Genomic DNA, 55,685 nt, shown 5'->3' on the forward strand with positions numbered 1-55,685 from the left:
TGACGATGACGTGCGCACCGGCCGGCATCAGGTCGACCAGCAGCTCCATCTCGTCGACGAGAACCGGAGCTAGCGACTCCATCCCCTCGACCGCATGTCCCTCGGCGAGCTTCTCGAACAGCTCGGCCAGCTCGGGGTGTTCCTTCGCCAGTACGGCGGCCCGCGCACGGACCTCGTCGGTCAGCAGCAGCTCCCGGCAGGGCGGCGCCCACAGACCGTGCTCGGCGATGTCCAGCGAGCGCTGATCGGCAACCGCGAAGTACCGGATCTCTTCTACGTCGTCGCCGAAGAAGTCGACCCGCAGCGGGTGCTCCTCGGTCGGCGGGAAGACGTCGATGATGCCGCCGCGGACCGCGAACTCACCGCGCCGCTCGACCAGGTCCACCCGGTGGTACGCCGCTGCCGCGAGCCGCTCGACGACGTCCTCGAGCTCGACCGAGTCACCGACGTGCAGCTGCACCGGCTTGAGGTCGGCCAGGCCGGCGACCTGCGGCTGGAGCACGGACCGCACCGGGGCGACCAGGATCCTGATCGGACCGGTCGTCTCGTCGGACGGATCCGGATGCGCGAGGCGTCGCAGTACCGCAAGCCGGCGGCCGACCGTGTCGGACCGGGGCGACAGGCGCTCGTGCGGGAGGGTCTCCCAGGCGGGGTAGTAGGCGACGGTGCCGGGCTCTTCGACCAGGCACTGCAGCGCCTCGGTGAGCTCCTCGGCCTCGCGGAAGGTGGCGGTGACCGCGAGGACCGGGCGGCCGGCGCCGTTCTGGGCCGCGGCGATCGCGGCGAGCAGGACCGGGCGCACCGGCGTCGGCGCGCTCAGGTCGAGGGTCGTGACGCCGTCGCTCCGGGCGTCACGAACGGCCTCGGACACCACCGGATCGGTGATCAGGGTGTCGACCAGACCGCTCAGTTTCACGAGTTGTACTTCCCTTGGGTGGCGTCTAGGCCGTCGGTGAGCAGGCACTCCACGGCATCCGCGGTTCGGTCCACGGCGAACGGGAGGTCCTTGCGTTCGGTGGGGGAGAACTCGTTGAGGACGAAGTCGGCGGGGGCCTGCCGGCCCGGCGGACGACCCACACCGAACCGGATTCGATAGTACTCACCGGTGCCAAGCGATTTCCGCAGCGACTTGAGCCCGTTGTGGCCGTTGTCCCCGCCGCCGAACTTGCACCGCAGTACGCCGAAGTCGATGTCCAGCTCGTCGTGCACGACGACCAGGTTGGCCGGGTCGAGCTTGAAGAACTTCAGCAGCCCGGAGACCGGTCCCCCGGACTCGTTCATGTACGCGCGGGGCTTGGCCAGCACCGTCCGCAGGCCGCTGACCCGGGTCTCGATCACCTCGGCCTTGACCTGCTTGCTCTGCTTCCACTTGCCGCCGGTCCGGGCGGCCAGCTCGTCGGCGACGAGGTGACCGATGTTGTGCCGGGTGCGGGCATACGAAGGGCCGGGATTCCCCAGCCCGACGACCAACCACACGTCGTCCGCCACGGATCCCGGCCCTCCCGAAGATAGGTGCTGCGGCAGCAGATTACTCGGCTGCGGCGGCCACCGGCTCCGCGGCCTCCGGCTCGGCGCGCTCGATGCCGGCTTCGGCCTCGGCCTCGGCCAGCTCCGCCTCGGCCTGCTCGGCGGTCTGCTGGGCGGTGATGTTCACGATCAGGGTGTCCGGCTCGATCGCCAGCGTGGTCCCGGTCGGCAGGGTCAGGTCGGAGGCGTGGATCTGCGCGCCGACCTCGAGGCCCTCGATGGAGACCGTGACGCCGTCCGGAATGTGGGTCGCCTCGGCCTCGACCAGGATGCTCTGCGCTTCCAGGACGACCAGGGCGTCGCTGACGGCCTCGCCCTCGAGGTGGACCGCGATGTCGACCTGAACCTTCTCGCCACGGCGGACGATGACCAGGTCGACGTGCTCGATGAAGCCCTTGATCGGGTCGCGCTGGACCTGCTTCGGCAGCGCCAGGTGGGACTCGCCACCCTCGACCTCGATCATCAGCAGGGCGTTGGCGGTCTTCAGGGCCAGCATGGTGTCGTGACCGGGCAGCGTGATGTGCACCGGGTCACTGCCGTGGCCGTAGAGGACGGCGGGAACCTTGTTGTCCCGGCGGATTCGGCGGGCAGCCCCCTTGCCGAACTCCGTACGCGATTCGGCTTGGATCTTGACCTCGGCCACGAGATGAACTCCTCAAAAGCGTTGCGGTGATCAGTTGTCTGGTTAGAACTCGGCTGCGGCCTCAGCGGGCGCCTGCTGACCCCGAGAAGGCGTCAGGCAACGAACCACCGCGTCGATCACGGAGCCGCGCCCAACAGTTCACGGGGGGCGTCCCTCGCCGAGGCAACCAAAACAGTCTACCCACCACCCCGGCCAGACGAGAAATCCGTACCTCAGGGGTGCTTGGACCGGCCCTCACCTTCGGTACGTTGCTCTCGTGTTCGCTCCGTTCGCCGTGGTCAGTCTGCTCATTCCGCTGGTGATGCTCGCGGGCGTGGCCTGGCTGGTGGTCTGGACCACACGGCGCCGCCGGGCGGCCGCACTCGAGCGTGCGGCGCAGGTCGCGGCGGTCGGGTGGGCCTTGGTCCCGCCGAACCCGTGGCTCCTGCAGGTCGCGGGAAACCTCTTCCCGGCGAGCGGCGATCCCGGCATGACGTACGCCGGCGAGTTCCGCGGACGCGGACTGTGCGTCTTCGACTACACGTACGTCACGAACAACGGCAAGTCTCAGCAGCGGCACACCGTGCACGTGGTCGCCTTGAGCCTGCCGGTCTCGTTGCCACCGTTCACGCTGATGCACGAGTCGGGCCTGCGGCGGGTCTTCATGGGACGCGACCTCGAGCTGGAGAACCAGCAGTTCAACGACCGGTTCCGGATCGAGTGCCACGACGACCGGTACGCGTCGGCCGTCATGCATCCCCGGATGATGGAGTGCGTGCAGCACAACCCGGGACTGGAGTGGCAGATCGCAGGCAATGCGCTGGTCAGCTGGGGTCGCGGCAGCTTCGCCGTACCCGATGTCCTGGCGCGGTCGGAGGCGATGAGCCAGCTGATCGACCTCATCCCGCCGTTCGTGCTGCGTGACTACGGGCAGCCGACGTTCAGGTGAGCTTGGTCCAGACCTGACGGAGGGCGCGGGCAGCGTCGCCTTCGAGACCGGCGTCGTCCAGGGTCTCGGCGAGCTCGTCGAACTCCGGGCCCCAGCGCCAGGCGACGCTGCGGAGCTGCTCCGGCAGGGCCGGGTCCTTCAGCGAACCGGCGTCCGCGCGAATCTGCTGCGCTGTGAGTGCATCGGTGACGCCGTGCTTCTCCGCCAGCTGGAACGCGAGCACGGCCAGCGCCGCCTTGCCCTTGTTGTAGAGCGCGTACGACGACTTGGCCGCGCTGGCCGCGCCCGGTTCGGAGCCGACCACCATCGGCGTGACCGCCGTACCGGCCCACAACGCCGCGACCTGCTCAGCCGCCGTACCGGACAGCATCAGATGCGTCGGACTCGGCCCACCAGTCGGAGGCGGACCGACCACACCGGCGTCGACGAACGTCGCATCCGGTACTGCGGACTGAGCCTCACGCAACGACATCGGCGACAACGGGTTGGCCTCGATGTAGATCCCTCCGAAGCCCTCGCGCCCGACCTGCCTGGCGATCTCGACAGCACCTTGCGGAGCACAAGAACACAGCACCGCCTCGGCCCCGCCGACCGCTTCGGCAAACGACGTACCAATCAACCCAGCCTCGTCAGCACGCGCCTTCGACGCCTCGCTCCGGCCCTCCGGAACCCACTGCACTTCGTGGCCCGCAGCAACCAATTGCGCAGCCAACTTCGAGCCCATCGCTCCCGGGTGGAAGACGGCGACCCGCATGTCAGGCGCGGCCGTCGAACAGGCTCGTGACCGAGCCGTCCTCGAAGACCTCGCGGATGGCTCGGCTGATCAGTGGAGCGATCGACAGCTCGGTGAGCTTGTCGAAGCGGCGGTCCTCCGCGATCGGCAGCGTGTTGGTGACGATCACCTCGCTGGCCTGGCAGTTCTTCAGCCGGTCCACCGCCGGACCGGACAGGATCGCGTGCGTCGCGGCGATCACCACCCCGGCGGCACCCTCGGCGTACAGCGCGTCGGCCGCCTTCGTGATCGTGCCGGCGGTGTCGATCATGTCGTCGACCAGGATGCAGACCCGGCCCTTGACCTCACCGACGACCCGGTTCGCGATCGTCTCGTTCGGCCGGTCGATGTCGCGGGACTTGTGGATGAACGCCAGCGGCGCACCGCCCAGCCGGGCCGACCACTGCTCGGCCACCTTGATCCGGCCGGCGTCCGGCGAGACCACGGCCAGCTGCTGGTCGCCGTACTTCTGGGCGACGTAGTCACTCAGGATCGGCAGCGCCATCAGGTGGTCCACCGGGCCGTCGAAGAAGCCCTGGATCTGCGAGGTGTGCAGGTCGACGCAGATCAGCCGGTTCGCGCCCGCGGTCTTGAACAGGTCGGCCATCAGCCGGGCCGAGATCGGTTCCCGGCCCCGGTGCTTCTTGTCCTGCCGCGCGTACCCGTAGAACGGGAGGACGACGGTGATCCGCTTCGCCGACGCCCGCTTCAGCGCGTCGACCATGATCAGCTGCTCCATGATCCACTCGTTGATCGGCGAGGTGTGGCTCTGGATCACGAACGCGTCGCTGCCCCGGACCGACTCGTCGAACCGGACGTAGATCTCGCCGTTGGCGAAGTCGTACGCCTGCGTCGGGACCAGGCCGATGCCGAGCTCCGAGGCGACCTCCGCGGCCAGCTCGGGGTGGGCCCGGCCGGAGAACACCATCAGTTTCTTCTCGGTGGTTTGCTTCATCCCGCTCATGGCCCGCGCCTCCCGTTGTGTTTCTCTGCTCAGGACTGCTGGTCGTCCGACGCCGCTTCGGCCGCCAGCGCCGCCTCGGCCGCCTGAGCGGTCTTGGTGCCGGGCCGCTTGCGGGCGACCCAGCCCTTGATGTTGCGCTGCCGGCCGCGTGCGACCGCGATCTCGCCCGGGCCGACGTCCTCGGTGAGCGCCGTACCGGCGGCCAGGTAGGCGCCGTCCGCGATCGTCCGCGGGGCGACGATCACCGAGTTGCTGCCGATGAACGAGTGCTTGCCGACGTGGGTCGGGTGCTTCGCGACGCCGTCGTAGTTCGCGAAGATCGTGCCGGCGCCGATGTTCGCGCCGTCGCCGATCGTCGCGTCCCCGGCGTACGTGAGGTGCGGCACCTTGGCGCCATCGCCGATGGTGGAGTTCTTGGTCTCGACGAAGGTGCCGATCTTGCCCTTCACACCCAGCTTGGTGCCGGGGCGGAGGTACGCGAACGGGCCGACATTGGCGCCGTCGCCGATCACCGCGAGCGAGCCGTGGGTCCGGATGATGGTGGCGTTCTCGCCGATCTCCACGTCGGTCAGCGTGGTGTCCGGGCCGATCGTCGTACCGCTGCCGACCGTGGTGGCGCCGTGCAGCTGGATGTTCGGCAGCAGGGTGACGTCGCGGGCCAGGTCCACCGTGGAGTCGACCCAGGTGGTGTTCGGGTCGACGATCGTGACGCCCTCGAGCATGTGCTTGGCGAGGGTACGGCGGTTCAGCTCCGCGCCGAGCGTTGCCAGCTGGACGCGGTTGTTGACGCCCTCGGTCTGCATCGCGTCGTCGGTCACGTGCGCGCCGACCCGCTTGCCGTCGTTGCGGGCGATCGAGATCACGTCCGTCAGGTACAGCTCGCCCTGCGCGTTGTCGGTGGTGATGCGGGTGAGGCCGTCACGCAACGTGACCGAATCGAAGACGTAGATGCCGGCGTTGATCACCTGGATCTCACGCTGCTCCGCGGTGGCGTCCTTGTGCTCGACGATCGCGGCGACCACGCCGTCCTCGCTCTGGACGATCCGCCCGTACCCGGTCGGGTCGGGGACCCGCGCGGTCAGGACGGTGACCGCGTTGCCCTGCTTGTCGTGGTCGGCGATCAGGTCGTGCAGCGTCTCCGCCTCGAGCAGCGGGACGTCACCCGAAGTGACGATCACCGAGCCCTCGAAGTCGTCCGGTACAGCGCTGAGCCCGGAGCGGACCGCGTCACCGGTGCCCAGCTGCTGCTCCTGGACGGCGGTCCTGACGTCAGGATCGACGTCCTTCAGGTGCGCCTCGACCAGCTCGCGGCCGCTGCCGACCACGACCACCAGGTGTTCGGGGGCGAGTGCCCGGGCGGCGACCACGGCGTGCCCGACGAGGCTGCGCCCGCCGATCTCGTGCAGCACTTTCGGGATCGCCGATTTCATCCGGGTTCCGAGACCGGCGGCCATGATGACGACCGCCGCGGGGCGATGGGAAGTCACGCGGTCTTCTCCTCGAGTTCCCTGCAAGTTTCTTCAACAAGTATCAGCATGGGCACTCGAACCAGTGCCCGCGCAAGCCTACTTGCTCACCATCCGAACCCCCACACGGCCTCCACCCTCACCCTCCGCCACCCCCACCACCCTCCGTGACGAGATACCGGCGCGCGGCACGGCGAACCGGATCGTTTGAGGGATTGACCCCTGGGATTGCCGGTTGCCTGCCTGGACGCGAGGTGCCAACCGGCCAGCTGAGGGGTCAACCCCTGAGACGCGCTAGCGGGAGTAGGCGGCTAGGGCGGTGAAGGGGTCTTGGGGGGAGGCTGCGGACATGCCGACTGTCCAAAGTCGGTCGGGGGCGGCTGTGACGGCGGTGAGGGTGCCGGTGGCGGCGGTTGGGGCGGGGGCGGCTACGAACTTGGTGCCGCTCAGTTGGAGGACGTACGGCTTGGCGATCTGGTCGGAGCCCTCGAAGCGTTCACCGACGGCGATCGGGGTGTTGTTCCGCAGTACGACGTCGTACAACTGCGCCATGCCCGCCGGGACGGGGACCTGCGCCCACTTGGTGCCGTTGTAGTGCAGGGCGAGGGGGGCGATTCCGGACTTGTACTGGACGCCGACGAGCCAGATGTTCTTCGGGCCGGCGGCTGCCATGGCGGTGGGGATCTCAGAGCCGTCGACCGGTACGTCGCTCACCAAGGTCCAGGTCTTGCCGTCGAAGTGGGCGAGGCCGGCGTTGAGTCCGAGCCAGGCGTTCGTCGCGGACAGGACGGTCAGGACGTTGCCGTTGATCGACTGCTCGAGACCGCTGTTGAGCGCTTGCCATTTGCCGGCGGTGTAGCGGTAGACGACGGCGCGCTCGGCGCCACCGACGTTCGCCCACCCGGTGATCCAGGCCGAGCCGTCCGGCGCGATGACGACGTCGTCGAAGGACCCGGTTGGTACGGCGGGTGGCTTGACGACCTGCCACTTCGTGCCGTTCCAGTGCATGGCCAGCGGTTTGGTCTGATTCGGGTCCGTCCGGTCTTCGCCGACTGCCCAGACGTTCTTCGCCGTACCCACCGCGACGCTCTCCAAGGTCGCGTTGGTCGTCACCGGCTGCGCGATCGCCTTCCAGGTCTTCCCGTCCCACCGCATCGCCAACGGCCGCTGTACGGCGAAGTCGTCGACCTGATCGCCGCCGACCGCCCACGTTCCGCCCGCGCCGGTCGCCACGTCATTGAACGTCGCCGGCTGCCGATGGGTCGGAGTATTTGCCCACTGCAACGATCCCTGCTGCGCAGCCGTCCCGTCGACCCCATTGACTGCTACCTGGTGTGCCGCATCGGCCGGTCGCGCTGCTGCGGGCCCTGCCGCCAAAGCGGTCGCGAGGACCCCCGTCACCGCGACCACCATGCTTTTGTTCAGTCTCACAACGACTCCTCAATGTCAGCGTCTCCTACACCTCTCCCGACGCCGCCACCCATCCCCCGCGTTACACCTCAAAATCTGCAACGCTTGGCGCTATGGCCCTAACCCTCGGAGCAGTCATCCTCAACGTCCCGAAAACCGGCCCCGCCGCCGAGTTCTGGAGCCAGGCTCTCGGCTTCACTCCACAAGCCGGCAACCCGGACTTCCTCATCCCACCGCCGACCGCCCGCCCCACCCGCCTCCACCTGGACGAAACCGACCGTACCCACCTGGACCTCTGGGTCGACAAAGAAACCTCAACCCTAGAAGCCGAAGTGGACCGTCTCATCTCTCTAGGCGCCGAACGAGTAGAAGACTGGACCTACCCGCCCGACGCCGACTTCGTAGTCCTCAAATCCCCCGACGGCACTGTCTTCTGCATCATCGACTGACTCAGGTGAACGACTGTTCGGTGAAGCTCAGGCCGCCGCGGTCGGGTTGGGACAGGTACTGGCGGTTGCTGTGGATGGGAGGCGTGCGCAGGTACTGCGTGTAGCTCGGGGAGCGGAGGCGGAGGTCGAAGTTCTGGCCTTCGATGTGCCAGAGAGGGTCGGGCTTGTCGTCCGGCGAGGCGAGGCGGTGGAGGTCGGCGATCTCGAGCAGATCGTTGCCCGGGTCAAGCTCCGCGGAGATGTCCCACGCCTCGTCGAAGACCAGCGTCGACGGGGCGATCCAGAAGGTGAAGTGCCGTCGTCCGAACGCCGGATCCACCCACTGCACGATGTAGTCGAGATCGATCAGGACTCGCTGCCACGGGAACCCTTCCTCCCGTACGCCGATGCTCACCGCGTGCACGTGGCAGTCGTGCCAGCCCATCGCGTCGAAGTCGGCATCCGTCCAGGTCGCCTTGGTCAACCCGGACTCCGCGTGTACGAGTTCGTCCATCGGCCAAGTATGGAGGACGTGAATCCTCCTGCCACTTCCAAGATATAGCTCAGGGGTGGGCTTGCGGCAAGCCCCGGGTGATGGCGCAGGATGGGCGGCCGATGCCGGAACCTGAGCAAATCAAGGGGAAATGCGACATGCGAGTTGTTCTGTCGACGTGGGGATCACGCGGGGACGTCGAACCGTTGGCGGCGCTGGCCGCGCGGCTGCGGGAGCTGGGGGCGGAGGCAACGGTCTGCGCGCCGCCGGACGATGAGTACGCGGCGCTGCTCGCGCGGGCCGGCGTACCGCACATACCGCTCGGCCCGTCGGTTCGCTCGGTGGTGACGGGCGAGCGCCGACCGGACGCCGCGCAAGTGCTCGCGCCCAAGCTGGTCGCGGCGCGATACGAGACGCTCACCGCTGCGGCCGAGGGATGCGACGTACTGCTGGCGACCGGGCTGATGCCGGCCGGTGCGCGTTCGGTCGCCGACAAGCTGGGCATTCGATATGTGCTCGCGTGCTTCCATCCGTTCGGGCTGCCGTCGCATCAGTTCTTGCCGGCAATGTGGAAGGGCATCCCCGACTACGAGGTGGCGTGGGATCAGGACGGCGAGCGGGTGAACGGGCTGTACCTCGAGGCGGAGAACAGCCACCGCGCCGCGATCGGCCTGCCACCGGTGAAAGATGTCCGCGAATACGTATTCACAGATCAACCGTGGCTGGCAGCGGACCCGATCCTGGGCCCGTGGCAGGACGTGACGGACTTCGACCTCGTACAGACCGGCGCGTGGATCCTCCCGGACGACCGTCCGTTGCCGGATGGTTTGGATGCGTTCCTGGATGCCGGCGATCCGCCGGTGTACGTCGGCTTCGGAAGCATGACGATGCGTACGTCGCCGGACCTCGCCACCGTGGTCGTCGAGGCGGCCCGTGCACACGGTCGCCGGCTCGTGCTCGCCCGCGGCTTGGCGGACCTCGCCCTGACCGACGACCAGGACGACTGCTTCGTCGTCGGCGAGGTCAACCAGCAGGCGCTCTTTCCCCGGGTCGCGGCCGTCGTACATCACGGCGGCGCCGGCACCACGACGACCGCCGCCTTGGCCGGAGCGCCCCAAGTGATCGTGCCGCAGCTCGTCGACCAACCACACTGGGCCGCGCGAGTCGCCGAACTCGGAATCGGCGCAGCCCACGACGGCCCGACCCCGACCGCCGACTCACTGTCGGCCGCACTCGCGATCGCCTTGACCGCGGAGACGCGAGCCCGCGCGATCGCCGTTGCCGGACGGATGACCAAAGACGGTACGACGGTGGCGGCGAAGATGCTCCTTAATCCATAAGGATTGTCCGAGGCGCCTGGCATGCTCGCCGGCATGGGTGATTCGTTGGTGGATGTCGGGGAGGTGACGCTGTTCGTTCGCGAGCTCGGTCGGCGGAGTGAGAAGCCGTCGCTGGTCGTGATCCATGGTGGACCGGACATCGGGCATGGGTACCTCGTGCCCGGGTTCGAGCCATTGGCCCGGGATCACCACGTTGTGATGTTCGACTTCCGCGGTTGCGGGCGGAGCAGTCGCGGGTTGCCCGACGACGAGCTCCAGCCGGAGTACGTCGTACAGGACACCCATCGGCTCATCGACAACCTCGGGCTCGGTCAGGTCGATCTGCTCGGGTTCTCGACGGGTGGGCGGGCCGCGATGCAGTTCGTGGACAAGCATCCCGAGCAGGTACGGCGTTTGGTGCTGGCGTCGACGACTGCCTATACAGACGGCGCGCGTTATCTGCCGGACTGGGACGAGTACCACCGCCGCCAAAAGCTCGAGGACGAGGCTCATGGGGCGCTACGCAACTCCACGCTCTTCGTCTGGGATCTGGACCTCGCGCCGGCGTACCTGGACCTGCTCAACTCACTGGGCCCCGACCTCGGCGACTGGTCCGAGGAACGTGCAATCCAAGGCCTCATGCACCCCTGGTGCCCCGGCGACCCCGAACAGATCCTCCGCGACTTGGGCAAACCCATCCTCATCCTGCACGGCGAGAAAGACATGGGCTTCCCCGTCCAACTGGCCCACCGGCTCCACGCCGCCGTACCCAACACCCACCTGACCGTCATCCCTAACACCGCACACATGTGCCACTTCGAAAACCCCGAACTGTGGTCCAACCACATCCGCCACTTCCTGAACGACTGAGCAGCTATGCTCCGTAGTCGAGTGTCAGAGCACGGAGGAGGTGGTTCACATGCGCTATTCACGCGCGGTGCCGCCTCGAACTCTTCGGCGGCTCTGACTCTCCCCGGGGCTCCACCGCATCCGACATCATGCGAGGAGTCCCTTATGCAAGCTCTTAGCGCTGTACGAGCGCTGTTCGACGACTACCCGGCCCGCTACTGGATCGCCGGCGGTTGGGCGCTCGACCTGTTCGCGGATCGGGTACGGCGACCACACACGGACGTCGACGTACTCGTCCTGGCCCGCGACCTCGACCAGTTCGCCGACACGTTCACCAACCCCCGGCCGACACTCGAGGACCCCAACACCGGCGTACATCGACCGTGGGAACCAGGCGAGACGTTGACCCCAGGCCCCGACGTACTCGCGTTCCCGGACGACCTGTTCCCGGCCCCGGTCCGCATCATCCTCGCCGCCTCCGACGCCGACGACTGGGTCTACCACCGCGGCCGCGGCACCGTCCGCAAACCCCTCGACGACATCACCCTCATGACGCCCGACGGCCTCCCCTACCTGGCCCCGGAGATCGTCCTCCTCTTCAAATCCCGATCCGACCGTCCGAAAGACACCGAAGACTTCACCGACGTAGCCGCTCTTCTTGACGCGGACCGCCGCGCCTGGCTCCGCGCCGGAATCGAACCCCGCCACCCCAACCACCCCTGGCTCCCAGCCCTGACCTGACACCCCGAGGCCGCCGTACCGCGCCGAAACTCGGTACGGCGGCCCTACGGTTGGCCCGTGACGAGGCGCGCGGTGAAGCTGTTGCTGGTGGACGACGAGGATCGCGTGCTGCTCATCCACGCCAAGGATCCGCAGACCGACGCCAAATGCTGGTATCCCGTCGGCGGCGGCATCGAGGCCGGCGAAACGCTGCAGGACGCCGCGGCCCGCGAGGCGTACGAGGAGACTGGTTTGGCCGAGCTGCCGCCCGGGGTGCCGGTCTGGCTGCGCGACCATAGATACGAGTTCGACGGGCAAGCTTTCGACGTACACGAAGAATGGCTGCTGCACCGGGTCGAACGATTCGAGCCGGCGCCGGCCGAGTTGAGCGACTACGAGACCCGCACGATCCTCGGCTTCCGCTGGTGGCAACTGCACGAACTGACCAACACGACGGAGACAATCTTCCCGCCCCAACTCGGCCAACTACTGACAGACCTAATCGCCAACGGCGTCCCGCCGGAGCCCTTCAACCTCAACGTGGTTCTTGCTTCGGCTTCGACGCGCGGGGCTTGGCGGGGAGGGGTGTTGCCAGCGTTGGCCGGGATTGTCTTCATCGTGGGCGGGATCGCGGTGGACACGCTCGGCGTGGTCATTGCCGGTGCGGCCTTTGTACTCGCGGGGATTGTCCGGGCGGCGTGGTGGGCCAAGGTGTGTGCGACGAGCCGGCTTGTTGACGACGGGCGGCATTTGGTGTGGATGTATCGGGGCGAGCGCCGCGAGGAGGTTCCGTGGTCGGACCTGAGGCATGTGCTGTTCCAGCGCTATGCACGTCACGTCACCTGGGCCTTCGGGCCTCGCTGGGGCGGCCCGTTCCCGTATGTCCTGATCGATTCGCGGGCGGACCGTCCGGCGGGTTTGCGGCACTTCGCCGAGATCTTCATCATCGACAAAGCCCAGCTTCAGGCAGCCGACGAGGCTCTGGCAAACGCATGTCTGCAGCACCGCGTTACGTACCACGGAATCGAATCACGCTGGTGAGGCGGCCGGATGTAAAGGCTGAGTTGTTGAAGGCTCTGCACGGCAAGCGGGCCGGGATGCTGGCCACGTTGGACGGGTTGTCGGAGTACGACAAGCGGCGTCCCTTGACTCCGACAGGGACGAATCTGCTCGGCCTGGTGAAACATCTGGCCGGGATGGAGTACGGCTACCTCGGCGAGGCGTTCGGTCGTCCGCCGGTCGAGCGGCCGTCATGGTTCCGCCATGATCCGTACGACGAGATCGATATGTGGGCCACGGCTGACGAATCGAGTGCGTACATCGAACGCGTCTACCGGGCGGCCTGTGCGCATTCCGACCTCACAGTCGCCGAGCTCGACCTGGACAGCCCAGGGCACGTGGCGCATTGGCCCGACGGTCAGCAGGAGACGACCTTAGGCGTGCTGTTGATCCGGATGGTCGGCGAGACCGCGCAACATGCCGGACATGCCGACATCATCCGCGAACTGATCGACGACACCGACGACGCGTTCTGGCGCGACCGCAGAAGCACAGTCCAACAAGCCGCCAACCACTACCGCTGACCCACCAGCCCCTCAATCAGATCAGCGATCTCGACCACCGGCTTGCGCCCATCCAGCTCCAAGGTCGCACCGCGCCGAAGCAGTGGCTCGACAGTCTCGACGTACTCCGCGATCTCAGCCTGCTCCTCCGCAGTCGCGCCGTACGGATTGTTGGTCCGCCGGCTAACCCGCTCAATGAGTACGTCGACCGGCGCACTGAGCAACACAACCTGCTCGAACCGATCATAAAACCGCCCCTGATTCTCAACCGTCCCCGAAACAACCACATCGACCTGCTCATCCAGCAACTGGTCCATGCGGGGCTCATCCCACGTCCCGTCGCCCAACACCCAACCGTCGTAGTCGGTGTCCACAGTCAGATGCCCCCGCCGACGCAGCTCGTCAAGCACAGTCGTCTTCCCAACCCCCGACATACCAGTAATCAAGACCCTGCCCATGCCCCGGACCGTAGCAACTATCAGACCCTGGCACTCCGTGCCGATCTGTGGGCAGGGTCAGTTGTGAACACAGACTTCTCAGCGACCTACGAACGGCGTACCAGCTGGCTGCTCAGCGTCGCGGCCGTGCTGTTCCTCGTGGTCTTCGCATGGCCGATCCTCCAACCTGACCTGCCGGCCGGGCTGGTTCGCGCCTGCTCGATCGCCAATGTCGCGATCTGGATCGTGTTCGGCGCCGACTACTTCGTCCGGCTGGCTCTCGCGCCGAGCAAGCCGCGGTTCATTCGTAACCACATCCTCGACGTTGTGGTTCTCGCGCTACCGCTCTTACGACCGCTGCGAGCCCTCCGAGCCGCGACGGCCCTCGCACGGCTCGGACGGGCGGCAATCACGTTGCGGGGCCAGACCATCGCGTACGTCGTCAGCGCGGTCGGGCTCCTCGGATTCGTTGCGGCCGTAGCAGTTCTCGATGCGGAACGAGGAAATCCGAACGCCAACATCAAGACGTTCGGCGACGCCGCCTGGTGGGCCGCCACCACGATCACCACCGTCGGCTACGGCGACCACGTCCCGACAACAGCCGAGGGCAAGTGGGTCGGCGTCGGTCTGATGGTCGGCGGCATCGCCCTCGCCGGCACCATCACAGCCGCCCTCGCATCCTGGTTCGTAGAACACATCGGCGACGTCGAACGCGCAGACGCGATAGCCAACGACCAGATCGCAACCCTCACCGCCGAACTCAGCGCCCTACGCACCGAACTAGCCGCCACCCAGACCAGCCCCGAACCGCTCAAGCCGCACGCCACCGGACCGTAGCAAACGTCGGGCCGACGGGTCCGAGATCACGCGCGCGCCCCGAACCGTCAGCCCGTCGCATCGTTGAACACCCTATGGGGGCCTGAGACATGGCATAACTTGTCTCAAGACCCAACACCCTGTCCACAGATGGAGCGGATCGGGGCGACCTACAGTTGCGCCATGGATCTGAACGGTTATCAGCAGGCGGCCCTTCGCACGGCTGCACCGAAGGAGAAGCACAACGAGCTGTTTCACCTTCTGCTCGGGCTGGTAGGCGAAACGGGTGAGATCGCCGAAAAGGCCAAGAAGATCGTGCGCGACAAAGACAGCGACTTCTCTCACTGGGACATCGAGGACCTGACCAAAGAACTCGGTGACACGCTGTGGTACGTCGCCGTCATCGCGGACTACTTCGACATCCCCCTCGAGAACGTTGCCCAACTCAACATCACGAAACTGGCCGACAGACAGAACCGATCCATGCTCGGCGGCAGCGGCGACAACCGCTAACTCGACATGGACGGAATCTTCGATCACTCAGGCCTCGGGTTGACGCGCGGAGAAGTGAGTCTGGCGCCGAGCGACCCGGCATGGACCGCGGCGTACGAGCAACTGGCTGTGAAGCTGCGGGCCGCTCTTAGCGATAGCGCGATCGCGGTGGAGCACGTGGGGTCGACGGCAGTACCAGGATTGCCGGCGAAACCCATTCTTGACGTCGCTCTAGGCATGCGTCCCGGGGTAGACCCGGACACGGTCGTCGAGGCGTTGACATCGCTCGGCTTCATCTATCGAGGGTCCGCAGAGGAGGACGACGGGCTCGACCTGATGTTCGGCTGGGAGGACACTCCGCGGCATCGAGTCGTCAATCTCCACGTCGCAACTTACGACGGTCGGCGGTGGCGCGAGTGGGTCGTCTTCCGGGACCGACTCCGAGCGGACAGTCAGGCGCGGGATACCTACGCTGCGCTGAAGGCCGACCTGGCCCGCAGATTTCCGAACGATCGCCAGGCATATATCGCAGGCAAGGACACTTTCGTAGCAAGCATCTTGGCAACATGACGACCAACCAAAGTAACGAAGCCCTGATCGAGGCGGCCGCGGCCGTGCTGCATCCGCACCGTGTCGATGATCGAGTCTTCGGCGATGTGGCGTCGGCTCTGATCACTGCCGGCAGCGTGTACGTCGGCGTGTGCATCGACACCGCCTGCGGCACGGGGTTCTGCGCCGAACATGCCGCCATCGCGGCGATGGTGACCGCCCGCGAGTACAAGATCGCGAAGATCGTCGCCGTCTGGCGAGGCGAAGACGGAGTACGCGTCGTCCCACCATGCGGCCGCTGCCGAGAGTTCATCCACCAAATAGACCCATCAAACCTCGACACCGAGGTAGTCCTAGGCCCCCACCGAACCTCCCCCCTCCGCAACCTCCTACCCATCACAGACTGGCCGGTCCCCCTCGACTGAGCGATACAGAAGCCTCGGGGCACTCGGCGGTGTGAAACGCTGCGCCCATGACGCAGGGGTACCTTTGCAAACACTTCTCGATCGGTCTGCCGGACAACGCCGAGGATCAGTCGCTGACGGCTCTTTTCAGGCATGTGGCTGACACGCTTGCCGACGACGACCCCATCAGCATGGACGACATGATCGCGATCGGCTTCAACACCGAACTAGGCGACGACGCCGTCTACCGCGGCGTCTTCACAATCGTCTTCGACGACCGCGACCCAGATCCCACCGCACCTCCCCTGTCTCCGGTGAGCAGCTTGCCTCGGCAGTGATCTGCCACAGTCGAAAGCCTCAGCATCCCTCGACCACCATCACCAGGACGTGATGGGCATCATCGCGAAACTCCCGATGTCGAACGACGACATGGGATCCGCGTGCCCTGCCCAGTACTCCTCGATCTCGACAGCCAATCCTTCACGATCTCGACCCGCATGTTCGTGTACGGCGCCGTCGTAGACGTGCATCACCGTTACGTCAGATCGGCTGAGCAGTTTGCGGGCCTGCCTTGGAGTCAGAAGTCCCTGACCTCGCCTACGCCACACGACCCCACGCTCGTCGGTCCAAGTCTTGCCGGCGAGCGGTTGGGAAGCGTAGAAGGTCTCACCGAAAGAGATCTCCGGGACGGCCTTCTCGCAGCAATCCCGTCGGGGCCGTTAGGCATGCTCCGAGTATGTCGTGTCGCCTCAGGAGACGGCCCTGTCATCGGCGGATCCGTGCATCGGCCCCCAGGCGATCGCCTGCGAGACAGTCGCGCGCCACGAGCGCCAAGTGGAGCGCTGGGTGGGAGCGGCGCGTCTTCGGCGATGAAGGAGCCGCGCGAAGTACCGCGCGGGGCCGATCAGTTTCCCGGCCAGAAACAGTAGGTACTAGTCGTCCATCCCAATCCACACCGCTTGTTAGCAAATCCATTAGCAGATTCGGCCTGAGCTGTTGGTCATCGAACGACCGGTTTGCCGTCGACGAACACCCGCTCGGCCAGGGCCACGATGTAGGTGAGGCCCCACGTGCCGATGGTGGGGAGATCTCGCGCCTCGTCGGCTGTGGCGACGCGGACCATCCGACCGTCACAATAAAGGCCGACTGCTCCGCCCATGCGGTGGGATACACCCGATAGCGCACCATCTCGGTCATGCACCGAGGAGCGTTGGCCGAGGATTGACCCGCCGTTCTCGCCGATCATCTTGATGTTCCCGTAGCCCCAGTTGAGGAGCGGACTGTCATCGACCGCAGTCGGCGACGGCAGCTCGTCGCCAACCCAGTCCAGCAGGCCAGCGGCGAACGTTCGACTGTTGATCGCCTGATGTGGCGCTTCCTCAGCGGTCGGCACCGCGACAACCACGCCGCAGGCTGAACGGCCGTTTCGTAGCGGTATGCCCCAGATGTGACCTGGCAAGAGGTGAACGTTGGACTTGGGCACGAACGGATAGTCGGCAGGGCGCGAGACCATGACGTGATTATCGGTGTTTAGCCACGCATCCTCGGAGACTGCTGGCGGTCTGAACCTTCAGCTTCCTAGCCCGTGTCCTGACGGCTGGCGTGCCGGAGCGCGGTCCGCTCGAACGACTGCAGCCGCACGGACCACGAGGCGGTCGTGCGCGGTAAGCGCCAAATGGCGCGCCAAGCGCCGGGTGGGTGGGAGCGGTGCGTAGTGCGGCGACGAAGGAGTCGCGCGTAGTGCCGCGTGGGGCCGATCAGTTCCCGGCCAAAACAGTGCTAGCTCCCCCGCCAGGTTTCGATCCTGGTCTTCGAGATTCAAAGTCTCGCGGGCTGCCGATTACCCCACGGGGGATCGTGGTTGCCGGGACAGTTTGCCATGAGTGGGGTGGACGACACGCTGAGGGGTTCCTTACCTACGGTGCCGTAGGTTACGGTTGCGTAGGTAAGGATTCGCTGAGCTGAGGGAAGAACAGTTATGACTCCACCCGCCGTTGCCGCGCCGGACGCGCCCACCCGTACCGCGCCCGCCGTCGAGGATGTTGACACCGGGACCCTCGGTGGCGAGCAGAAGAAGACCTGGGAGCAGGTCGCGCTGGCGCTGTTCATCGGCATCCCGTTCCTGGCCGTGCTGGCCGCGGTGCCGATCGCGTGGGGCGGGTTCCTCGGCTGGCACGACGTCGTACTCGCGGTGGTGTTCTACACGATCGCCGGGCACGGGATCTCGATCGGATTCCACCGGCTGTTCACGCACAAGTCGTTCAAGCCGAACCGGCCGCTGAAGTACGCGCTGGCCATCGCCGGCTCGCTGGCGATCGAGGGTCCGGTGGTCCGCTGGGTGGCCGACCACCGCAAGCATCACAAGTTCTCCGACCGCGAGGGCGATCCGCACAGCCCGTGGCGGTACGGCGACACTCTCGGCGCACTCTCCAAGGGTTTCATCTACGCGCACGTCGGCTGGCTGTTCGACACCGAGCAGACCCCGCAGCGTCAGTACGCGCCGGATCTGCTGCGCGACAAGGACATCGTCAAGGTGTCCCGGCTGTTCCCGCTGCTGGTTGCCACCAGCGTGCTGCTGCCGGCGATCATCGGCGGCCTGTGGTCCTGGTCGATCGAGGGCGCGCTGACCGCGTTCTTCTGGGCCAGCCTGGTCCGGATCGCCCTGCTGCACCACGTCACCTGGTCGATCAACTCGATCTGCCACACGATCGGCGACCGGCCGTTCAAGAGCCGGGACAAGTCCGGCAACGTGTGGTGGCTGGCGATCCTGAGCCAGGGCGAGTCGTGGCACAACCTGCACCACTCCGACCCGACCTGCGCGCGGCACGGCGTACTCAAAGGCCAGCTCGACACGTCGGCCCGTTGCATCTGGTTCTTCGAGAAGATGGGCTGGGCGAGCGACATCCGCTGGCCGGTCAAGGAGCGGCTCGAAGCCCGTCGGGTGGACGCGTCGGCCCGTACACTCAAGGCTGCCTGACCCGTTAACACCCACCGGCAATACCGGAAGTACGGCATGATGCTGACGTGATCACGACGTGACCGAACCCAAACCGCGGCGCTCCGGCCGAGTCCGGATGACCAGTGCCGAACGTCGCGAGCAACTCATCAACATCGCCCGTGGCCTGTTCGCCCAGAGAGGGTACGAGGCCACCTCGGTCGAGGAGATCGCGGCCCGCGCCGAGGTTTCGAAGCCGGTCGTGTACGAGCACTTCGGTGGCAAGGAAGGCTTGTACGCCGTCGTTGTCGACCGTGAGGTACGGGCGTTGCTCGACGGCGTCACGCAATCATTGACGGCCGGCCGTGCGCACGAACTCGTCGAGCAGGCCGCGCTCGCCCTGCTCGACTACATCGAGAACAACGCCGACGGTTTCCGGATCCTGGTCCGGGACTCGCCCGTCGGTTCGTCGACCGGGTCGTTCATCTCGATCCTCAGCGATGTCGCGACCCGGGTCGAGCACATCCTCGCGGAGGAGTTCAAGCGCCGCGGTCTCGACCCGAAGAACGCCCCCATGTACGCGCAGATGCTGGTCGGCATGGTCGCGCTGACCGGTCAGTGGTGGCTGGACGCCCGCAAGCCGAAGAAGCAGGACGTCGCCGCTCACCTGGTCAACCTGGCCTGGAACGGCCTGTCCGGCCTCGAGCCGAAACCGATCCTCTCGACCCGCCCGCACAAGTAGGCCTACCGGGGTCGTACGGCGACATCCGCCCGTGGCATGACCTCCGCACCGAAAGAGCCCCGTACCCTGGCTCGCATGACGGGGATGTTGACCGCGCGGCCGCTGCCTGCCCGGAGCAGGGCGTTCGACCTGTTCCTGGCCGGTGGACTCTGCCTGACCTTCGGGTTCCTGTCGCTCGCGCAGGCGCACCTCGGCGGCATCCTCGCGTTCGGCATGCTCGCCCCGCTGATCTGGCGCCGCACCCACCCCGAGCTGGTCTTCCTCGGCGTCTGCTCCGTCGCCCTCCTGCAGTGGCTGACCGCTGTCGAGCTGATGCCCGGCAACGTCGGTCTGCTCATCGCCCTCTACGCCATCTCCGTGTACGGCGACTTGCGGCTGAGCCGGATCGCACTCGGTGTCGGCGGTCTCGGCGTCCTGATGGCGACGTCGCGGTACTGGTCGAACTCGGACTGGAAGCAGCAGGTCACGATGATGGTCGCGCTCGGCGCGCTCGTCTTCGGCGTCTGGGCGGTCGGCGAACGCCGTCGTACCCGCGGTCTGTACGTCGCTCAGCTCGAGGAGCGGGCCGCTCAGCTGGAGCGGGACCGGGACCGCGAGTCGAAGCTGGCCGTGAGCAACGAACGGACCCGGATCGCCCGCGAGATCCACGACGTGGTCGCGCACGGCCTGTCGATCATGATCGTTCAGGCCGACGGCGGCCTCTACGCCGCGGACCAGTCGCCCGAGGCGGCCAAGAAGGCCCTGGCCACCATCGGCGACACCGGCCGGGCCTCGCTGTCCGAGATGCGCAAGATGCTCGGCCTGCTCAAGCAGGACGAGCAGAACGAGCTGGATCCGAACCAGCCGCGCCCCCAGCCGGGTGTCTCGAGCCTGCCGGAGCTGATCGACAACGTCCGCGAGGCCGGGCTGAACGTCACGTACGACGTGACCGGCGAGCCCCGTGATCTCCCGGCGCTGCTCGGACTCACGGCGTACCGGATCGTGCAGGAGGGGCTGACCAACACGCTGAAACACGCCGGGCCGGGAGCGCGCACCTCCGTCGCTCTGGACTTCGGCCGGGAGATCCTGACCGTGGTGGTCACCGACGACGGCCGCGGTGCCGGGGTCGCGCCGAGTTCGGATCCGGGTCACGGTCTGGTCGGGATGCGGCAACGCGCCTCGGTCTCGGGCGGTACGGTGAACGCCGGACCGAAGGCGGGCGGTGGTTACGAGGTGATCGCCAGACTGCCGTACCACCTGCCGAGCGGAGACCAGTAGTGAACGACGACGTGATCCGGGTGTTCCTCGTGGACGACCAGGAGCTGGTTCGGGCCGGGTTCACGATGCTGGTGGACTCCCAGGCGGACATGCGAGTCGTCGGCCAGGCCGGTGACGGCGGCGAGGCGATCGAGAAGATCCAGGTCACCGCCTGCGACGTCGTACTGATGGATGTCCGGATGCCGCGGCTGGACGGGGTCGAGGCGACTCGGCGACTGCAGTCGTTGCCGGAGGCACCGAAGGTGATCGTGCTGACCACCTTCGACCTGGACGAGTACGCGTTCGCCGCGATCAAGGCCGGCGCGGCCGGCTTCCTGCTCAAGAACACCCCGCCGGCCGACCTGCTGTCGGCGATCCGCCAGGTGCACTCCGGTGACGCGGTGGTGTCTCCGAGTACGACGAAACGCCTGCTGGAGCACTTCGCCGGAGCACTCCCCGACACCGACGTCGAACGCCCCGACCTCAAAGACCTGACCGCCCGTGAGCGGGAGGTGCTGGTCGAGGTGGCCCGCGGTCTGTCGAACACCGAGATCGCCCGGCTGTTCACGTTGTCCGAGGCAACGGTGAAGACCCACATCGGCCGGATCCTGGCCAAGACCGGCCTCCGCGACCGGGTCGCCCTCGTCGTCCTGGGGTACGAAACCGGGCTGGTCAGACCCACCAAGTAGCGGGGTGCGGACCGCCACGCAGGCAGAACCGCCTTTGAAGGCGGTTTCCGCGCCCCGAAACGGGACTTCTGCATGCGTGGCGGTCCGCGATCAGACCACGGTCGTACGTCAGGTGCATTCCCCGGTCCGACGTAACCAGGTCGGCGGATCACTAACTTCTTGGACAACATCGGAGTTGAGCCAAGGAGTGACATGAGTTTGCAGACCGGGGAGCTTGCGGCCGGGCGGTTGCCGCAGGACGGCGAGCCGCGGACCGCGATCCGGGCGCACGAGCTGCGCAAGGTGTACGGACAGGGCGACACCGCGGTCGCCGCGCTCGACGGGGTCTCGGTCGACTTCGGGGTCGGCCAGTTCACCGCGATCATGGGCCCGTCCGGGTCCGGCAAGTCGACGCTGATGCACTGTCTGGCCGGGCTGGACACCCCGACCGGCGGTCAGGTCCTGCTCGGCGAGACCGAGCTGACCCGGCTGCCGGACGCCGAGCTGACCAAGATCCGCCGGGACCGGGTCGGCTTCGTGTTCCAGTCGTTCAACCTGCTCCCGATGCTGTCCGCGAACGACAACATCCTGCTCCCGCTCGAGCTCGGCAACCGCAAGCCCGACCAGGAGTGGCTGAGCACGCTGATCGACGTACTCGGGCTGGGCGACCGGCTCACACACCGTCCGTCGGAGCTGTCCGGTGGTCAGCAGCAGCGGGTTGCCGTAGCTCGCGCGCTGGTCGGCCGGCCCGAGGTCGTGTTCGCCGACGAGCCGACCGGCAACCTGGACTCGCGATCGGGGGCCGAGGTGCTCGGGTTCCTGCGCCGTTCGGTCCGCGAGTTCGGCCAGACCGTGGTGATGGTGACCCACGACCCGCTCGCGGCGTCGTACGCCGACCGCGTCGTGATGCTTGCCGACGGCAAGCTTGCGGGCGAGCTGCGGGAGCCGACCCCGGAGAGCGTGCTCGACGCACTGCGGCAGCTGGGGGCCTGACGTGCGACGTTCCATCCTCTCCTCGCTGCGCGCCCACCTGGGCCGCCTGATCGCCGCCTGCCTGGCGATCGTCCTCGGGGTCGGTTTCGGATCGCTGGCGATGATCGTGCACTCGTCCGCGTCACACGGCGTCGACGAGACGATCGGCGCGCAGTACAAGGGTGTCGACGCCGTCATCTACGAGGACAGGGCAACGATCACCCCCGACGACATCGCCAAGGCGGAGAAGTTGCCGCAGGCAGCGTCGGTCGTCACGCTGACCACCGCCTATATGGGTTTCTCGTTCCCCGGCCTGGTCCGGCCGACCACGATCCCGATCGACGCGCTCTACGACACCACCCACATCAGCGGCCCCGGTACGTCGTCCGGACGGTTGCCCACCACAACCAAGGAGATCGCGCTACCGGCCCGGCTGGCAGCCAAGCACAAGGTCTCCGTCGGCCAGACGCTCCGGATCAGCTCGTACGACGACAAGTCGTGGAACGTCACCGTCGTCGGTCTGCTGGACGACTCGAAGACCGTCGGGTCGGGCTCCGCGGTCGCGACCCTGGCCGCGGTGAAGACCTTCGATCCGGGCTCGTTCACCCGTGGGATCGCGCTCGCCGCCAAGCCCGGCGTCACCCAGCAGCAGCTTGCCGACGACGCGGCTGCTGCCGTGTCGAAGGGTCTGCAGACCTTCACCGGAACGGCGTTCATCGCCCATGAGGTGGAGGGCTACACGCACGGCATCGACGTACTCGGTGGTGTGTTCGGCATGTTCGCCGTGATCGCGTTGTTCGTCGCCTGCCTGGTGATCGGCAACACCTTCACGATCGTGATCGCCCAGCGCACTCGCGAGATGGCGCTGCTGCGGTGTGTCGGCGCGTCCCGGCGGCAGGTGTTCTCCTCGGTGCTCGCGGAGGCGACCGTGGTCGGCGTCATCGCGTCCGCGATCGGTGTCGTCTTCGGCGTCGCCCTATCCGCGCTGGGGCTGGCACTGTCCCGCGAGTTCGACTGGGGCATCCCGCCAGTGCCGCTGCACCTCGATCTGTCGTCGGTCTTCCTGCCGCTGTTGCTCGGCACCGTGGCGACCGTAATCGCTGCCGTCGTACCGGCTCGGCGGGCGACAAAGGTTGCGCCGCTGGCAGCATTGCGTCCCGAGGTCGCTCCGGCGGCCGCGTCCAAGGCCGGCGTACTGCGTCTGATCCTGGGCTTCCTGTTGCTCGCCGGGGGTGGCCTGCTGCTGGCGGTCGGGGCGTCGAGCCATCAGGTCCTGATCGGTGTCGCGGGCGGTGTGATCTCGTTCCTCGGCATCCTCGCGGTCGGCTCACTGCTGGTGCCGGCGTTGATCCGGCTGATCGGCGCGCTCCCGGCTCGGAGTGGCGGCGTACCCGCGCGGATCGCCGTCGCGAACGCGGTCCGGAACCCGAAGCGTACGGCGGCCACGACCTCGGCGCTGTTGATCGGCGTGACGCTGATCAGCCTCACCTGCGTCGGGATCGCCTCGGTGCGCAAGACGTTCGACGTGTCGATGGACGGCCAGTACCCGGTCGACCTGATGGTGACGACGTACAACGAGAAGATGCCGGCGAGCGCCGAGCAGCAACTGCGTGACATCAAGGGCATCACCAAGGTCGTGCCGATCAGCAGCGTGACGGTGAAGTCGGGTGGCGAGGAGGTCCAGGTCACCGGCGTCGACCAGGCCGCGGCCGGATCAGTCATCCACAATTCGACGTTGGCCAATGAGCTCAAGCCCGGTACGGCGTTGCTCGACTACCCGACGATGAACATGCTGAAGGCCGAGAACGGCACCCCGCTGACGATCGTGTCGGGTCAGCACAAGCTGATCGTGAAGGCCCAGCTCGCGACCGGGCTCGACCCGATCACCGTGACGTCGACGGATCTCGCGAAGCTGGCGCCGACCGCGTCGGTGACCGGGTTCTGGCTGGCGTCGGATCCGAAGGTGGACGGCTCGGACATCATCGACGCCTTACAGCAGTCGATCCCGACGGTGAAGGACCTGAGCGTCACTGGCGGCCTCGCCGAGCGGACCAGCTACACGAAGATCTTCGACGTGTTGCTGATCGTCGGCGTCGGTCTGCTCGGGGTGTCCGTACTGATCGCATTGGTTGGGGTCGGCAACACGCTCAGCCTGTCGGTGCTGGAACGGACGCGGGAGAACGCGTTGCTCCGGGCAATGGGTCTCTCCCGCCGGCAGCTGCGCCGGATGCTCGCGGTCGAATCGTTGCTGATGGCACTCGTCGCGGCCGGTCTCGGGATCGTCCTCGGCCTGATCTACGGCTGGACCGGGACCAGCGCGTTGATGGGCGGCCAAACCGTCGACGGCGGCGTGGAGTACGCCGTACCCGGGACGCTGCTGATCGTCATCGCCGCCGTGGCCGCGGTCGCCGGTCTGCTCGCCTCGGTACTGCCCGCCCGCCGGGCCGCCAAGGTCGCCCCTGCCGGTGCCCTGGCGACCGAATGAACTAGCGGCTCGCCCGGCTTGAGGGGGCTGGGCGAGCCGCTTACGCCTCCACCTCGCTTCGCTCGGCTCCGGCGTAAGCGATGCTGCTGTGCTATTGGTTCACTCGCTGCGCTCGCTCAGGCACGATTTCGACGCGGTTCCCGTGTCCGTCCGCGGTGTGGAAGCGCCGACGGCCGGGGATCGTGTCGTTGTCCCAGGTCACTCGATAACCCAGGTCTGCGAGCCTCGCCGCGAGCGCATCCAGATCGTCGACAGCCAACGCCGGATGGGCCTTCTTCGCCGGGGTAAACCCCTCCTCCACACCGACGTGGATCTCCGCCGTACCGGCCTTGAACCAGCATCCCCCGCGAGCCTTCAGCAGCTCCGGCTTCTCCACCTCTGTCATCCCGAGCGCCTCGCTGTAGAACGCCCGCGCCACGTCCTCACCACCAGGCGGACACGACACCTGCACATGATCGAGTCGCATACTCATCCCCTCTTCTGGGCTACTGCGAAGATCCGGCGGAACGGCAACAAAGTCCCGTAATCCTTCTGCGGATACGCCTCTGCCAGCAGAGCGCCGTACTCCGCCTCGAACTGCTTCCGCAGGTCATCCGGCAACGACTGCAGCACCGGCCGCGCGCCGGTCCCCTTCACCCATTCCAGTACGGCGTTGTCGCCGGCCAGCACGTGGAAGTACGTCGTCTCCCACGCATCGACCACGCAGCCCTCACCACTGAGCGCATCGACGTACTCCGCCGGCCCGGGCACATCCGGCCGCAGCGACGCGTCCTTCGCGAATTCGGCGTACGGCGGGGTGCCTGCGAGCTCACGCAGGATCGCGTGCGACGGCGCGTTCCCGTTGCCGGGAATCTGGATCGCCAGCCACCCACCGGGCTTCAAGGCTTTGACGAGCCCAGGCAGCAACTCGAGCTGCTCGGGGACCCACTGCAGGGTCGCGTTGGTGACGATGACGTCCAGCGACCCAGGCTCGACCGCCCACTCACGAACGTCGCCCAATTCGAAGGTCAGGTGGTCGTCGGCGTACTCCTGCGCCGCCTCGAGCATCTGCGGCGAGCTGTCGATCCCCCGGATCGTGGCGTCCGGCCAGACCTCGCGCAGGGTCGCCGTCAGCGCGCCCGGACCGCACCCGAGGTCGACAACCGTCCGTACGTCGTCGGCCCGAACCCGCTCGACGAGATCGCGGAACGGCCGGGCGCGCTCGTCGGCGTACGTGCCGTACTGCACTGGACTCCACACGGGTGACGTGCGCATCGATCTGCACCTCTTTCAGCGTTTTATCTTGACGTCGAGATACTCTAGCTCCGCCACTTGTCTTGATGTCAAGAGTCTTGATGGGTAGTCTCAAGTCATGGAGGACGAGGTCGATCGGCTGATCGAGGCCTGGCGGCGCGAGCGCCCCGACCTCGACGTGGCGCCGATGGAGGTGCTGTCCCGGGTCAGCCGGCTCGCGCGGCACCTGGATCGCGCCCGCAGCCAGGCGTTCGACACCCACGGCCTGGAGTCGTGGGAGTTCGACGTACTCGCGGCCTTGCGCCGGGCCGGAGCGCCGTACAAACTCTCCCCCGGCAAGCTGCTGAAGGAAACCCTGGTCACCTCCGGCACGATGACGAACCGGGTCGACCGGCTCGCGGCCCGCGGCCTGGTCGAGCGGCTGCCGGATCCGACCGATCGGCGCGGAGTGCTCGTGCAGCTGACCCCGGCCGGACGGGACTCGGTCGACGCGGCCATGGCCGACCTGCTGACCCATGAGCGCGCCCTGCTCGGATCGCTCAGCGAGCGCGACCAGCAGAAGATCGCCCGGGTACTGCGAGAGCTGGTCCGGCCGTTCGACCTGGAAAAAGGCTGACCGGAACAATCAGTTTGTCGGCTACCGACAAACCACCTTGTTCGTGCGGACAAACGGTCGCTTGGAATTGTGCCGGAATAATCCGAAAAGACGAACGCCGTCACTTCTGCCCGGTTCCGATCGTTGCTAGTTGCAACAAGATCGAGAGACTGCTGTAGCCGACGACTATCGACACTGACTGAGCGCCCTACTAGGGTCATCACCGTCGGTGGTTGGACGACTACAAAGTGTCAGAACAGGTGACTTCGGCGGCAAGAGGTGGTTCGCCGAAAGTGGCCGCGCGGTGTCCGGGGCTCGGGGCCCGAACAACGCCGGCCGGCACGGGGCCCGCTCACCCAGAGCACGGCGTACCCTCCGAATCACAGGGGATCGGAGGGGCGCCGCGGCTCAACCAGCCTGTCTACTCGGCCCGTTCCGCGGCTTCGAACCAGGCGGTTTCCAGCTCGCCGCGTTCGTCGGCGAGTTTGCGCAGCTCGGTGTCCAGCTGGGCCAGCCGCTCGTAGTCGCTCGCACTCGCGGCCAGCTGGTCGTGGAGTTTCGTCTCGGTCTCGGTCAGCTTCGCGAGCTGCCGCTCGATCCGGTTCAGCTCTTTCTTCGCCGCCCGGGCCGCTGCCGCGTCAGCCATCGGCGCTTCAACGCCTTGGCTATTTTCCGCGGGAGACAAATCACTGGACATCTCCGCCGCCGGTGCAGGAGCATTTGACGGCGCCCGCCGCGGAATTCCGGCCGCGAGTTCGTCGAGATACTGATCGACCCCACGCGGCAGATGCCGGACCCGGCCGTCGCCCATGATCGCGTAAACCATGTCGCTGACGCGCTCCAGGAAGTACCGGTCGTGTGTGACCGTGACGACCACACCCGGCCAGCTGTCGAGGAAATCCTCCAGCACGGTGAGCGTCTCGACGTCCAGGTCGTTGGTCGGCTCGTCCAGGATCAGCACGTTCGGCTCGTCGAGCAGGATCCGCAGCAACTGTAGCCGCCGCCGCTCGCCACCGGACAGGTCCGAGATCCGGGTGATCAGCTTGTCCCCAGTGAATCCGAACCGCTCCAGCAGTTGCGACGACGTCAGCTCACCGCCGCGCCCGGCCAGTTCCGCCGTACGACGGATCGCGGTGATGTGATCGAGGACCGTCGACGCACCGTCGATCTCCTCCAGCGTCTGGGACAGGTTGGCGACGCGAACCGTCTTGCCCTGCTTGACCACACCGGCGTCCGGGGCGAGCTTCCCGGTCAGGACGTTCAGGAACGTGGTCTTGCCGGCGCCGTTCGGCCCGAGCAGCCCGATCCGGTCGGCCGGACCGAGGCGGAACGTGACGTGGTCGAGCATCACTCGCTGGCCGAAGCGCAGTGTGACGTCCTCGACGTCGAACACGTCCTTGCCGAGCCGGGCTGTCGCTAGCTGCGACAGCGCGAGCTTGTCCCGCGGCGGCGGCTCGTTCTCGATCAGGGCGTTCGCGGCGTCGATCCGGAACTTCGGCTTGGTGCTCCGCGCCGGCGCGCCACGGCGCAGCCAGGCGAGCTCCTTCTTCAGGAGGTTCTGCCGCTTCGTCTCCATGACCTGCGTGCTCCGGACACGCTCAGCCTTGGCCAGGATGTAGGCGGCGTACCCACCGTCGTACGACGTGATGCGGCCGCCCTGCACCTCCCAGGTGACCGTGCAGACCGCGTCCAGGAACCACCTGTCGTGGGTGACGACGATCAGGGCGCCGGCCCGGTCGGCCACGTGCTCGGCCAACCAGCTGACGGCCTCGATGTCGAGATGGTTGGTCGGCTCGTCGAGGACGAGCAGATCGACTTCCGTGAGCAGCAGCCTCGCGAGGGACGCCCGGCGGCGCTCGCCACCGCTCAGGCTGCCGACGAGTGCCTGATGGTCCACTTCGCCGAGCAAGTGCTCCATCACCGAACGTGTCCGCGGATCGGCAGCCCAGGTGTACGTCTCGACGTCGCCGAGCACCGCGTGCTCCACGGTCTGCTCGGGATCGAGATCGTCGCTCTGCCCGAGGTACCCGAGCCGCAGGTCCCGGTTGTGCGTGACGCGGCCGCTGTCGGGCTCCTCCCGCCTCGCCAGGACCTGTAGCAGTGTCGACTTGCCGTCGCCGTTCCGCCCGACCACGCCGGCGCGCTCACCGCGTCCGATGCCGAGGGTGACCGAGTCGAGCAACGTCCGGGTGCCGAAGCCTTTGGAAACAGCTTCCATATTGACCAAGTTAGGTGCCGCCATAACGCGCCCCAGGGTAGCCGACGCGGGCCGCCGTGCCAGGATCGTCCAGGTGCTGACTCCTGAGTGGCTCGAAGGCCTGTCCCTGGGCGGCGCGATTGCGGCCGATCCGTTGGAGGGCGGCTACGCCAGCAAGACCTATCGCGTGCGTACGTCGCTGGGCCGGTCGGTGGTCGTGAAGACGCAGGACGACCTGCCGCCGGACCTGTATCCGCTGGAGGCCGACGGCCTCGACGCACTCCGAGCCCCCGGCGGATTCGCCGTACCTGAAGTGCTGCGCGTCACGCCGACCTTCATCGTCCTGGCTGACCTGGGTACGGCGGAACCGTCTCCGACGTACTGGGAGGACGCCGGGCGCGCACTTGCGCTGCAGCACCAGCAGACGGCGGACAAGTTCGGCTACCACCAGGACAACTACCTGGGCACGCTCCCCCAGCGGAACCCGTGGACCACCGACGGCCACACCTTCTTCGCCGAGCACCGGCTTCTCCGCTACCTCGAGACCGCCAACTGCCAGAACAACCTTGCTCTCGAAGATCGCCGCCGCGTTGAACGCATCGCCGACCGCCTGCCCGAGCTGGTCCCACCGCAACCTCCGTCTCTCCTGCACGGCGACCTGTGGCACGGCAACCTGCTCCCGGCCCCGGACGGCGAGCCCGCGATGATCGACCCCGCCGTCCACTACGGCTGGCCCGAGGCCGAGCTCGCCACGCTCCTGATCTACGGCCACCTGTCCGAGACGTTCTTCGACGCCTACGAGGAACTCCACCCACTCGCGCCGGACTGGCGCTCCCGGATGCCACTCCTGCACCTGCGCGAACTGCTCTGCATCACGGCCCACTGGCCAGACCGCGCCGAAACCGCCGCCGAGATCCACACCATCCTCAAGCGCTTCGATTGAGGTTCAGGACGTACTGCTTCTCGTTGAGCGGATTGCCGTCGGTTCGCGAGCGGGTCGGCGGCGGACCGGGCACCGGCTGGTAGTTGTGGAAGGCGGTCGCCAGCAACGCCTCGCCACGGGCGAGAGTTGGCAGGAACAACTCGAATCCGTGGGTCGTGGCCGCGGGGATCGTGCCCTCCAGGTGGGCCTGAGATTCGGTCAGGGTGGTCTGCGAGACGACGCCGCGGTGTTCGGCGACGTGGGCGAGGATCCGCGAGATGGTGTCGGCGGGGACGTCCAGCTCGAAATGGTTGACCGGCTCGAGGACCGTCGTACCGGCTTCGGCGATCGCCTGCATGAGGATCAGCGGGACCAGCCGGCGGAAGTCGGAAGCGACCGTGACCGGGCTGTAGTACGCCGTGTGGGTCAGGTCGACCCGGAGGTTCGGGATCTCCCAGCCGAACAGGCCCTGGTGCAGCGTCAGGCGGACCGTCTCCTCGATCGCGGTGTGGAACGCCCGGGGCAGCCCGCCGAGCTCGACCTCCAGGTTGTACTCGATGCCCTCGGCAACCGGTGAGACGCGGAATCCGACGCCGGCCGCCCACAGGTTCTCCGGTGCGGTGATCTCGCGGATCGCCTCGCCACTCCCGTCGAGCCGTTCGACGTGGATCGGCGTGGTCTCACTGAAGGTGACCTCCACGCCGTACTCCGTTGCGAGCAAGGACGCGATCACCTCCTTCTGGACCTCGCCGTACAGGCTCACGGTGATGTCGTCGGCCTTGCGGACCCGGATCAGCGGGTCCTGTTCGGCAAGCTGGGTCAGCGCCTGGAACAGCTTCACCCGATCCCGCGCGCTCACCACGGTCTCCAGCGTCGGCCGCGCGAACAAGCTCCCGAGGTCCTTCGCCCGTACGCCGAGCTGGTCCCCGATCTGGATCTCCTTGAGTCCACGCAGCGCGACGATCTGGCCGGCCGCGGCCCGCTCGACGACCCGTCGCCCGCCGCGCTCGAACAGTTCGACGGCCGTCGGTCGCGCCTGGTACGACGTACCGTGAACCGGATACACGTCGACGGACTCGCGGGGAGCGAGTGAGCCGCTGATGATTCGGGCTGATGCGATCTTCTGTCCGGCCTGACCGCGTTCGACCTTGAAAACCCTTGCCCGCAAGGGATCCTCCGCCGAGCCAGTTGCCCGCGGCAACCAGGACTGGATCCCGTCGATCAGTTCGGGGAGACCGGAGCCGGTCATCGCCGACCCGAAGTACACCGGATGAACGCGGGCGGACGCGACCTGCCGGCGGAGCTCATCGGCAGGGTCGACGTCCACGTCTTCGAGATACCGCTCCAGGAAGTCATCGTTGCGTTCGGCAAGCAGCTCGCCGAGAGCCTGGTTCTTCAGCGGAAGCGGAACGAACCGCGCCGACCGTAGTCCGAGGTCGTCCACCGTCCCCATCGGCACGGCGGACGGGGTCAGCAACCGGCGTACATCCGCCAGCAGGTCGTCGTACCGGGCGCCGACCCGGTCGATTTTGTTCACGAACAGCAGCGTCGGGATCCGCAGCCGATTCAGCGTGCGCATCAGCAACCGCGTCTGCGGCTGCACCCCTTCGACCGCGGAGATCACCAGCACCGCGCCGTCCAGCACGGACAACGCCCGCTCGACCTCGGCGATGAAGTCCGAGTGCCCGGGTGTGTCGATCAGGTTGACCGTCAGGTCGCCGAGCTCGAACGACACGACCGCCGAACGGATGGTGATCCCGCGCTTGCGCTCGAGATCCATCGAGTCGGTCTGGGTGTTCCCGTCGTCGACCCGTCCGATGCGGTCGATCACGCCGGCGGCATACAGCAGCCGCTCGGTCAGGCTGGTCTTACCGGCGTCGACATGCGCCACAATGCCCATCGTCAGAGAGTTCAAGAGTCCTCGCGAATGCGTCGATGCGATCAGAACCGATGAGGTCGATCACAACGCGGCGCATCCCGGTCTCCTGTCTCTGTTGAAGGGCCTCTCGGACGGTAGCACCGACGCCTGCGCCCGGGCGAACGAATTTCAGGCTTTGATGATCGGCACGTCGTACTGCTGGATCAGACCGTCTCGAGTGACCAGAGTCAGTCTCTCGACGAGCGCTTGCGCAACCAGCATTCGATCGAACGGATCCCGGTGAATGGCCGGCAGCCGTCCCGCGAGATCCACGTGCGCGTTGCGAATCGGCAACTCGCTGAGACCACCACGCTCGATCCACTCAAGCAGATTGTCAGGTAGTTCCGCTTGAAGTCGTCCGCCAGGTACCGTCAGTCACGCGGCATCCCGAGGTCGTCCGCGATCTGCGCATTCGTCTCGGGGGAGTCCCAGTCGTCGGTCCAACTGATCCGGCCGGCCAGCGAGCCCCAAGCCCGTACGGCGGTGAGCCACGGGCAGCGGAACTATCTTTGCCACTGGATAGCCGGCACGGCTGATGATGACCTCTTCGCCGCGCTCCACACGCTCCAGGATCCGGGAGAGCTGGGCCTTGGCATCATGAATGTCGTACTGCACCACCGATTCGCTCATCGCCCCTCCTCGGTAGACGCAGCTAGGTGTACTACCGGTTGACGACGGCCGGGAGGATTCGGGCGCCGGGGACGGGGCCTTCGGCCTGGCGGACCATTCGGCAGAGGCCGGACTCGGCGAGTTCGACGGCCAGGTCCACCGCGCTCCGGCTGTCGGCGGCGAGGAACACGCAGGTGGGGCCGGATCCGGAGATCTGCGCGGCCAGCGCGCCCTGGTCCAGGCCGAACTGAAGCGTGTCGCCCAACTCCGGCCGCAACGAGAGGGCCGCCGCTTGCAGGTCGTTGCTGAGAGCAACTGCGAGCGCACCGGGCTGACCGGACAGCAGTGCGGACAACAACTCCGGGCGTACCTGCGGAGCCTCGACGCGGCGCAGCGGCCGCAGCCGGTCCAGCTCCTGGTAGACCTCCGGCGTGGACAGACCGCCGTCGGCGACCGCGAACACCCAGTGGAACGTCCCGCGGGACAACACCTCGGTGACCTGCTCGCCCCGGCCCTGACCGAGCGCCGTATGACCGACCAGGCAGAACGGCACGTCGCTGCCGAGCTCGGCCGCATGGTTCTGCAACTCGGTCTGGGTCAACTGAAGACCCCACAACCGGTTGCACGCCACCAGAGTCGCCGCTGCGTCAGTCGATCCGCCGGCCATCCCGCCGGCCACCGGGATCGTCTTCCGGATGGTCAGGTCGACGCCTTCGTCCACGTCGTACTCCGCCTGCAGCAGCCGTGCCGCCTTCACCGCGAGGTTCGTCTCGTCGGTCGGTACGTCGTCCGCGAAGTCGCCCACGATCTCGACCGAGACCTCGCCGTCGTCGTCCCGCAGTACCGCGGTGACATCGTCGTACAGGGCAACGGCCTGATACACGGTGGCGAGGGGGTGGAACCCGTCCGGGCGCGGCGGACCGACCGACAGACCGAGATTGATCTTGGCCGGCGCCCGCACCGTGACCTCAACAGAAGGTGGCACGTCGCACAGGCTAGTGCCTTACAGAGTCCGTCCTGCACCTGCGAGTGCGGCGAAGTCTGTGATCCCGAGCATCTCGCCGCGTAGCTGAGAGTCGATGCCGGTCGTGCGGAAGACCTCGTCCAGCCGCTCGCGGTCCGGCATCCAGCGGGCCAGCGCGGACCGGATCGTCTTGCGCCGTTGCGAGAACGCCGCCTCGATCACGGCGAACACCTCCTCGCGGCTGGCCGCCGTCGCCGGCGGCTCCCGCCGCTCGAACGCGACCAGTCCGGAATCCACGTTCGGCGCCGGCCAGAACACGTTCCGCCCGATCGGTCCGGCGCGTCGCACGTCGGCGTACCAGGCTGCCTTTGCGGACGGTACGCCGTACGTACGTGAACCCGGAGGGGCGGCCAACCGGTCCGCGACCTCGGACTGCACCATCACCAGCCCGTGCCGCAGCGAGTCCGACACCATCAGCAGGTGCAGCAGCACGGGTACGGCGACGTTGTAGGGCAGGTTCGCCACACACGCGGTCGGCGACCCGATCTCGGCCGGACCGACCTCCATCGCGTCGGCCTCGACGACGGTCAGCGAGGACGCCTGCTCCGGGGCGTACGTCGCGATGGTCGACGGGAGCGCCTGGGCCAGCAGCGGGTCGATCTCGACCGCGGTGACCGGATGCCCGTCCGCGAGCAGCGCCAGGGTCAGTGAGCCGAGCCCGGGACCGACCTCGAGCACGGTCTCGCCCGCGGCCAGATCGGCGGCGCGGACGATCCGGCGGACCGTGTTCGGGTCGATGACGAAGTTCTGACCGCGCTGCTTGGTCGGGCGGACCCCGAGGGACGCGGCCAGTGAACGCACCTCCGCCGGACCGAGAAGCCTCGGTCCGGCGGAGGTGGATGAATCAGACGAGCTCACGCCGTCAGTGTGTCAGCATCAAGCCTTCTTGCCGCACACCGGCCACGCGCCGTAGCCACCGCGGTCGGCCTTGACCTTCTCCGCGATCGAGATCTGCTGCGCCTTGGACGCCCCGTTGGCGTTGTTGGCGTACGCCGTACCGCCGTAGGCCGCCCAGGTGCCGTGGTCGAACTGCAGACCGCCGTAGTACCCGTTGCCGGTGTTCGACGCCCAGTTGCCGCCGGACTCGCACGCGGCGATCCGGTCCCACGCGCCACCACTGCTGGTGGTCGTCGGCTTGCTGGTGTCGGTGGTCGTGGTGGTCGGCTCGGTCGGCTTCGGCTTCGTGCCGACCAGGACCTTCTCGTCGACCGGTGTGGTGACGAGCTTCGACGTGACCACCTTCGTGGCCGACAGCTTGCCGTCCAGGTAGGTGTAAAGGTACGTGACGGTCTTGGCGCCGTCCGTGCCCTTCGCCGTGGTCTTCTTGGTGCCCTCGACCAGCGTCGCCGACTTGGTCTCGTCGGTGCCGTGGGCGACCGCGAGGGTCTTGACGATCTGCTTCTGCAGGACCTGCACGTAGCCGATCCGGTTCACGCCGAGCTTCAGCGGGGTGGCTGCGGCCGGAGTGATCCGGTCGTCGGCGTCCCAGCTGATCTTCGCCTCGGTCAGGGCCTCGCCGACAGTGCCGGCCATCGACTTGATGGTCGCGATCTTGCCGAGGTGCACGATCTGAACGGTCTTCGGCGTCTTCACGACGAGCTCGAGACCCTGCCGGCCGAGCGGGGCGCTCCGGCTGGTGGACAGCGATGCTCCGTCGTAGCGCAGCCCCAGGTCGGCCAGCGCCTCGTTCACGCTGTCGGCCGTGGTCCAGTAGGCCTTCTTGGTGCCGTCGGCGTTGACGGTCAGCTGACGACCGTAGAGGACCGAGATCTCCTGGCCGTCCTTGAGCTTCGAGTCCGGACCCGGCGCGACCACGTCGTGGTCACCGAGCTGAACTTTTTCGTCCTTCAAGGCGTCTGCCACGGTGGAGCCGAAGGTGTGAACCTTCCGCACCTGGCCGTCGACGGAGACACTGACGGTCTTGCTCTTCGTGGCGTAGGCCACGGAGCCGCCGGCGACGGCGATCGCGGCGGTCGCACCGACGGCCGCGATGATGGACTTGCGCACTAACGCTCCCAGGTAGGGCTACCCGGGCACGGGGTGGGACAGCACAGGCACCGACCGCCACCGCCAGGCTGGGGGCCTGGAACCAGTGGTCGACGCCGAGGGGCGTGCTGTGCCCGGAACCTTCCCCGATCCCGGCCAACATCACGGGACCATAACGAAGATATGCCGGAAGCGCCAATCCCCTGGTCGGCGAGTCGCAAATGGGTGTAACGGGCCCGACATGCCCGATCACGCCAGGTGATGGCCCCACTGACCGCGATGCACGACCTCGGCCGTCGTACGGCGGCCTCGTTTCAGCGACGGCGAGCGCTTGTCCGGGGCCCGGTAGCCGACCGACATCAGCCCGATCAGGTCGAACCCAGCGGGTACGCCGAACTCCTTGAGCAACCTGCCCACCTTGTCCGCAGGAGGCCCGAAAAAGCAGGCTCCCAGGCCTTCGTCGACGACCGTCTGGAGCATCAGCAGGACCGCCATCCCGGTGTCGACGTACCAGTACGGCGCGGTCCAGTGACCCTCGTCGCGATCGGTCCAGCCCTTGTCCGGCTCGGTGTAGCGATCGAGGTACGCGTCCTTGTGCGCGAAGGCAAGGATCAGCAGCGGCGCCCGGCGCAGGCCTGTGATCCATTCAACATACTTCTCGTCCGGATCCTCGGCCGCGATCCGCCAGTAACGCTCGCGGTCGTCGCCCTCCAGGGTCAGGAACGCCCAACCCTGCGTGAACCCGCCGGACGGTGCCCGCAACCCGTTCTCCAGGATCCGTTCCCGGATCTCGTCCGGTACGGCCCGGTCCGGGTCGAAGTTGCGCACCATCCGGCGTCGTCGTACCACCTCACTGAACTCCATGAGGTGTGTCTACCAGCGGCGTCAGCCGACCTCGTCGCCGACCTCCAGGGGCCGCCAGAACTCGACCGCCGGCTGCGCTGTCACGCCGGCCGCGGACATGATCTGCTCGATCTGCGGGCCGGAGCTCTCGAAGAACGCCTGGAACGCCGCCTCGTCGGGCCATTCGTCGACGACGAGAACCTCGGTCTCGCTGCCGTAGAAGTGATGTGAGATCAGCCCGCGACTCGACGCGTCCGCAATCACACCTTTGAAGAGCGCGCCGTTGTCGGCGCCCATCTTCTCGATCGCCGTGGGGTCCCCAGTCACCCGCAGGGTCATCAGAACACTCATTGCCCCTCCCCCTTGCAGGCCGGCCCCGAACCGGGCCGACGCCCTCAGACTGCGCCCGTCCAGCACCCCGCGCAACGGTCGGCGCGAACGTTGACGGTAGGCGTCCACCCGATCACGAAACCAGCTTGTTCAACAGGTACGCCTCGGTCCCTGCCAGCCCTACCGAACAGAACACAACGGTCTGGCCCTTCACGTGATCGGCGAGCACCTCGCCGAGGCTGATCAGCCGGTCGTGCTGCGGCGTGCCGGCCAGTACGAAGGGCGGGTCGTAAGCATGTGTCTGCGCGATCGAGTCCGTCACCACGAGGTCAGCCCGATCGATCAACTCCGGCCCGAACTCCGCACGCCCAACCTGCTTGGGTCCGAGCGTGGTCACGAAGGCACCGTCCTTGACCCACGCGGGGTCGATCACCGGCGTCGGGCTGTTGGTGGCGAGTACGACGAGATCGTTGCCTTCAACCGCTTCCCGGGCCGACCCGACGGCGTTCACGGACAACCCGAACTCCTCGGAAGCCCTTGAAACAAAGGCGTTCCGACGTTCCTCTGAACGACTGAAGACCGCGACCGACGACAACGCCCGTACCGCCGAGATGGCCCACAGCTGGGTCCACGCCTGGGTCCCCGTGCCGACCAGACCGAGCGTCGTCGCGTCCGTCCGGGCAAGCGCATCGACAGCCACGCCACCGATCGCACCCACTCTTCTAGGCCCAAGTTCGTTGCCAACAGCAATGCCACGAACGGTGCCGGTCTGCCAGTCATGGACGACGACAACCTGCTCCCCCGGCTCAGCATCAAACCCGTCGTACGACCGATACCCGAACCACTCACCCTGGAGCGCACCGGTGGTAAAGACCAGCCGCCCGTCACCCAGATCCGTGGCCACCCGCGGCGGCGTACGCAACCGCCCGGCGTGCGCGGCGAGGATCGCCTCCCGCATCCACGCGACGGCCTCGTGGGCCGCCATCCTGGACCGGATATCAGCATCCGTGAGGACGGCTACCACGATCGCTCGATCTTCATGACGCCTGCCTATCAGATGAGTCCAGGTGAGTTCAGCCGCGTTGCGGGGCCTGCGGCCGTGTGGGGCCGTCGGGGTGCGGGCGGTGCGCCTGTTGCCCACGCGGCCGGGCAGCGTTGCCTTGCGCCGGCAGCGCGTGGTCGGTGCCGCCCACCGATTGCTTGGTCGCCCCGGCCGCGGGCGCCTGTGGAGCGGTCAAGGCCCGTAGCCGTTTCAGGTCGGGCGGGAGATTGTCCTGGGCCCGGCGAACATCCTGGTTCAGCCGGGACGCCGGCCGCTGAGACTGCTGCTGAGCACGCTGTGCGATGCCGATGCGGTAGTGGCGTTCGACGCGGTTAAGTTCCTGGTCCAGCCCGGCGACCGCGTTCTGAGCAGCCTTGGTGCCCTCCGCCGTCTTCTGGTCACTCCCCAGTGACTCGTCGGCTTCTACAGCAGCCAGGCGAGACAGGGACTGGCGCAGTGGAGCGACCAGCTGCTTGCGTACCTCAGCACGGTGTGCCTCGGGCATGAGGCCTGGCTCGACAAGATGTTTGTCGATCACCATGTCGACCTCGACGTTCCAGCGTTGACTGTCCGCCGTACACAACAGCTTCTGGGTGACCTCAGCGCTGGTCAGGTCGCTGCGTTCGGCCAGCGCCTTGTCGAGGTGCCGGGCAGCAGGTGTGAAGGCGGCGTAGGCGTTGAGATCCTGCTGCGCCAGAACCGCGGCCTCGACCTTGTCCAGCCCCGCATCGGCGAAGACATCACTGATGACGAGGTCGAGGTTGCGCTTCGTCCAATGCTCGACGCGACCTTCGTCGTCGGCAGCCGCCGCATCGTCGTACGGGTACGCCTCCGGCTCCGCCGTGTCTCCGAGCGGAGCCATCAGGTGCGCGGCTTCGTGAGTCAGAGTGTCCATCGCGTCGCGAAGCATCCAGGCCTCGTCGTCGGTCAACGGCCGATCGAGGTCCCGTGCCTCGCGCAGCGGAACGAGGACCTGCTGGACAGAAACCGCAAGACTGCCGTCGGCGTGTGCGCTTCCGAGATTCTCTGGATCGCTCTCCTCGAGCACCCGCCCGTTCCACCGGGTTCGAGGACCACCTCTCCCCCCGGCGCGCTGCTCGACCGCATACACCACCGCGGCGACCAGCCGGTACTCCCACGACTGCGGCGGGATCTGGACTTCGCCGTCGGTCACGATCCGTCGTCCAGGCCGTCGTTCCGAAGGCGCTCGATCAGCCTCACCAGGGTGGAGTTCATCCGCAGGATCGTCATGGATTCGCGCGGCGGGGCCTGCTTGGACAAGGCGGCAATCTCGGCTTTCGCGCGTCCGGCGTGTGCGATCCGCTCTGCCGGCGAGCTCTTGTCGCCAAGCACCTGAGCCACCAGGGCCGATGCGCGCTGGAACTGCGGACTGGTGCCAGGCTTCGGGCCCTCGATGAGCTGGGGCAGCTTCTCCGCTCTGATCAAGGCCAGGCGGCGGGAACGCTCGTCTGTGATCTGCTCTGCCAGCGCCTTCAGGCGCGCGACTTCGGCAGTCACGGTGGCCTCGTCGGCACCCAGCAACGAATCGGCGAGCTCGAGCAGCTGCGCGTCGAAAGCTTCGAAATCCACCTCGTCCACCGACCCAGCGTATCCGGCCCGGCGGCCACCGTGGCGGGTTACCAGGGACCGCCGAAGGCGCGGTTGGCGTTGTTGTTGAGGGCGGTGCAGAGTTCGGGGACGGAGATGTTCAGTACGTCGGCCATCTTCCGGACCGTGTGCGGGATCAGGTACGACGCGTTCGGCTTGCCGCGGTACGGCGACGGGGTCAGGTACGGCGCGTCCGTCTCGACCAGGATCCGGTCGAGCGGTGTCACAGCCAGTGCGTTCCGCAACGACTGCGCGTTCTTGAACGTGACCACGCCGGCGAAGCTCAGGAACGCACCGCGGTTCACGCACTCCCGGGCGAACTCAGTGTCGCCGGAGAAGCAGTGCATCACCAACCGGTCCGGCACACCTTCCTGGTCCAGGATCCGCAGGATGTCCTCGTGCGCGTCCCGGTCGTGGATCATCAGCGTCTTGCCCAGCCGCTTGGCCAGCTCGATGTGCGCGGCGAACGACTCGTGCTGCGCGGCCCGCCCGTCCTCACCGGTCCGGAAGTAGTCGAGCCCGGTCTCTCCGATCACCCGGACCTTCTCACTGCTCACTGCCAGCCGCTCGATCTCGGCCAGCGCACTGTCGAGCTCACCGGATTCCTTCAGCTTCGGCGCCTCGTTCGGGTGCAGCGCGACCCCGGCGATCAGGTTCGGGTACTGCGCAGCCGCCTCGACCGCCCACACCGCACCCGGCAGATCACACCCGACCTGCACGATCCGAGTCACACCGACCGAGGACGCCAGCCGAATCGCCTCAGCCGGACTCAGCCAATCCCCGTCCTCGCCGTCCGCGATATCCAGATGGCAGTGCGCGTCAACCACACTCATCGGCAACGGATCAGGCACCGCAGGCCGACTCCGGTCCCGCGACCGCCCATCCTCCCCCACCGCAGCCCGCTCCCGAGTCGGCCGACCCACCTCCACACCATCAGACATACGTCCTAGATTACTGACCCCCGTCTCCTTCGTTGACGGGTTGTTTCACCACTGGCGGGTTGTAGCAGGTCAGCGGAGAAACAACCGGTCATCGACCGTTGTCCACAGACCCGAAAGTGGGGCGCCGGCGGCGGGCAGAACAGCGGCATGTTCTGTGGCATGAATACGAGACTCGAAGTGGTGACCAATCAGCGGGGTGGGTGGTTCTCGCGGGGTGACGCGATTGCCGCTGGGTACTCCGATGCCGACCTGCGCAGGGAGGTCGCGTCGGGGCGGTGGCTGCACCTGACCCGGGGCGCGTACGCGCAACCGGGTGACTCGGTCGAGGCGATGCCGACTTGGGAGCAAGAGGCTTGGCTCCACGTGCGTACGGCGAGAGCGGTGTACCACCGTCTGGGCGGCCGCGCCGTCGTGAGCCACCAGTCGGCGTTGCTGCTGCACGGAGTGCGAGTCTCGGAGCTCGACCTGAGCCGGGTACACGTGACCAGGACGGTCGGTGCCGGTCGGTCCGATGCGGCTGTCTGCCAGCACGCCGCTCGACCGCCGGTCGATGTGGTGTGTGAGATGGACGGTGTACGGACGACATTCGCCGCACGGGCTGTTGTCGAGACCGTGCGGGCAACCAGTTTTCCGGTTGCGGTCTCGGTCGTGGACCAGGCGCTCCGGTCCCGGATTGCCACTCCACAGCAGTTGACGGATGCGCTCACGCCCTTTGCCAGGCGCAGCGGTATCCGTACGGCCGGCCGTGCGGTCGAGTTCGGCGACGGCCGAGCCGAATCGGTCGGGGAATCGAGGCTCCGGGTCGTGCTGTCGGATCTCGGCTTACCGCGGCCGCTCCCTCAGGCCGAGATCCGCGACGCGGCCGGCGCGTTCGTGGCGCGGGTCGACTTCCTGTTCGCGCAGTACGGCGTGATCGTCGAATTCGACGGAGCCGTCAAGTACGGCGACGGCAACTCGAAGGCCCTGATCGCGGAGAAGGTGCGCGAGGACCGGCTGCGCGACCTGGGCTATCAGGTCGTCCGCGTGTCCTGGTCCGACCTCACCCACCCCGCCACCCTCCTCCACACCATCAACCGAGCAATCGCCCGCTCGCGCCCCGCCTCGATAACGGGTTATGTCACCGCTAGCGCGCAATAACACGTCACCGGCCAAACAACCCGCCAGCCACTACTCGGCAGCTTCCTTCACCTTCGCGACGAGCGTCTCCCACATGGCTTGGGAGTGTTTGGCCTCCTCTTCGCTGCCGTTGTTGTCTTGCGTCAGCTTGAGGTGGGTCTCGTCGGTGCCCGTCAGCTCATACGTGAGGGTGTGGTAGTTCTCTGGTACGTCGGGTTGGCCGGTCAGGGGGCTGTAGTGGGTCAGCTTGAGTAGGTGGCCGGGGTCTACTGCGAGGATCTGGCCCTTGTCCTGGTAGGGCTTGCCCTCCCATTCGCCGGTCCAGGTGATCGGGCTGCCGGCCTGCCAGTCCGTCTCCACCTCGGCGCCGAACCACAATTCCTTCAGCGCGGCCGGATCGGTCAGCACCTCCCAGACCTGCGCCGGGGTCGCTGCGATATCGGTCTCGGCTACGGCCAAGAATCCAGTCATCGTGAACTCCTCTCTCTACTGCGACCGTACGACCCCAGCCGCGCCCGCGCTTGTAGAAAAGCGTCACTCGAGCCGAGCAAGCTCCTCTTCGACCACTTCCGGGCCCAGTTTGGTGAAGATCGGCGTCGGTGCGGGGACCGGCGTACCGGGTACGACGGGCTCGGACGCCCAGCGTGGCTGGTCGGTGTAGTCGCCGGTGATGATCGGGTACGACGGCCCGCCGTCGAGGTCATCGACCTCGCGGATCTCCGGCTGCGGCAGGAACGTCCCGGTCCCGCCGAGCGCCTCGTGCACCCGTTGCGCCGAGTGCGGGAGGAACGGCGCGAGCAGCCGGTTGCTATCAGCCACCACCTGCGCGGCGACGTGCAGGATCGTTGCCTTCCGCTCCGGGTCGGTCTCCTTCCACGGCGCCTGCTGGGAGAGGTACTGGTTCGCCTCGGCCGCGTTGTGCATCGCCGCACCGATTCCCGCCTTCAACCGGTGATGGTGAATGTGGTCGCCGACCGTCTCGAAGGCCTTCTTGCTGCTGGCAAGCAACTCCTGGTCCGCCGTGGTCAGCGACACCGCCGCGGGGATCGCGCCGAAGTTCTTCGCGATCATCGACGCGGTCCGGTTGACCAGGTTGCCCCAGGTGCCGACCAGCTCGTCGTTGTTCCGCCGGACGAACTCCGGCCAGGTGAAGGCCGTGTCCTGGGTCTCTGGCCCGGCGACCGAGATGAAATACCGCAGCGCGTCCGGGCCGTACCGCTCCAGCACGTCCCGCACGTAGATCACCACCGACCGGGACGACGAGAACTTCCGGCCCGCCATGGTGAGGAACTCGCTGCTCACCACCTCCGACGGCAGATTCAGTACGCCGTACTTCCCGGGCGACGCGTCGTACCCGAGGAGCTCGGCAGGCCAGATCTGGGCGTGGAAGGTGATGTTGTCCTTGCCCATGAAGTAGTACGACTGCGCCTCCGGATCGTTCCACCACTTCCGCCACGCATCCGGATCGCCCGTCCGCCGAGCCCACTCGATGCTGGCCGACAAGTAGCCGATGACGGCGTCGAACCACACGTACAGCCGCTTACTGTCCCAGCCCGGTAGCGGCACCGGGACGCCCCAGTCGATGTCGCGCGTCATCGCCCGCGGCCGGACGTCGTCGAGCAGGTTGAGGGCGAACTTGAGTACGTTCGGCCGCCAGCCGGTGCGGGTCTGCAACCAGGCGCCGAGCTGGTCGGCCAGCGCCGGCAGGTCGAGGAAGAAGTGCTCGGTCTCGACGAAGACCGGCGTCTCGCCGTTGATCCGGCTGTGTGGGTTGCCGAGGTCGATCGCGTCGAGCTGGTTCCCGCAGTTGTCGCACTGGTCGCCGCGGGCACCGTCGTACCCGCAGATCGGGCAGGTGCCCTCGATGTAGCGGTCCGGCAGGGTGCGGCCGGTGGACGGCGAGATCGCGCCCATCGTGGTCCGGGTGACCAGATATCCGTTGCGGTAAAGGGTTGTGAAGATTTCCTGCGCGACCGCGTAGTGGTTGCGGGTGGTCGATCGGGTGAACAGGTCGTAGGACAGGCCGAGCCCGTGCAGGTCCTCGACGATGACCCGGTTGTAGCGATCCGCGAGCTCCCGCGGACTGACCCCTTCCCGCTCCGCTTCGACCAGGATCGGCGTACCGTGCTCATCCGTTCCCGACACCATGAGTACGTCGTGACCCGCCATCCGCGCGTACCGGCTGAAAACGTCGGAGGGAACACCGAAGCCGGAGACGTGGCCGATATGCCTGGGACCGTTCGTGTACGGCCAGGCCACAGCGGACAGGATCGTGGTCATGCGATCGACTGTAGAAGGGCGACTCATCAAGGGCGACGGGTTTAGCCAGCCGGATCGTGCAGGAAGTCAGCAGGTGGAGCGATGTCCGGGGCGCGGTCGGGCCGATTAGGTTGCGAGTCGGTTCCGCCCGACGACAGGAGCAACCGATGAGACTCCGGATCAGCGCCCTCCTCGCCGTTCTCGGTGTGGTGATGGCGACGACGACCACAGGGCCAGCCGCAGCCGCGGCGCCGATTCCCGTGCAGGTGCTGAGCCTGACCGACCTGCACGGGTACCTGTCCGAGAGCGAGAACCTGACCATCGCCGGCCCGTCGGGCACTCAGCAGGTCGGCGGCGCGGCGTACCTGAAGGCGCACCTCGACCAGCTCCGGGCCGGCAAGCCGAACAGCTTCCTGATCGGGTCGGGCGACCAGTTCAGCGGCTGGCCGGACTACACCCAGGCGTTCGCGAACGAGCCGACGATCGAGGTGACGAACGCGCTCGGGATGGACTTCGACGTGGCCGGCAATCACGAGTTCGACCGGGAGTTCCCGTTCCTGCGCCGGATGCAGACCGGCGCCTGCTACGGCAAGCCGGGCTTCGACTCCTGCTTCAAGGACTCGACCGGCCGGAACTTCCACGGCACGGACTACGCGTACCACGCGGCCAACATCGTGGACCGACGGACGAGGCGGCCGGTGCTGCCGCCGTACTGGATCGCGAGGGCGGGGTCGCAGCGGATCGGTTTCATCGGGCTCGGATTCCCGGGGACGCCGACCGAGACGCTGTCGATCGACGGGTCCGGGCTCGAGTTCCAGGGCGTCGTGGACGCCGCGAACCGGGCCGCGGCCGAGCTGAAGGCCAAAGGCGTGAACGCGATCGTGGTCAGCATGCACGAGGGCGGACAGCAGGGCGGGTTGTACGACGAATGCAAGAACCCGACCGGCCCGATCTTCGACGCCGCCCGCGCGATGTCTCCGGATATCGACGTGATCCTCGGCGGTCATTGGCACACCGCGTTCAACTGCATGATCCCGGACCCGAACGGCGTACCCCGGCCGGTGCTCGAGGCAAGCAACCACGGCCGCGTGCTCGGCGAGGTGAATCTGTCGCTCGACCCGGCGACCGGTGAGGTGATCCGGTCGGCGACCACGGCCACCAACCACGCGGTCACCAAGGACGTCACGCCCGATCCGAAGCTCCAGAAGATTGTGAAGTACTGGATGGACAAGTGGACGGTCCGGCAGGCGCAGCCGCTCGCGAAGCTCGACCGCGACCTCGACTTCGCCACCACGGCGGAGAGCCGCACCGGCAACTTGGTCGCCGACCTCTACAAGGCCGAGGCAGACGGCGACTTAGCTCTGGTGCCGGCCGATCTCGGTGTCGACGTGATCGCCGCCGGGCTGAAGGCCGGGCCGGTGACGTACGGCGAAGCATGGCCGGTCGCCGGGATCTCGCCGATCACCACGCTGGCGATGAAGGGTTCGACGGTCGAGGCGGTCCTCGAGCAGCAATGGATACCACCGGCGTACGGCTGCAGCCGGCTGTCCGCGCTCGCAACGTCGGCCAACTTCCGCTACACCTACGACCTCGGCCGACCGGTCGGCGACCGGATCGATCCGGCGAAAGTCCTGATCAACGGGAGGCCGCTGCAACTCGACAAGACCTACCGGGTGACGACGAGCGCCGCGATGCCCCTACACGGAGCGCAGTACGGCTATCCGGGGTTCCAGCAGTACACCAAACTGACCCGGGCTCCGAAGATGGGGCAGGAGGTGTTCCTCAACTATCTGCGCACGCATCCGTTGCTCAAAGCACCCAGTCTCGGACGGGTGACCGCGATTCCCGGTACGCCGCCGCCGGCCGACGGACCCTTCGGTCCGTTGAATCTCCTGCCACAGAACGAGATGACGGCCACCGCGACCAGTCAGGGATCACCGGCGTACGCCGCGCCCGGAGCGATCGACGGCAACTGCGCGACGATGTGGCACTCGAACTGGAGTCCGCATGCACCGCTCCCGCAGTACATCACCCTCGATCTGAAGACGCCGCGCGCGATCGAAGCACTCGTCTACACCCCACGTCAGGACGCCGACGTCCCGAACGGCCGGATCTCGTCGTACGACGTCCAGACGAGCGTCGACGGCGTCACGTTCACCTCGGTGACGAAGGGCTCCTGGGACGGCAGCATCGACGCGAAGATCGCCAGGTTCCCAGCGGCTACGACGGCACGGTTCGTACGTCTCGTCGGGCTGGCGGGCGGTGCGGACTATGCGGCCGCGACGGAGCTCAATATAGCTCTAGCTCCGGGTTCCTGACTGTGTTGCGGTGGGCGGTGGGAGGCATGCCGTAGCGGCGGGCGAACTGGCGGCTGAGGTAGTGCGGGGAGTCGAAGCCGACCGCGGCGGCGATCTGCGCGACCGACATGTCGGTTGCCCCCAGCAACTCGGCCGCCCGCTGCAATCGGAGTGCGAGTACGACGTTCATGATCGAGTCGCCGACCTGTTCCTTGAACAGGTGTGCCAATCGGGAGACTGACACCTGCGCCAGGCCGGCGAGTGAGGTCAGGGTGTGCGGCCGGGCCGGGTCCGCGGTGATTGCCTCGAGCACCAGATGAACGCGGGCGTCCAGCTGCTGCGTCTCCCGGCGCAGGCTGGCGACCGCGGTCAGTAGCACCTCCTCGATGCCGTTCATCGTCAGCTCGGTCGCGACGCTCTTCTCGAGCAGGTGCAGCTCGGTGTCGCCGGTCGGGGACAGCCCGGCCCGCTGCGCATCCCGGTGCAGCCGGTCGAACGCCGACACCACGCGGTCGGTCTCCGACGACCTGGCCAACCGCACGTACGACAGGCCCGGCATTGCCTGCGGCAACGACAGCCACGAGTGCCACTCACGCCGTGGCTGGAAGTGCGCCCACCACGACTCCCAGTACGTGCCGACGGTGCCGTAGTCGTGCGGCGTACCCGGGCTGACCAGTACGACGTCCCCGTGGCGCAGCGTCAGCCTGTTCTGGCCGATCAGGTACCGGCCCGTTCCGGACGCGGTGTAGAGCAGGTACCAGCTGCCGACACCGTCCGGGCGTACGACGCGATAGTCGCCGCCGCTGTGGAAGTGGCCGGTCACCAGTTTGCTCGGCGGCGGGATCTCGCTGTACAGCTCGATCAGCACCTGGGTAGCAAGATCGTGCTCGAAGTCAGCAGGCTCCGTCATGGTGGATCTCCCCTCAGGGCCTCCAAGATTAGCGGCACAGCAGCAAGATCCTGCACCCGACGAATCGAGTGATCTGTGCCTTTCGCCCCCGTCGCCGAGCTGGAGTACGACGCGTCCACGCTGATCTTCGAGCACGGCTGGCAGTCGTGGAGCCCCAGCGGCTGGTACCGGCTCGACGCGCGTCCGCCCCGGCCGACCGCCCCGAACCATCACGTGATGGCGTACCGCCCAGGCGTCGAGGCCAGCCGGTTCCAGGGCGAGGGCCTGCTCGCGGTCGCGACCGGCAGCGAGGTCGTGGTGACGGCCGCCAGCACGCCCGACGCGGTCCCGTCGATCCGCGCCGAGGTTCGCGGCGACCGGCTGGTGATCTCGGCGGACGGCGAGGTCCAGGTGAGGACGAGCAACCAGGCGAACCCGAACCAGGCGCTGGCGGACTGGGCTGACACGTTCAGCGCGCCACCGATCCGAGTCTTCGGTCCGTCGTGGTGCAGCTGGTACGCGTACTGGGGCAAGGTCACCGAACGCGACGTGATGACCGAGGTCCGCCAGTTCGACCAGCACGACCTCAGTGTCGACCTGGTCCTGCTCGACGAGGGCTACCAAGCGGCCATCGGCGACTGGTTGACGCCCCGCGATGACTTCGGGTCGACGGTCCGACTCGCCGCCGACATCCGCTCCAGCGGACGACGAGCAGGCATCTGGGTGGCTCCGTTCCTGGTCGGCAGCGGCAGCGAGACGGCTCGCCTGCACCCCGACTGGCTGGTCCCCGGGATCAGCGCCGGCACCAACTGGGGCCAGGAGCAACTAGTGCTGGACGTGACCCACCCGGGCGCCGCACGGCATATCCAGGACGTGTTCACCGAGCTGTGCCGGCAGGGGTACGACCATTTCAAGCTCGACTTCGTGTACGCCGGTGCGATCGACGGACCGCGACACGAGCAGCTCGACGGCATCGCGGCGTACCGGCACGGACTGCGGTTGCTGCGGGAGGCCGTCGGACCGAACCGGATCCTGCACGGCTGCGGCGCCCCGATCCTGCCGAGCCTCGGGCTGGTCGACTGCATGCGGATCTCACCGGACACCGATCCGATGGTCGAGCCACCGTCCGGCGACATCAGTCAGCCCGGTCAGCGCGGCGCTCGGTCCACGTCGGTGGCGCGCGAGTTCCTGCACGGCCGGTGGTGGGCCAACGACTCCGACTGCCTGATCGTGCGGCCCGATGTCCAGGAGCGGGAGATCTGGGCCGAACACATCTCCCAAGGTCCAGGACTGCGGATGTCGAGCGATCCGATCGGCGAGCTCGATCGGTGGGGCCTCGATCGCACCCGCGAGCTGCTCGTCCCGAGCTCGCCGCGGCCGCATCCCCTGAAGGATCCCGATGCTTAGGCCGGCACCACGCCGTACCCGCCGGATCGGACGCGGTCGGCAGACGGCCGTCGCCTATGCCCTGCTAGCGCCGAGCCTGGTCGGCGTCCTCGGCTTCCTGCTCGCGCCGGTAGTGATCGTCCTCGTGCTCAGCCTGTTCGACTGGAAGTTGCTGTCGACACCGGAATTCATTGGACTCGCCAACTACCGAAAGCTGTTCACCGACTCCGACGTCTGGCACTCGCTGCTGGTCACGTTGTACTACGTGGTGATCTGCGTGCCCGGCACAACGATCCTGAGTCTGCTCCTGGCGCTCCTGGTCGACCGCAAGCTGCGCGGGATGAAGTACTTCCGGGCGCTGCTGGTGATCCCGTGGATGGCGACACCCGTTGCCCTCGGCCTCGTCTGGAGCTGGATCTTCGACCCGGGTCGCGGTGCGCTGAACCAGTTCCTCGGACTGTTCGGCATCCACGGTCCCGCCTGGCTGTCGTCGCCGGTGCTGGCGATGCCGAGTGTCGCGGCGGTGCACATCTGGCAGTTCGCCGGGTACAACATGTTGTTCTTCCTGGCCGGCCTGCAGAACATCCCGCGATCGTTGCGGGAGGCATCGTCCCTCGACGGCGCCTCGCCGGTCGCGCACTTCTTCACGATCACGCTCCCGCTGCTGCGGCCGACGATGCTGTTCGTGCTGATCACCAACGTGATCGGCTCGTTCCAGGCCTTCGACACGATCTTCGTGATGACCGAGGGCGGACCGGGTGACAGCACCGAAGTGACGACGTACCTGATCTACGACGAGGCGTTCAAGAAGTTCGACTTCGGCTACGCGTCGACGATCTCGGTGCTGCTGTTCGCGGTGGTGCTGGTCGCGACGATCTCCCAGTTCGTGTACTTCGAACGCCGTACAACCTACGAGGTGTCCGGATGAGACTGCGCATTGTCACGTACGCCGTCCTGGTGGCCGGCTGTCTGTTCGCGATCTTCCCGTACTTCCTGACTCTGCTCACCGCGTTCAAGGGCCCTGGGCAACTGTCGGAGACGATGCCCTGGGAGCCCGGCCTGCCACCGAGCACGGCCGCGTTCCACCGGTTGTTCGCGTCCGGATTCGGCGGCTACCTGGTCAACACGGCTCTGGTCACGGCGGGGATCACGCTCGGCCAGGTGGTGTTCGCGATCCTGGCGGCGTACGCGTTCGCGCGGCTGTCGTTCCCCGGCCGGGACGCGTTGTTCTGGGTCTATCTGTCGACATTGATGGTGCCGCCGGTGGTCACGATGATCCCGCTGTACCTGATGATGCAGAAGCTCGGTCTGGTGGACACGTGGGCCGGCCTGATGCTGCCGACGATGCTCGGTACGCCGTACGCGATCTTCCTGCTCCGCCAGTTTTTCCGCGGCATCCCGGTGGATCTCGAGGATGCGGCCCGGATCGACGGGGCCGGGCGGTTCCGGACGCTGGTGTCGATCGTGCTGCCGTTGTCGAAACCGATCCTGGTCACCGTCACCACGCTCGCCGTCGTGGCGAACTGGAACAGCTTCCTCTGGCCGCTGATCATCACCAGCAGCGAGGACAAACGGCTGCTGTCGGTCGGGATCGCCTTGTTCAAGGGGGAGATCGGCGTCGACTACAACGCCGTGATGGCCGGCAGCCTGATCGCGCTGGCGCCGCTGCTCGTGCTGTTCGTCGTGTTCCAGCGCTTCATCGTCCGCTCGGTCGCTGTTACCGGGCTCAAGTAGTTCGGAGGCTCTCATGTCTTTGTCCAGGAGGACTTTTCTGATCGGCGCCGGCAGCGTGCTCGCGCTGGCCGGCTGCGGCTCGTCGAACGACAAAACGAGCAGCGGCGGCGGCAAGGTCGAGCTCGTCTACCGACTGTGGGACGAGCAGCAGGAGGTCGGCTACAAGGCGGTGTTCGCGGAATTCACCAAGGAGAACCCGGACATCACGGTCCGGATGGAGGTCCTGCCCTGGGACCAGTACTGGACCAAGCTCACCACCGAGCTGGCCAGCGGCAAGGCGCCGGACGTGTTCTGGCTGACCGTCGACTACTTCCCGGACTTCGCCGGCAAGGGCGTACTCGCGCCGCTGGACGACCTGATCTCGAAGGCCGGTCTGAAGCTCGACGCGTACAACCCGAACGTCGTGCAGTCGTACAAGTTCGAGGACAAGCAGCTGGGGATGCCGAAGGACATGGGCATCGTCGGACTGCTCTACAACAAGGACCTGTTCGCGAAGGCCGGTGTGACGATGCCGGCCGAGCTGACCTGGGCGCCGGACGGTTCGGGCAGCTTCCTCGAGGTCGCCCGCAAACTGACCGTGGGTACCAAGCAGTGGGGCTTCTGCTCGTGGAACCACAACCAGACCCAGTGGCTGAACTGGATCGCCTCGAACGGCGGCCAGGCGATGGACAAGCCGTACGGAACCTTCGACTTCGCCGGGCAGAAGTCGGTCGAGGCACTTCAATTCGCGCGCGACCTGATCTTCAAGTGGAAGGTGTCGCCGGACGGCACCCGGACCAACCCGCCGACCGGGCAGGCGACCGAGATGTTCTACCGGGGCGAGGTCGCGATGTTCCCGGCGAACAACGCGCTGCTGCCATTCGCGCTGCCCGAGGTGAAGTTCCCGATCGGGGTCGCAGCGATGCCGGCCGGACCGGCCGGGCGCACGGTGGTCATCAACGGGCTCGCCGAGACGATGTTCGCGAAGACGAAGCACCCGGACGAGGCCGGCAAGCTGGTCGCGTTCCTCGGCTCGGAGAAGGCGCAGCGGCTGATGGGCGACGCGGGGTACATCATTCCGGCGTTGACCGACGCCGGCGCCGGGTACCAGGCGTTCTGGAAGAAGAAGGACATCGACGTCAAGCCGTTCCTCGACTCGGCGGCCGGCAGCACCGTCAACCTCCCGATCGCGGACGGCTGGACGTCGAAGAGCACCGAGATCAACAAGGCCGCCAACGACCTGTTCCTCGACAAAACCGACGTCGCGTCGATCGCGCAAGCCATGGACAAGATCGGAAACGAAAAGTGAAAGAACTGACCGACTCGTACGACGTGCTCTCGGACGCCGAGGTGCTGCGATCACGGCTCGGGAGCGAGGGCTATCTGTTCTTCCGGGGGCTGCTGCCTTCCGAGGTGGTCGGGGATGTGCACGAGCAGCTCGCACGGATCCTGTACGACAGTGATTGGCTCGCGCGGGATGCCGATCCACGGGAGTTGCTTGCCTCCGGGCGGGCCGTCGAGGAGGGATCGGCCGGGTTCTTCGGTGCGTACACGGCGATCCAGAGCACGCAGGCTTTTCACCAGCTCGCCGTACGGCCGGAGTTGATCGGGCTGGCGAGCAGGTTGCTCGGCGAGGAGGCGTTCGCGCATCCGGCGCACATCTGCCGGATCGCGCCGCCGTCGCCCGGTGCGAAGCCGACGCCGATCCATCAGGACTACCGGTTCATCCAGGGCTGCGTCGACACGCTCACCACCTGGCTTCCGTTGAGCGCGGCGCCGCCGGAGATCGGTGGACTCCGGGTGTACGCCGGTTCGCCGCGGCTCGGCGTACTGCCGGTGAAGGCGTCCGACGGGCCGGGGATGATGCGGGCCGAGGCCGACGAGAATCATCCGGAGTGGCGGACGACGTCGTACCAGCCAGGCGACGTACTGCTGTTCGGGAGTCTGACCGTGCACGGCGCGATGCCGAACCGGACCAAGCGGCTGCGGCTGTCGGCCGACTTCCGGTACCAGGCGTTGAGCTCGCCGATGGCACGCGACGCACTCGGCACCGGCAAGCCGCATTACCACCCGGACGTGCCGGACTTCCCGACCCTCACCCGCGGCTGGACCTCGACAGAGTCTGTCGAGGTCCCGACCGGAGTGCATTTCGTGGACCGCTGGGATCCGCGCGTGGACGACGTACCGACGCCGTCCTCGCGGTTCGCCTACTAGGGCAGTAGGACGATCTTGCCGCGGGCGTGGCCGGACTCGCTCAGCTCCTGGGCCTTGGCCGCGTCCGCCAGGGCGAACGTCTCCGCGATCCGGATCACCAGCTTGCCGTCAGCCGCGGCCTGGAGCTGGGCTTCGAGGCCAGCCCGGATCGCCTCGGGCGACCCGCCGCCACCGGACACCTGGATGCCGAGCGCAGCGGCCGCGTAGTCCGCGATCGTGACGATCCGGTCGGTGCCGCCGCGCAGCTCGATCGACTCCTCCAGACCGCCCTTGCCAGCGGTGTCGAACACCGCGTCGACGCCCTGCGGAGCGGCCTCGCGAACCCGCTCGAGCAGACCCTCGCCATAGGCCACCGGGATCGCGCCGATGGACCGCAGGTACTCGTGGTTCGCCGGCGACGCCGTACCGATGACCGTGAGGCCGGCCGCCTTCGCGAGCTGGACGGCGACCGAGCCGACCGCACCCGCGGCGCCGTGGATCAGGATCGTCTCGCCGGACTTCACGCCGAGCAGGTCGAGCACCCGCTGCGCGGTCTCGCCGGCCACGGGCACGCCGACGGCCTGCTCCCAGCCCAGACCGGCGGGCTTACGGGCCAGGTTGCCGCCGATCGCGTACTCGGCGTACGAACCGCCCTCCGACCAGCCGACCACCTCGTCGCCGACCGCGAACTCGGCCCCGTCACCGGCCTCGTCCACCACGCCAGCCACCTCGAACCCCGGGATCGCCGGCAGCACCGGATCCACGAACCCCTTGGTCAAACCGGCCCGCACCTTGGAGTCGAACGGATTCACCCCAGCCGCCCGCACCTTGACCCGCACCTGCCCGGGACCCGCGTGCGGCTCCGGCACATCCCGCACCTCCAGAACGTCAGGCCCACCAAAGTCCTCAAACACGACAGCCCGCATGTCCCGCCTCCATCAGTTTGGTTGTAACTTCAATCAAGCCAGCCAGCGGACCCGGCATTCCCGGCGCGAGCAGATTCTTGAGTCACACTGGCGTACCGACGGACGGGTAGTGGTAGGCCGATCAGGCGCACGCGTCGGAGACCTGAGCGTGGCGTACCAGAACCGGCCCGACTACTACCCGTCCGTCGGTACACATCGGCGCGTGGATCAGCCGGAGCAAGTTGGTATCACCGCGGATACTATCCGCGGTGATACCAACTCAGGACTCTTCCAGGCGGGGGAAGAGGGGGGCGCCCTTGGTGAGGGTGGTGCCGGGGGGGAGTTGGCCCCAGGTGCCGGCGTCTTGGATGCGTTGGTCTTTGAGGGGGCCGAGCTTTTGTTCGGCGCCTAGGAGGTCCCAGAGTTTGGCGGAGGACTTGGGCATGGTCGGGTTGTGGAGTACGGCGACGGCGCGGAGGGTCTCGGCGGCGGAGTACAGGATGGTCGCGAGGCGGTCCCGCTGGGAGTCGTCCTTTGCGACCTTCCAGGGCTCCTGCTCGGTGACGTAGCCGTTGACCGCGCCGACCAACTCGTTGATCGCGGTCAGGGCGTCCTGGAACGCGAGCGTGTCGATCGCCTTGTCCGCGGTGGCGACGGTCTGCGCGAGCTTGTCGGCCAGCGCCTGCTCGGCCGGTCCGTGGTCGGTCGGCTCGGGCAGGGCGCCGTCGAAGTACTTGCCGACCATGGCCGCGATCCGGCTGGCCAGGTTGCCCAGGCCGTTGGCGAGTTCGGAGGTGTAGACCGCGCTCAGGTGCTCCCACGAGAACGAGCCGTCCGAGCCGAACTGGATCGTCCGGAGGAAGTAGTACCGGAACGCGTCCGAGCCGAAGTGGTCGGTGATCTCGTGCGGCGCGATCGCGGTCAGCTTCGACTTGCTCATCTTCTCGCCGCCGACCAGCAGCCACCCATGGGCAAAAACCTGACGCGGTACGGCGACGCCTGCGGCCATCAGCATGGCCGGCCAGATCACCGCGTGGAACCGCAGGATGTCCTTGCCGACCAGGTGCACGTCCACCGGCCACAGCTCGGCGAACCGCTCTGGGTCGGTGCCGTAGCCCGCCGCCGTCACGTAGTTCAGCAGCGCGTCGATCCACACGTACAGAACGTGGTCCTCGTCCCACGGCACCGGGATGCCCCAGTCGAAGGTCGAGCGGGTGATCGACAGGTCCTGCAGCCCCTGTTTGACGAACGCGATCACCTCGTTGCGAGCGCTCGCGGGTGCGACGAAATCAGGCTGGTCCGAGTACAGCTCGAGCAGGCGGTCGGCGTACGCCGAGAGCCGGAAGAAGTAGTTGGTCTCGGAGACCGTCTCCAGCTCGGTGCCGTGGATCATGCACCGCTGGGTGCCGTCCTCGTCGGTCCGGATGTCCGCGGGAAGCTTGAACTCCTCGCAGCCCACGCAGTACAGGCCCTCGTACTCGCCCTTGTAGACGTCGCCCTTGTCGTACAGCGTCTGCCAGAACTCGCGGACCCGCTCGGTGTGCCGCTGCTCGGTGGTCCGGATGAAGTCGTCGTAGTCGATGTCGACGTCGACCCAGGCCGGCTTCCAGGACTCCTCGACCAGCTTGTCCGTCCACGCCTGCGGGGACATGCCCTGCGCCTCGGCGCTGCGCATCACCTTCTCGCCATGCTCGTCAGTACCCGTCAGGTACCACTTCTGCTCGCCGCGCTGGGCGTGCCAACGGGTCAGGACGTCCCCGGCCACCGTCGTGTAGGCGCTGCCGATGTGCGGCGGCGCCGTGACGTAGTAGATCGGGGTGGTGACGTAAAAGGCCTTCTCGGACATGCCATAAAGGGTAGTGCTGTACGCCAGTCCTATTTACCGGGGTCTCGGGCCGCGAGTACGGCGTCGTACACGGTGCGTTTCGGGACGTTGAAGCGCTTCGCGACGTCGGAGATCGCCTGCTTGCGCGGCGTACCCGCCTCCTCGTCGATCGCGACCTCCGCCGCCAGCTCGGCCGGAGTGAGCGTCTTGTCCGGGTCGGCGCCGGCCACGACGACGGTGATCTCCCCACGTACGCCGTCTTTCGACCAGGTCAGCAGCTCGTCGAGCGGGCCGCGTTTCACCTCTTCGTACGTCTTGGTCAGCTCCCGGCACACCGCCGTACGCCGATCCGCGCCGAAGGCCTCGCCCATCGCCTCGAGCGAAGCGGTCAGCCGGTGCGGGGCCTCGAAGAAGACCATCGTCCGCGGCTCCTCCGCCAGCTCCGCGAGCCGCCGCGCCCGCTCCCCCGGCTTCCGCGGCAGGAACCCCTCGAACGTGAACCGGTCCACCGGCAGTCCGGACAACGCCAGCGCGGTCAGTACGGCGGACGGGCCCGGGACGGCGGTCACGAGGATGTCGGCCTCGATCGCGGCCGCCACCAACCGATACCCAGGATCCGACACGCTCGGCATCCCCGCGTCGGTCACCACTACCACGGTCTGCCCGTCGACCAGCGCCTGCAGCAATTCCGGCGTACGTTCCCGCTCGTTGCCCTCGAAGTAGCTGACCACCCGGCCGCTCAGCTGGATCGCCAGGTCCGACGTCAGCCGCCGCAACCGGCGGGTGTCCTCGGCCGCGACCACATCCGCCTCGGCCAGCACCCGGCCCAACCGCGCAGAGGCGTCCGAAACATCCCCAATAGGAGTCCCCGCCAACACCAATCGCCCGGTCACGAGGGCCATCATCCCAGCCCGAGGAACCTACGCGGGGAGGCGGTGGTACCGGGGCGTCCGTACGATGGCGGGCGTGGCAGCTGTGATCGAGGACGAGACCGCGCGACGGAGTGACGCCGGCGAGGGGCAGGAGACGCTCGGGCG

General features: G+C 67.2%; 59 protein-coding genes and 1 tRNA gene (1 of these 60 only partly in view). 27 read left to right on the forward strand and 33 right to left on the reverse strand.

Going from position 1 to position 55,685, the window contains the following annotated elements:
* The 3 genes in view from mfd to EV650_RS35475 are tightly spaced (at most 40 nt apart) and all read right to left on the reverse strand, a layout consistent with a single transcriptional unit that may run on beyond the window.
* Positions 1-916: the start of a transcription-repair coupling factor gene (gene mfd / locus EV650_RS35465; protein ID WP_134123514.1), read on the reverse strand. Its footprint begins 2,714 nt before the window's first position; the window shows 916 of its 3,630 coding nt (coding positions 1-916); it begins with the start codon at positions 914-916; its stop codon lies off the left edge, out of view.
* A complete protein-coding gene (pth, locus tag EV650_RS35470) occupies positions 913-1,488 on the reverse strand; it encodes an aminoacyl-tRNA hydrolase (RefSeq protein ID WP_134123515.1) in 576 nt (191 codons plus the stop codon). Before pth ends, mfd begins: the two co-directional genes overlap by 4 nt.
* Positions 1,489-1,528: 40 nt before the next feature.
* Positions 1,529-2,170, reverse strand: a complete 642-nt coding sequence (locus EV650_RS35475) for a 50S ribosomal protein L25/general stress protein Ctc (RefSeq protein WP_134123516.1) — start codon at positions 2,168-2,170, stop codon at positions 1,529-1,531.
* A gap of 256 nt (positions 2,171-2,426) precedes the next feature.
* On the opposite strand from EV650_RS35475, the gene EV650_RS35480 reads away from it, so the two are divergent.
* Positions 2,427-3,098: a hypothetical protein gene (locus EV650_RS35480; protein WP_134123517.1), complete on the forward strand. Its 672-nt coding sequence runs from the start codon at positions 2,427-2,429 to the stop codon at positions 3,096-3,098.
* On the opposite strand, the gene EV650_RS35485 is transcribed toward EV650_RS35480, so the two are convergent.
* The 4 genes from EV650_RS35485 to EV650_RS35505 form a co-directional block, all read right to left on the reverse strand.
* Positions 3,091-3,852: a DUF1932 domain-containing protein gene (locus EV650_RS35485; RefSeq protein ID WP_134123518.1), complete on the reverse strand. Its 762-nt coding sequence runs from the start codon at positions 3,850-3,852 to the stop codon at positions 3,091-3,093. The two genes, EV650_RS35480 and EV650_RS35485, sit on opposite strands and share 8 nt — an antisense overlap.
* A 1-nt stretch (position 3,853) precedes the next feature.
* On the reverse strand, positions 3,854-4,834 hold the full coding sequence (locus tag EV650_RS35490; RefSeq protein WP_134123519.1) for a ribose-phosphate diphosphokinase: 981 nt from the start codon (positions 4,832-4,834) through the stop codon (positions 3,854-3,856).
* Positions 4,835-4,863: 29 nt separating this feature from the next.
* The gene (glmU, locus tag EV650_RS35495) at positions 4,864-6,321 is read right to left on the reverse strand and encodes a bifunctional UDP-N-acetylglucosamine diphosphorylase/glucosamine-1-phosphate N-acetyltransferase GlmU (protein WP_134123520.1); all 1,458 of its coding nucleotides are present in this window, start codon (positions 6,319-6,321) and stop codon (positions 4,864-4,866) included.
* Positions 6,322-6,594: 273 nt separating this feature from the next.
* Positions 6,595-7,731 carry a beta propeller repeat protein gene (locus tag EV650_RS35505; RefSeq protein WP_134123521.1) on the reverse strand — a complete coding sequence of 379 codons (1,137 nt, stop codon included), beginning with the start codon at positions 7,729-7,731 and terminating at the stop codon, positions 6,595-6,597.
* A gap of 92 nt (positions 7,732-7,823) precedes the next feature.
* Here EV650_RS35505 and EV650_RS35510 point away from each other — a divergent pair, with 92 nt between their 5' ends.
* A complete protein-coding gene (locus EV650_RS35510; protein WP_134123522.1) occupies positions 7,824-8,159 on the forward strand; it encodes a VOC family protein in 336 nt (111 codons plus the stop codon).
* 1 nt (position 8,160) lies between these two features.
* On the opposite strand, the gene EV650_RS35515 is transcribed toward EV650_RS35510, so the two are convergent.
* Positions 8,161-8,652 carry a hypothetical protein gene (locus EV650_RS35515; RefSeq protein WP_134123523.1) on the reverse strand — a complete coding sequence of 164 codons (492 nt, stop codon included), beginning with the start codon at positions 8,650-8,652 and terminating at the stop codon, positions 8,161-8,163.
* Between the two features lie 137 nt (positions 8,653-8,789).
* Here EV650_RS35515 and EV650_RS35520 point away from each other — a divergent pair, with 137 nt between their 5' ends.
* The 5 genes from EV650_RS35520 (at position 8,790) to EV650_RS35540 (ending at position 13,102) form a co-directional block, all read left to right on the forward strand.
* A complete protein-coding gene (locus tag EV650_RS35520; protein WP_134123524.1) occupies positions 8,790-9,971 on the forward strand; it encodes a glycosyltransferase in 1,182 nt (393 codons plus the stop codon).
* Between the two features lie 33 nt (positions 9,972-10,004).
* Positions 10,005-10,820 carry an alpha/beta fold hydrolase gene (locus tag EV650_RS35525; protein ID WP_166678385.1) on the forward strand — a complete coding sequence of 272 codons (816 nt, stop codon included), beginning with the start codon at positions 10,005-10,007 and terminating at the stop codon, positions 10,818-10,820.
* A gap of 144 nt (positions 10,821-10,964) precedes the next feature.
* Positions 10,965-11,540, forward strand: coding sequence for a nucleotidyltransferase domain-containing protein (locus EV650_RS35530; RefSeq protein ID WP_134123526.1), 576 nt, complete (start codon positions 10,965-10,967; stop codon positions 11,538-11,540).
* Positions 11,541-11,612: 72 nt separating this feature from the next.
* Positions 11,613-12,560 carry an NUDIX hydrolase gene (locus EV650_RS35535; protein ID WP_255512130.1) on the forward strand — a complete coding sequence of 316 codons (948 nt, stop codon included), beginning with the start codon at positions 11,613-11,615 and terminating at the stop codon, positions 12,558-12,560.
* Positions 12,557-13,102: a DinB family protein gene (locus tag EV650_RS35540; protein ID WP_134123528.1), complete on the forward strand. Its 546-nt coding sequence runs from the start codon at positions 12,557-12,559 to the stop codon at positions 13,100-13,102. Before EV650_RS35535 ends, EV650_RS35540 begins: the two co-directional genes overlap by 4 nt.
* Here EV650_RS35540 and EV650_RS35545 read toward each other — a convergent pair.
* Positions 13,093-13,539: an AAA family ATPase gene (locus EV650_RS35545; RefSeq protein ID WP_134123529.1), complete on the reverse strand. Its 447-nt coding sequence runs from the start codon at positions 13,537-13,539 to the stop codon at positions 13,093-13,095. The genes EV650_RS35540 and EV650_RS35545 overlap by 10 nt on opposite strands.
* 63 nt (positions 13,540-13,602) lie before the next feature.
* Here EV650_RS35545 and EV650_RS35550 point away from each other — a divergent pair, with 63 nt between their 5' ends.
* The 5 genes from EV650_RS35550 (at position 13,603) to EV650_RS35570 (ending at position 16,117) form a co-directional block, all read left to right on the forward strand.
* A complete protein-coding gene (locus EV650_RS35550; RefSeq protein ID WP_202875210.1) occupies positions 13,603-14,355 on the forward strand; it encodes a potassium channel family protein in 753 nt (250 codons plus the stop codon).
* A gap of 162 nt (positions 14,356-14,517) precedes the next feature.
* A complete protein-coding gene (locus EV650_RS35555; RefSeq protein WP_134123531.1) occupies positions 14,518-14,847 on the forward strand; it encodes a nucleoside triphosphate pyrophosphohydrolase family protein in 330 nt (109 codons plus the stop codon).
* Positions 14,848-14,901: 54 nt separating this feature from the next.
* The gene (locus tag EV650_RS35560; protein ID WP_166678387.1) at positions 14,902-15,396 is read left to right on the forward strand and encodes a GrpB family protein; all 495 of its coding nucleotides are present in this window, start codon (positions 14,902-14,904) and stop codon (positions 15,394-15,396) included.
* Complete coding sequence (locus EV650_RS35565) at positions 15,393-15,800, forward strand: cytidine deaminase family protein (protein WP_134123533.1); 408 nt, start codon at positions 15,393-15,395, stop codon at positions 15,798-15,800. The genes EV650_RS35560 and EV650_RS35565 overlap by 4 nt, the downstream gene beginning before the upstream one ends.
* A gap of 47 nt (positions 15,801-15,847) precedes the next feature.
* Positions 15,848-16,117, forward strand: a complete 270-nt coding sequence (locus EV650_RS35570) for a hypothetical protein (protein WP_134123534.1) — start codon at positions 15,848-15,850, stop codon at positions 16,115-16,117.
* Between the two features lie 39 nt (positions 16,118-16,156).
* Here the strand turns inward: EV650_RS35570 and EV650_RS40550 are convergent, their stop codons facing one another.
* From EV650_RS40550 to EV650_RS40555, 3 genes are all read right to left on the reverse strand, one after another.
* Entirely contained in the window at positions 16,157-16,309 is a 153-nt protein-coding gene (locus tag EV650_RS40550; RefSeq protein ID WP_166678388.1) for a hypothetical protein, read from the reverse strand.
* A 470-nt stretch (positions 16,310-16,779) separates the two neighbouring features.
* Positions 16,780-17,292, reverse strand: coding sequence for a hypothetical protein (locus EV650_RS35575; RefSeq protein ID WP_134123535.1), 513 nt, complete (start codon positions 17,290-17,292; stop codon positions 16,780-16,782).
* 270 nt (positions 17,293-17,562) lie between these two features.
* Positions 17,563-17,634: transfer RNA gene (locus EV650_RS40555), tRNA-Gln, on the reverse strand.
* 123 nt (positions 17,635-17,757) lie between these two features.
* On the opposite strand from EV650_RS40555, the gene EV650_RS35580 reads away from it, so the two are divergent.
* The 6 genes from EV650_RS35580 to EV650_RS35605 all read left to right on the forward strand — a co-directional run bounded on the left by EV650_RS35580 (position 17,758) and on the right by EV650_RS35605 (position 24,817).
* Positions 17,758-18,756, forward strand: a complete 999-nt coding sequence (locus EV650_RS35580) for an acyl-CoA desaturase (protein WP_134123536.1) — start codon at positions 17,758-17,760, stop codon at positions 18,754-18,756.
* Positions 18,757-18,814: 58 nt separating this feature from the next.
* The gene (locus EV650_RS35585) at positions 18,815-19,456 is read left to right on the forward strand and encodes a TetR/AcrR family transcriptional regulator (protein WP_134123537.1); all 642 of its coding nucleotides are present in this window, start codon (positions 18,815-18,817) and stop codon (positions 19,454-19,456) included.
* Positions 19,457-19,531: 75 nt separating this feature from the next.
* Entirely contained in the window at positions 19,532-20,713 is a 1,182-nt protein-coding gene (locus EV650_RS35590; protein WP_238174687.1) for a sensor histidine kinase, read from the forward strand.
* A complete protein-coding gene (locus tag EV650_RS35595) occupies positions 20,713-21,381 on the forward strand; it encodes a response regulator transcription factor (RefSeq protein WP_255512128.1) in 669 nt (222 codons plus the stop codon). Before EV650_RS35590 ends, EV650_RS35595 begins: the two co-directional genes overlap by 1 nt.
* A 192-nt stretch (positions 21,382-21,573) precedes the next feature.
* Positions 21,574-22,353 (forward strand): ABC transporter ATP-binding protein, encoded by a 780-nt coding sequence (locus tag EV650_RS35600; protein WP_134123539.1) that lies wholly within the window; start codon positions 21,574-21,576, stop codon positions 22,351-22,353.
* A gap of 1 nt (position 22,354) precedes the next feature.
* Positions 22,355-24,817 carry an ABC transporter permease gene (locus EV650_RS35605; RefSeq protein ID WP_134123540.1) on the forward strand — a complete coding sequence of 821 codons (2,463 nt, stop codon included), beginning with the start codon at positions 22,355-22,357 and terminating at the stop codon, positions 24,815-24,817.
* Between the two features lie 91 nt (positions 24,818-24,908).
* Here the strand turns inward: EV650_RS35605 and EV650_RS35610 are convergent, their stop codons facing one another.
* Together EV650_RS35610 and EV650_RS35615 are read right to left on the reverse strand one after the other, a co-directional pair.
* Positions 24,909-25,289, reverse strand: coding sequence for a VOC family protein (locus tag EV650_RS35610; RefSeq protein ID WP_134123541.1), 381 nt, complete (start codon positions 25,287-25,289; stop codon positions 24,909-24,911).
* Positions 25,286-26,071 (reverse strand): methyltransferase domain-containing protein, encoded by a 786-nt coding sequence (locus EV650_RS35615; protein WP_134123542.1) that lies wholly within the window; start codon positions 26,069-26,071, stop codon positions 25,286-25,288. Before EV650_RS35615 ends, EV650_RS35610 begins: the two co-directional genes overlap by 4 nt.
* Positions 26,072-26,168: 97 nt before the next feature.
* Here EV650_RS35615 and EV650_RS35620 point away from each other — a divergent pair, with 97 nt between their 5' ends.
* The gene (locus EV650_RS35620; RefSeq protein ID WP_134123543.1) at positions 26,169-26,666 is read left to right on the forward strand and encodes a MarR family winged helix-turn-helix transcriptional regulator; all 498 of its coding nucleotides are present in this window, start codon (positions 26,169-26,171) and stop codon (positions 26,664-26,666) included.
* A 400-nt stretch (positions 26,667-27,066) separates the two neighbouring features.
* Here the strand turns inward: EV650_RS35620 and EV650_RS35625 are convergent, their stop codons facing one another.
* Positions 27,067-28,863, reverse strand: coding sequence for an ABC-F family ATP-binding cassette domain-containing protein (locus EV650_RS35625; protein ID WP_238174688.1), 1,797 nt, complete (start codon positions 28,861-28,863; stop codon positions 27,067-27,069).
* A gap of 73 nt (positions 28,864-28,936) precedes the next feature.
* On the opposite strand from EV650_RS35625, the gene EV650_RS35630 reads away from it, so the two are divergent.
* Positions 28,937-29,785: a fructosamine kinase family protein gene (locus EV650_RS35630; protein ID WP_166678389.1), complete on the forward strand. Its 849-nt coding sequence runs from the start codon at positions 28,937-28,939 to the stop codon at positions 29,783-29,785.
* On the opposite strand, the gene EV650_RS35635 is transcribed toward EV650_RS35630, so the two are convergent.
* The 12 genes from EV650_RS35635 to EV650_RS35690 form a co-directional block, all read right to left on the reverse strand.
* The gene (locus EV650_RS35635) at positions 29,769-31,664 is read right to left on the reverse strand and encodes an elongation factor G (protein ID WP_134123546.1); all 1,896 of its coding nucleotides are present in this window, start codon (positions 31,662-31,664) and stop codon (positions 29,769-29,771) included. The two genes, EV650_RS35630 and EV650_RS35635, sit on opposite strands and share 17 nt — an antisense overlap.
* A gap of 147 nt (positions 31,665-31,811) precedes the next feature.
* Positions 31,812-32,057: a type II toxin-antitoxin system VapC family toxin gene (locus EV650_RS35640; RefSeq protein WP_134123547.1), complete on the reverse strand. Its 246-nt coding sequence runs from the start codon at positions 32,055-32,057 to the stop codon at positions 31,812-31,814.
* Positions 32,058-32,312, reverse strand: a complete 255-nt coding sequence (locus EV650_RS35645) for a type II toxin-antitoxin system Phd/YefM family antitoxin (RefSeq protein WP_202875212.1) — start codon at positions 32,310-32,312, stop codon at positions 32,058-32,060. It abuts the gene before it with no gap.
* A 31-nt stretch (positions 32,313-32,343) separates the two neighbouring features.
* On the reverse strand, positions 32,344-33,285 hold the full coding sequence (locus EV650_RS35650; protein WP_439648837.1) for a 4-(cytidine 5'-diphospho)-2-C-methyl-D-erythritol kinase: 942 nt from the start codon (positions 33,283-33,285) through the stop codon (positions 32,344-32,346).
* Between the two features lie 9 nt (positions 33,286-33,294).
* Positions 33,295-34,173: a 16S rRNA (adenine(1518)-N(6)/adenine(1519)-N(6))-dimethyltransferase RsmA gene (gene rsmA, locus EV650_RS35655; protein WP_134123549.1), complete on the reverse strand. Its 879-nt coding sequence runs from the start codon at positions 34,171-34,173 to the stop codon at positions 33,295-33,297.
* 18 nt (positions 34,174-34,191) lie between these two features.
* Positions 34,192-35,322, reverse strand: a complete 1,131-nt coding sequence (locus tag EV650_RS41370) for a resuscitation-promoting factor (RefSeq protein WP_134123550.1) — start codon at positions 35,320-35,322, stop codon at positions 34,192-34,194.
* Between the two features lie 228 nt (positions 35,323-35,550).
* Positions 35,551-36,165 carry a nitroreductase family protein gene (locus EV650_RS35665; protein WP_134123551.1) on the reverse strand — a complete coding sequence of 205 codons (615 nt, stop codon included), beginning with the start codon at positions 36,163-36,165 and terminating at the stop codon, positions 35,551-35,553.
* Between the two features lie 21 nt (positions 36,166-36,186).
* Positions 36,187-36,495: a hypothetical protein gene (locus tag EV650_RS35670; RefSeq protein WP_134123552.1), complete on the reverse strand. Its 309-nt coding sequence runs from the start codon at positions 36,493-36,495 to the stop codon at positions 36,187-36,189.
* A 112-nt stretch (positions 36,496-36,607) separates the two neighbouring features.
* The gene (locus EV650_RS35675; protein WP_369409975.1) at positions 36,608-37,615 is read right to left on the reverse strand and encodes an ornithine cyclodeaminase family protein; all 1,008 of its coding nucleotides are present in this window, start codon (positions 37,613-37,615) and stop codon (positions 36,608-36,610) included.
* Complete coding sequence (locus EV650_RS35680; protein ID WP_134123554.1) at positions 37,548-38,690, reverse strand: hypothetical protein; 1,143 nt, start codon at positions 38,688-38,690, stop codon at positions 37,548-37,550. Before EV650_RS35680 ends, EV650_RS35675 begins: the two co-directional genes overlap by 68 nt.
* Positions 38,687-39,115: a hypothetical protein gene (locus tag EV650_RS35685; protein ID WP_134123555.1), complete on the reverse strand. Its 429-nt coding sequence runs from the start codon at positions 39,113-39,115 to the stop codon at positions 38,687-38,689. The genes EV650_RS35680 and EV650_RS35685 overlap by 4 nt, the downstream gene beginning before the upstream one ends.
* A gap of 38 nt (positions 39,116-39,153) precedes the next feature.
* Complete coding sequence (locus EV650_RS35690; protein WP_134123556.1) at positions 39,154-40,065, reverse strand: TatD family hydrolase; 912 nt, start codon at positions 40,063-40,065, stop codon at positions 39,154-39,156.
* Positions 40,066-40,224: 159 nt separating this feature from the next.
* Between EV650_RS35690 and EV650_RS35695 the strand changes: the two genes are divergently transcribed.
* Positions 40,225-41,202, forward strand: coding sequence for a type IV toxin-antitoxin system AbiEi family antitoxin domain-containing protein (locus EV650_RS35695; RefSeq protein WP_134123557.1), 978 nt, complete (start codon positions 40,225-40,227; stop codon positions 41,200-41,202).
* 30 nt (positions 41,203-41,232) lie between these two features.
* On the opposite strand, the gene EV650_RS35700 is transcribed toward EV650_RS35695, so the two are convergent.
* Entirely contained in the window at positions 41,233-41,652 is a 420-nt protein-coding gene (locus EV650_RS35700; protein ID WP_134123558.1) for an SRPBCC family protein, read from the reverse strand.
* A gap of 63 nt (positions 41,653-41,715) precedes the next feature.
* Positions 41,716-43,461 (reverse strand): methionine--tRNA ligase, encoded by a 1,746-nt coding sequence (metG, locus tag EV650_RS35705; RefSeq protein ID WP_134123559.1) that lies wholly within the window; start codon positions 43,459-43,461, stop codon positions 41,716-41,718.
* Between the two features lie 146 nt (positions 43,462-43,607).
* On the opposite strand from metG (EV650_RS35705), the gene EV650_RS35710 reads away from it, so the two are divergent.
* Positions 43,608-45,758 carry a discoidin domain-containing protein gene (locus EV650_RS35710; protein ID WP_134123560.1) on the forward strand — a complete coding sequence of 717 codons (2,151 nt, stop codon included), beginning with the start codon at positions 43,608-43,610 and terminating at the stop codon, positions 45,756-45,758.
* Here the strand turns inward: EV650_RS35710 and EV650_RS35715 are convergent.
* Positions 45,730-46,647 carry a helix-turn-helix domain-containing protein gene (locus tag EV650_RS35715; RefSeq protein ID WP_134123561.1) on the reverse strand — a complete coding sequence of 306 codons (918 nt, stop codon included), beginning with the start codon at positions 46,645-46,647 and terminating at the stop codon, positions 45,730-45,732. The two genes, EV650_RS35710 and EV650_RS35715, sit on opposite strands and share 29 nt — an antisense overlap.
* A gap of 75 nt (positions 46,648-46,722) precedes the next feature.
* Here EV650_RS35715 and EV650_RS35720 point away from each other — a divergent pair, with 75 nt between their 5' ends.
* From EV650_RS35720 to EV650_RS35740, 5 genes are read left to right on the forward strand one after another with little or no spacing between them, the layout of a single operon-like run.
* Positions 46,723-48,033 (forward strand): glycoside hydrolase family 36 protein, encoded by a 1,311-nt coding sequence (locus EV650_RS35720; protein ID WP_134123562.1) that lies wholly within the window; start codon positions 46,723-46,725, stop codon positions 48,031-48,033.
* On the forward strand, positions 48,026-48,940 hold the full coding sequence (locus EV650_RS35725) for a carbohydrate ABC transporter permease (RefSeq protein WP_238174690.1): 915 nt from the start codon (positions 48,026-48,028) through the stop codon (positions 48,938-48,940). Before EV650_RS35720 ends, EV650_RS35725 begins: the two co-directional genes overlap by 8 nt.
* Positions 48,937-49,746 (forward strand): carbohydrate ABC transporter permease, encoded by an 810-nt coding sequence (locus tag EV650_RS35730; protein ID WP_134123563.1) that lies wholly within the window; start codon positions 48,937-48,939, stop codon positions 49,744-49,746. Before EV650_RS35725 ends, EV650_RS35730 begins: the two co-directional genes overlap by 4 nt.
* Positions 49,747-49,759: 13 nt before the next feature.
* A complete protein-coding gene (locus tag EV650_RS35735) occupies positions 49,760-51,034 on the forward strand; it encodes an ABC transporter substrate-binding protein (RefSeq protein ID WP_134123564.1) in 1,275 nt (424 codons plus the stop codon).
* Entirely contained in the window at positions 51,031-51,939 is a 909-nt protein-coding gene (locus EV650_RS35740; protein ID WP_134123565.1) for a phytanoyl-CoA dioxygenase family protein, read from the forward strand. Before EV650_RS35735 ends, EV650_RS35740 begins: the two co-directional genes overlap by 4 nt.
* Here EV650_RS35740 and EV650_RS35745 read toward each other — a convergent pair.
* The 3 genes from EV650_RS35745 to rsmI form a co-directional block, all read right to left on the reverse strand.
* Positions 51,936-52,844, reverse strand: coding sequence for an NADP-dependent oxidoreductase (locus EV650_RS35745; protein ID WP_134123566.1), 909 nt, complete (start codon positions 52,842-52,844; stop codon positions 51,936-51,938). The genes EV650_RS35740 and EV650_RS35745 overlap by 4 nt on opposite strands.
* 259 nt (positions 52,845-53,103) lie before the next feature.
* On the reverse strand, positions 53,104-54,669 hold the full coding sequence (gene metG, locus EV650_RS35750) for a methionine--tRNA ligase (RefSeq protein ID WP_134123567.1): 1,566 nt from the start codon (positions 54,667-54,669) through the stop codon (positions 53,104-53,106).
* Positions 54,670-54,698: 29 nt separating this feature from the next.
* Positions 54,699-55,553, reverse strand: coding sequence for a 16S rRNA (cytidine(1402)-2'-O)-methyltransferase (rsmI, locus tag EV650_RS35755; protein ID WP_439648829.1), 855 nt, complete (start codon positions 55,551-55,553; stop codon positions 54,699-54,701).
* Between the last annotated feature and the right edge of the window lie 132 nt (positions 55,554-55,685).

This window comes from Kribbella kalugense, assembly GCF_004365875.1.
GTDB classification, from domain to species: Bacteria; Actinomycetota; Actinomycetes; order Propionibacteriales; family Kribbellaceae; genus Kribbella; species Kribbella kalugense.

Bases quoted from the DNA above. Each gene is read 5' to 3' on its own strand.
- rsmI (WP_439648829.1), bottom strand. From the start codon at position 55,553: ATGATGGCCCTCGTGACCGGGCGATTGGTGTTGGCGGGGACTCCTATT.
- EV650_RS35745 (WP_134123566.1), bottom strand. From the start codon at position 52,844: ATGCGGGCTGTCGTGTTTGAGGACTTTGGTGGGCCTGACGTTCTGGAG.
- EV650_RS35645 (WP_202875212.1), bottom strand. From the start codon at position 32,312: ATGAGCGAATCGGTGGTGCAGTACGACATTCATGATGCCAAGGCCCAG.
- EV650_RS35730 (WP_134123563.1), top strand. From the start codon at position 48,937: ATGAGACTGCGCATTGTCACGTACGCCGTCCTGGTGGCCGGCTGTCTG.
- EV650_RS35515 (WP_134123523.1), bottom strand. From the start codon at position 8,652: ATGGACGAACTCGTACACGCGGAGTCCGGGTTGACCAAGGCGACCTGG.
- EV650_RS35725 (WP_238174690.1), top strand. From the start codon at position 48,026: ATGCTTAGGCCGGCACCACGCCGTACCCGCCGGATCGGACGCGGTCGG.
- EV650_RS35610 (WP_134123541.1), bottom strand. From the start codon at position 25,289: ATGAGTATGCGACTCGATCATGTGCAGGTGTCGTGTCCGCCTGGTGGT.
- EV650_RS35485 (WP_134123518.1), bottom strand. From the start codon at position 3,852: ATGCGGGTCGCCGTCTTCCACCCGGGAGCGATGGGCTCGAAGTTGGCT.
- EV650_RS35690 (WP_134123556.1), bottom strand. From the start codon at position 40,065: ATGTCTGATGGTGTGGAGGTGGGTCGGCCGACTCGGGAGCGGGCTGCG.
- metG (WP_134123559.1), bottom strand. From the start codon at position 43,461: ATGACCACGATCCTGTCCGCTGTGGCCTGGCCGTACACGAACGGTCCC.
- EV650_RS35670 (WP_134123552.1), bottom strand. From the start codon at position 36,495: ATGAGTGTTCTGATGACCCTGCGGGTGACTGGGGACCCCACGGCGATC.
- EV650_RS35695 (WP_134123557.1), top strand. From the start codon at position 40,225: ATGAATACGAGACTCGAAGTGGTGACCAATCAGCGGGGTGGGTGGTTC.
- EV650_RS35700 (WP_134123558.1), bottom strand. From the start codon at position 41,652: ATGACTGGATTCTTGGCCGTAGCCGAGACCGATATCGCAGCGACCCCG.
- EV650_RS35620 (WP_134123543.1), top strand. From the start codon at position 26,169: ATGGAGGACGAGGTCGATCGGCTGATCGAGGCCTGGCGGCGCGAGCGC.
- EV650_RS35715 (WP_134123561.1), bottom strand. From the start codon at position 46,647: ATGACGGAGCCTGCTGACTTCGAGCACGATCTTGCTACCCAGGTGCTG.
- EV650_RS35490 (WP_134123519.1), bottom strand. From the start codon at position 4,834: ATGAGCGGGATGAAGCAAACCACCGAGAAGAAACTGATGGTGTTCTCC.
- metG (WP_134123567.1), bottom strand. From the start codon at position 54,669: ATGTCCGAGAAGGCCTTTTACGTCACCACCCCGATCTACTACGTCACG.
- EV650_RS35525 (WP_166678385.1), top strand. From the start codon at position 10,005: ATGGGTGATTCGTTGGTGGATGTCGGGGAGGTGACGCTGTTCGTTCGC.
- EV650_RS35600 (WP_134123539.1), top strand. From the start codon at position 21,574: ATGAGTTTGCAGACCGGGGAGCTTGCGGCCGGGCGGTTGCCGCAGGAC.
- EV650_RS40550 (WP_166678388.1), bottom strand. From the start codon at position 16,309: ATGCACGTCTACGACGGCGCCGTACACGAACATGCGGGTCGAGATCGT.
- EV650_RS35625 (WP_238174688.1), bottom strand. From the start codon at position 28,863: ATGGAAGCTGTTTCCAAAGGCTTCGGCACCCGGACGTTGCTCGACTCG.
- EV650_RS35735 (WP_134123564.1), top strand. From the start codon at position 49,760: ATGTCTTTGTCCAGGAGGACTTTTCTGATCGGCGCCGGCAGCGTGCTC.
- EV650_RS35580 (WP_134123536.1), top strand. From the start codon at position 17,758: ATGACTCCACCCGCCGTTGCCGCGCCGGACGCGCCCACCCGTACCGCG.
- EV650_RS35510 (WP_134123522.1), top strand. From the start codon at position 7,824: ATGGCCCTAACCCTCGGAGCAGTCATCCTCAACGTCCCGAAAACCGGC.
- EV650_RS35710 (WP_134123560.1), top strand. From the start codon at position 43,608: ATGAGACTCCGGATCAGCGCCCTCCTCGCCGTTCTCGGTGTGGTGATG.
- EV650_RS35575 (WP_134123535.1), bottom strand. From the start codon at position 17,292: ATGGTCTCGCGCCCTGCCGACTATCCGTTCGTGCCCAAGTCCAACGTT.
- EV650_RS35565 (WP_134123533.1), top strand. From the start codon at position 15,393: ATGACGACCAACCAAAGTAACGAAGCCCTGATCGAGGCGGCCGCGGCC.
- EV650_RS35520 (WP_134123524.1), top strand. From the start codon at position 8,790: ATGCGAGTTGTTCTGTCGACGTGGGGATCACGCGGGGACGTCGAACCG.
- EV650_RS35530 (WP_134123526.1), top strand. From the start codon at position 10,965: ATGCAAGCTCTTAGCGCTGTACGAGCGCTGTTCGACGACTACCCGGCC.
- EV650_RS35665 (WP_134123551.1), bottom strand. From the start codon at position 36,165: ATGGAGTTCAGTGAGGTGGTACGACGACGCCGGATGGTGCGCAACTTC.
- EV650_RS35635 (WP_134123546.1), bottom strand. From the start codon at position 31,664: ATGGGCATTGTGGCGCATGTCGACGCCGGTAAGACCAGCCTGACCGAG.
- EV650_RS35570 (WP_134123534.1), top strand. From the start codon at position 15,848: ATGACGCAGGGGTACCTTTGCAAACACTTCTCGATCGGTCTGCCGGAC.
- EV650_RS35545 (WP_134123529.1), bottom strand. From the start codon at position 13,539: ATGGGCAGGGTCTTGATTACTGGTATGTCGGGGGTTGGGAAGACGACT.
- EV650_RS35555 (WP_134123531.1), top strand. From the start codon at position 14,518: ATGGATCTGAACGGTTATCAGCAGGCGGCCCTTCGCACGGCTGCACCG.
- EV650_RS35590 (WP_238174687.1), top strand. From the start codon at position 19,532: ATGACGGGGATGTTGACCGCGCGGCCGCTGCCTGCCCGGAGCAGGGCG.
- EV650_RS35615 (WP_134123542.1), bottom strand. From the start codon at position 26,071: ATGCGCACGTCACCCGTGTGGAGTCCAGTGCAGTACGGCACGTACGCC.